Below are 56,761 nucleotides of genomic sequence, written 5' to 3'. Positions count from 1 at the left end.
TGATCAGGTTCTCCGTGAGTTGCAGCCTGTGCTGAAAACGCTGAATGAGAAGAGCAACGCGCTGGTATTTGAAGCGAAGGACAAGAAAGATCCAGAGCCGAAGAGGGCGAAACAATGAAAAAGTGGCTAGTGGTGATGATGGCGTTTTGGCTGGCGTCATGCAGCTCCAGCGGAGATAACAAAAGCTATTACCAGCTTCCCGTCGCTCAGGGAGGTGTGCAAAGCACAGCGAACCAGGGCAGCCGTCTGTTATGGGTTGAACAGGTTGCGGTGCCGGATTATCTGGCTGGCAATGGCGTAGTTTATCAGACCAGTGATGTTCAGTACGTGATTGCCAATAACAACTTGTGGGCCAGCCCGTTGGACCAGCAGTTACGCAATACGCTGGTTGCGAATCTGAGTGCGCAACTTCCGGGCTGGGTAGTGGCCTCTCAACCGTTGGGGAGTGTGCAGGATACGCTCAACGTAACGGTAACAGGCTTTCACGGACGCTATGATGGCAAGGTTGTTGTGAGCGGTGAATGGCTGCTCAACCATCAGGGACAGCTTATTAAGCGTCCCTTCCACATTGAAGCCGTCCAAACACAGGATGGCTACGATGAGATGGTGAAAGTTCTGGCAAACGTCTGGCAGCAGGAAGCTGTAGCGATTGCCCAGGAACTGAAACGTATGCCGTAATTTAAATTTTTGTAAATCTGACCGCTTCAGGCTCACAACCTGAGGCGGTTTTTTTATGCCAAAAACAGGAACCAGGAACCTGTTCCGCCTCACATTTTTTGTACAACTGAGTTTTTCGGTAGCTCACAAATATGACATTGGTGTGAATTTTGCGCATTGACGGAACAGGGAATACGCGGTATTCGTTTAGTGTGATTGCACACTTCGTAATCACTGTTATCTTTTCCACCAGATATGAAAATGAGGGAAACGAGGCATGAAGAGACAAAAACGAGATCGCCTGGAACGGGCACATCAACGTGGTTATCAGGCCGGCATCGCCGGACGCTCAAAAGAAATGTGTCCCTATCAGACGCTGAATCAGAGATCGTACTGGCTAGGAGGCTGGCGAGAAGCCATGGCTGACAGGGTGGCAATGGCCTGATTCTGTCTCTTTAATAAAGAAACCTCCGCATCGCGGAGGTTTCGCCTTTTAAAACCCTGGCGTAAATTGCGCTCAGGCAATCTATTTGCTCTGGATTAGAATGCGGAAGTGTCCTGGAACAGACCGACTTTCAGATCGTTTGCGGTATAGATCAAACGACCATCAACCAGCACTTCGCCATCTGCCAGGCCCATAATTAAACGACGATTAACAATACGTTTGAAGTGGATACGGTAAGTCACTTTCTTCGCGGTAGGCAGAACCTGCCCGGTGAACTTCACTTCACCTACACCCAGTGCGCGGCCTTTACCTTCGCCACCGAGCCAGCCGAGATAGAATCCAACCAACTGCCACATCGCGTCCAGCCCCAGGCAGCCCGGCATTACTGGGTCGCCGATGAAGTGGCATCCGAAGAACCAAAGATCCGGATTGATATCCAGTTCTGCCTCTACATAACCTTTGTCAAAGTTACCGCCCGTTTCGGTCATCTTGACGACACGGTCCATCATTAGCATGTTGGGGGCAGGCAACTGCGGGCCTTTTGCGCCAAACAGCTCACCGCGACCAGAGGCAAGAAGGTCTTCTTTTGTATAGGATTCGCGTTTATCTACCATGTTCTCTGTAAGCCTTATTTTAGTGAAGCACGCAGGATAGCTAACACGTGTACGCTGAACAAGTCCGATCAGTTCGGAAAGAAGCCGTTCAGCCAGCGTAGCGGCCACGGAAAACGGTGACGTCCTTCCTGTTGCGTCGCCTGAGCGATACGTTCCTGGATAGTCTGCATCAGCGTTGTCTGGCCTTCGCCATCCCACACCAGATTCAACAAGAGCGGTAACGCGTCGGCCACGTCATCCACCGCCCAGATTGTGAATTTCTCTTCTTCTACGGCCTGAAGCAGTGCGGGCTGCAAGCTGAGATGTCTGACATTGGAAGATGGAATGATCACCCCTTGCTTGCCCGTCAATTCGCGCTGCTGACAAATCGCAAAGAAACCTTCCACTTTTTCGTTTAATCCGCCGACTGGCTGAGCGCGACCAAACTGATCGACAGAACCTGTAATGGCAATGCTTTGGTTTACCGGGACATCAGACAAAGCGCTTATAAGCGCGCACAGTTCGGCCATTGAAGCGCTGTCGCCATCCACTTCACTGTAGGACTGCTCGAAGGTCAGTGAGGCGGAGAAGGGGAGTTGCTGCTCAAGCTGCAACTCTGACATCAGAAACGCCTGCATGATCATCATCCCCTTGGCATGAATATTACCGCCAAGTTCGGCTTTGCGTTCGATATCGGTAAATTCGCCGTCGCCAATATGGACCACGCAACTGATACGCGAAGGTTCCCCGAAAGCGCGCGGATGGCCTGGAAACTCAATCACCGATAAGGCATTAATTTGACCGATCCGCTCGCCTTCGGTTTCGATCAGAATCTGTTCCTGGAGTATCTCATCCTGCATGCGTTCAGCGAGGAAGCCTTCACGCCATTCACGCTGGGCAAGCATCAGACTCAGTTGTTCACCTGTGCAGGTTTCACTTTCACACAACGGTGCGACTTCTGTGAACTGCCTGATGATCCAAAGTGGATTGAGCGGGAGAGTATCTTGTTCGCCGGCGTAACGCACTGCTTCGCGAACCAACACTTCCCAGGCGTCGGGCGCCGGGTAAGGCAGGTGGTTACGTTTCGCGGTCCACGTTACCCACTGGCACCATTGCGCCATCGATTCGGTATCGACGATCTGCAGGTTATCTTCGAATTCGCTATAGATAGCCTGCTCGGCCAGTTCGGGTTCCATTTCCTGGAAATCAGCCAGTGATTCGCGTTCACCGACCAGCAACACCTTTAGTTTAAGCGGCATAGAAGGAACGGAGACGGGCAGTGGGCGCGACTCATCAAAGGCAACCCAGTCAAAGCGCTCGCGGCTGATAATCGCCTTCAGGCGCATCCATAGCAGGGGCTGTGCTAACAGTGTGCGCAGTGAGATAACCAGCACGCCGCCATTGGCCTGATGAACCAGTCCCGGCTGTAACGTAATGTCACCATTGAATTGACGCAGGCAACCAAATAACTGCTCTGCCTCAACCCAGTCAGCAACTACGACCTGTGACAGGGTGGCAAAATTGTTTTCTGCCTGTTCGGCATTACGATAGGAGATTGTGTGACCTGAAATCTCATAATGGCCCCCAACCAGACGACCAGCGTCATGCTGTAGCGCACGTGCGGCATCGGCAAGAAGATTGAGGTACTCAAGCTCTTCTGGCGCCTTGGCCAACATGAACGGGGATGAAGCCCGGGGTTGCAGCAACTGCTCAAGGGCAAATTGTAAGCGAGGCTGAGTATCACTGAGTAACGTGTTGTTGTCTTCAGTCAGATGTGGCTGTGCAAAAATCTCCTGATAGCTTTCGGTATCAGGTACAAGATCACGCCATGCAAGTTTCGTAATGGTCAAAGTTGATGTTTTTTAGTCTGTTGTAAAAGACGCGATTATACCGTAACCGTCATCGCTTCACACGTGGAAAGCGAAAGCAAACGATACAGAGGGTGCAGAGTCGCTCACAGCCTGAAGATTCTTTTCTTCAGATGCTGAAAAAGCTGATATTCTGATAAGAGTGACACGGTAACATTGAGATCGCCATGAAATATCAACAACTTGAGAATCTTGAAAGCGGTTGGAAGTGGAAATATCTGGTGAAGAAGCACCGCGAAGGGGAATTAATTACTCGTTACCTGGAAACCAGCGCAGCGCAGGAAGCCGTGGATTTGTTGCTTACGCTGGAAAACGAGCCGGTCCGGGTGAATCTCTGGATTGATGAACATATGAACCCGGCATTGCTAAACCGGATGAAACAGACGATACGCGCAAGGCGAAAACGGCATTTCAACGCTGAGCATCAGCATACGCGAAAGAAATCTATCGATCTGGAGTTTATTGTCTGGCAACGGCTGGCAGGACTGGCGCAGCGACGCGGTAAAACATTATCGGAGACGGTGGTACAGCTCATCGAGGATGCTGAAAATAAAGAGAAGTATGCCAATAAGATGTCTTCACTAAAGCAGGACTTACAGGCGTTGTTGGGAAAAGAGTAATTTTCTCTGAAGTTTTCTTGCTGGAAGCCGACGTAAAAAAAAACCCCGCAGAGCGGGGTTTTTTCGTAGACGAGAACTTAAGCCTGAGGCTGAGTTACAACGTCTTTGATACCTTTAACTTCGATTTCAACGCGACGATCCGGAGCCAGGCAATCGATCAGGGCAGCACGAGCTTTCACGTTGTCACAGGTGTTGCCGGTAACCGGGTTGGATTCGCCCATACCACGTGCGGAGATTTTGTCAGCCGGGATACCTTTGGAGATCAGGTAATCAACAACAGACTGTGCACGTTTCTCAGACAGACCCTGGTTGTAAGCGTCTGAACCGATACGGTCAGTGTAACCCAGAACCACTACAGAACCGTCTTTCGGATCCAGGTTGCTCAGCTGGCTGTACATCTGATCCAGAGCCTGCTGGCCTTCTGGTTTCAGAGTTGCTTTGTTGAAGTTAAACAGAACGTCAGACTTCAGGGTGAAGTGTTTGGTCTGTACTTCAGGAGCCGGAGCCGGAGCCGGAGCGATCGGAGCCGCTTCTTCCTGCTGACCGAAACGGTAAGAAACACCTACACTCAGCAGACCGTTGTCTGGACGAGTACCGATGGTGTTAGCATCACCGATGTTGTTAGTCCACTGGTATTCCAGACGGGTAGCGATGTCGCGGGTAACTGCCCACTCAACACCACCAGCGAATACTGGGGATACGCCAGTGTCGTGGTCTTTGAATGAAGCGCCACCAGGGATGTTAGCTTTGGTGTCTGCACGCCATACCATACCACCCAGACGAGTGTAGATGTCCAGATCGTCAGTGATTGGGTAACCCAGTTTAGCGGTCAGTTGAACGCCCTGAGCTTTGTATGCGCCGTTGATGTTGTCACCTTTGTACGGCATACGACCTAACCAGTCGTAACCCATTTCAAAGCCAACATACGGGTTAACCTGGTAACCACCAAAAGCACCTGCACCCAGTTGACTTTCGTGGGTCGGACCATTGTTAGGAATGAAACCAGTGTCATGATACTGGGACCAACCCAGTTTAGCACCAGTGTACCAGGTGTTATCTTTCGGAGCGGCCTGCGCTACGGTAGCGAAACCAGCCAGTGCCACTGCAATCGCGATAGCTGTCTTTTTCATTTTTTGCGCCTCGTTATCATCCAAAATACGCCATGAATATCTCCAACGAGATAACACGGTTAAATCCTTCACCGGGGGACTTGCTCAATAGTTACTCTACCGATATCTGCGGCTTATGCCGAGCACCCCTGGCGATGTAAAGTCTACAACGTAGTTGAAAACTTACAAGTGTGAACTCTGTCAGGCATATGAAAAAAAAATGCTTGTATAAATAATATTTATAAATTTTGCGCAGCAGAATGTTCGGCAAAATAACGCGGAAACCGCTTCTGACAAGCGTTCCCGGAAAAAGAGCATTCAGCCTCGATCCAGAGGTCCAGGAGGAAAAAAAAATCCAGGATAAATCCTAAATTTACTCAGTGATACAAATTTGAATGAATTTTTAGCCCGCTTTGCTGTCTCGTGGCATGGGAATGCGCACTCACTGGACGCATGATAAAGCCCATTGCGTTTCCTTCATTAGCCGCTTTCACCAGGTCAGCATGTTCTGCTTCCGTTAGCTCTTCCGCCAGCCAGCCAATGACCACACTGTAGTTTCCAGTACGCAATGCGCGAATCATCGATTCCAGCGTATGACAGGGGGAAAGCTGGTTAATTTGCATCACTTTCGTCAGAGGAAGTCCTGCAGACTGAACCCATTCCCGGCTCAACTTTTGCTGCGGCGTCAGCCAGAGCTGCCAACGAGATTGCTGTCCCAGTTGCTGGAGAAGAGGAAGCAGCAGTAACTGCGTCATCATGGGCTGGTCTTCGCGATAGACCACTTCGCTGATCAGTCCAGCAGACACTTTCTCAGAAGAGACGCGCGCTATGTTGTTCGATTGAGAAGAGAATGACGAAGAACGATTTGCGTAGCCTGAAGTGTACATAATCAATCCAGCCCTGTGAGTTACTGTATGGATGTACAGTAACCCCGATGACGTGAAAGATCAACTTTATTTTCTGAAACAGACTCGCAATTTTTATTCATTGTTGGGGTAAAAACGAAATACAACTTGCCCCCTGAGAATAAGTTGCCTATTTTCGTCATTAACGGATCCGTGACGGCAAATCATTTATTTACTTTATGATTTAAAAGGGAATTTTCATGAAAAATGAATCCTATAGCAGGATCTATAAATCACAGGAATATTTATCGTCTCTGGGGACGATCCGCTTCCGTTCACTGTTTGGCAGTTACAGTCTGACCATTAACGATACGGTCTTTGCAATGGTGGCTGAAGGTGAGCTTTATTTGCGCGCCTGCGAACAAAGTGTGCCGTATTGTGCGAAACATTCGCCTGTCTGGCTCAGGTTTATGAAACGCGGGCGTCCGGTTATGCTCAATTATTATCAGGTTGATGAAAGTCTGTGGAGCGATCAGCAGCAGTTGATTCGATTATCGAAATATTCGTTGGATGCAGCGCTACAGGAAAAACATTCCCGGTATTCACAGCAACGGTTAAAAGATCTTCCCAATATCACTTTTCATCTGGAAAGCATTCTGAACGAAGCGGGGATTAATGACGTAGGCACCTTGCGGATCCTTGGGGCAAAAATGTGCTGGTTGCGGCTTCGGCAGATGAATAAATCCATTACCGATAAAATTCTTTATATTCTTGAAGGGGCTATTTATGGGATCCACGAAGCGGCGCTCCCGGCGGAACGCCGCCAGGAGCTTGCGTTGTGGGTCAAGTCGCTGTCGAAAGAGAATCTTTATCCGCTGAAGAATGAGTGATCTGCCGTTGCAGTCGACCAATTTCAGGTAACAGGGCTATCAGCAGGCCAACCTGCTGAATAACCAGCGGCTCTTTGCTGTCCGGACGTGGTTCCAGATACTGTATGCGGCGTTTCAGCTCCGCTAACGCCTCCTGAACGCGTTGTTCATCGGCAGGGAGATGATGCAGCGCATCATCAACATAACAGACGGCATCATCCAGGAAGGCCAGCACCTCGGGGTTGGTAAGCTGTTCGCGATGCGCCCCTAATGCTGAAATATAGCTGGTGAACGTATGGTTAAGGCAGAGTAACCGGAACGCGGCCTCTCGTGTCTGAGCGGTCACATCCGGTTCACTCGACATGTTCGATACCACGGATGCCAGTTCTGCGTCGCGGTTATGCGCATCGCGGCGCGCGATTCGATACGCCAGACGGTTATCGCGTCCCTGATGATATTGCTCCAGTATTGCGTCCAGGTAACGGCAGTTGGCATCCGTCGCTCTTTCCAGTACGCGCGGTAGATTACGAAAACGCCAGTCCGGCCAGATGAAACTCACCGCCGTCCAGGCGATACCACAGCCGATGAGTGTATCAATCACGCGCGGCAGCGCGACTTCAAACCCTTCGCCAAGCAGGTTAAAGCACAACAGTACCAGTAATGTAATAAACATGGTGGCATGCGCATACTGTACGTTACGGAAGGCGAAGAATAGCACGCCAGTGATCACCAGCAATATAAGCTGGCCTTCCAGTGAAGGAACAAACCATAAAACCGGAATACCAATGGCAACCCCAACCAGCGTTCCTGTTATTCTCAACGCCAGACGATGGCGGGTGGCGTTATAGTTAGGCTGGCAGACAAACAGGCTGGTCAGCAGGATCCAGTAGCCATGGTTCATTCCTGTAATCTGGATGATCGCATAACCGACGCACAGTACCAGAGACATCCGCACCGCGTGACGAAACAGCGCAGACTCCGGGGTAAAGTTACGGCTGAGTCGTAACCAGATATCACTGAGGCCGTGCGGACTGTCATCCGCAAGCTGATTCTCTGCGTCGTTGCGCGGTACGGCTTGTGCCTGCTCCGACTCAATGGTTGCCAGTTGCGCGTCAATGGCCCGCAGATTTGCCAGCAAAAATCCCAGGGTTTTCAGGAGATCGGTGGAGGCACCGCTTAACCGCATTCGCTCAAGCGCCGCATCAAGGTGCGTAAAGGTGCGTTCAAAATGCGGGTCATGCTGGTATGGGGTGCGTAACAAAATACAGCGAGACAATTGCAGACAGGCTTGTCCCTGCATCGACATCAAACGCTGGAAACGGAACATCACGTCACTATGACGAAAATGTTCCCGTAGCGTCGCATACTGGATATGAGAGGAGCTTGCGCGCTCATGAATGTCCTGTGCGACAAAGTAATAGTGCAGGGTGCGTCGCGTACCGCGCTGGCCCCGGTCACCGCGCAGACGGGACAGCAACGAGACTTTTGTCTGATTGAGCGTTGCCATCAGTTGCCCGTTCGCTAATGCGAGATCGTAGAGCGGTGCCTGGCTATCATCTTCAATATCCGGATCAAAAAGGCGAGATTTGAGTTCCAGATAATGTGCCAGTTGCTCATAGCTGCGCGCCAGGTTGTCCTGGAGTGGGCGAATCGGAAACAGCAGATGTCCTGTCAGGGTTAGCCCGTTGTACCAGATTGCCCCCGCCAGGAGCAGAAGTGGCTGCTGATACCACTGCGCGTAGAGCGAGGCGCCCAGCATGGTGTAAATCGCAATCAGCAATGCGCCAAAGGCGATGGTTGCATAGCGTTGTCCTAAACCGCCAAGCAGGATAAAACCACTGGTCGAAAGCGTCAGCCCGATGGCGAAAAGCCAGGGATAGGGGAACAGCAGTTCGACAGAGGCCGAGGCGATAAAAAAGCAGATGAGCGTAATGATGAGGTTACGCAGACGGCCTGCGAGACGATCGTCCAGATCGGTTAGTGCAGCGGCCACCATTCCCAGCGTCAGGGGAATGGTGAGTTTGACATCACCCAGCCACCAGGGCAGTGCGGTCGTACCGCAGAGTGCAATAAAGATGCGCACGTAATATAACCAGGTGCTGTTCCAGGTATAGCGGCGAAGCAGAGGACTTAACATAACGGCCGGGTGTCCTGGTTACTCAAAGCGGCGACGCGCGTTCGCTTCACGTGCCGCCTGTGCGGTTTCGACAGAAACGACGCGACGACCGACAGGCCACAGTGCAATTGCGGCGATTTTAAAGTTGGCAATACCAACCGGAATACCAATAATAGTGATGCATTGGGCAATACCGGAGGCAATGTGCATCAGGCACAACCACCAGCCAAAGAAGATTAACCAGAAGATATTCAGTAACGTTCCGCCGGTGTTCATCAGCGCATTTTTTCCTGCCGGGTTGAGTTCATCGACGTGGACAGCTTCATTCCCATAAGGCAGCAGCGACAGTTTAGTGATTTCCCAGCATGAGCGCGTGAGCGGCAGCGTAAAAATAAGCACAATGCTCACCAGCGTCGCCAGGAGCCAGGCCAGTGTGGTGGCAAACCCACCCAGCACAAAATTCAAAATATTCAGAACAGTACGCATAAACCCTCGGTTAATTCCGGTTTTCTGTGATTCCGGGCAATTGTAACGTTTTTTTGCGCTGGAGCACCTATTCTCTGGGGGTTACACTGAGAAGAAATACTCTTTGTCTGGATCGGCTGAGTCATGGAACTGAAAGCAACTTCTCTTGGAAAACGTCTGGCGCAACATCCCTACGATCGGGCGGTGATTCTCAATGCAGGCATTAAAGTCTCTGGCGATCGCCATGAGTATCTCATTCCATTCAATCAGTTACTGGCGATTCACTGTAAGCGGGGTCTGGTGTGGGGCGAGCTGGAGTTCGTGCTGCCCGACGAAAAAGTGGTACGTCTGCACGGTACTGAATGGGCGGAAACCCAGCGTTTTCATCACCATCTGAATGCTCGCTGGCAGCAATGGAGCCAGGAAATGAGTGAGGTGGCGGCCGGGGTATTGCAGGAACAACTGGACGCTATTGCGACACGAACCGGACAGAATGTCTGGCTGACGCGGGAGCAGACCGCAGGGCTACAGCAACAGATCCTGCGGGCGTTTGCCGCGTTACCGCTGCCGGTTAATCGTCTGGACGCGTTTGAAAACTGCCGCGATGCGCTTAAGCAGTGCCAGGCGTGGCTGAACGATATCGAAACCTGCCGTCTGCAACATAACCAGGCGTATACCGAATCCATGTTGACGGAATACGCCGACTTTTTCGAGCACATTGAATCTTCGCCGCTGAATCCGGCTCAGGCCAGAGCAGTGGTGAATGGTGAACAGTCGTTGTTGGTGCTGGCCGGTGCCGGGAGCGGAAAAACCTCTGTTCTGGTGGCGCGAGCAGGCTGGCTGCTGGCACGCGGTGAAGCGGCGGCAGAACAAATTCTGTTACTGGCGTTTGGCCGTAAAGCAGCGCAGGAGATGGATGAGCGTATTCGCCAACGACTGCATACACAAGAGATTACGGCGCGGACGTTTCATGCTCTGGCACTGTATATTATCCAGCAGGGTAGCAAAAAAGTGCCGACCATCAGCAAGCTCGAAAATGATACCGCGGCGAGAAATAAGCTGTTCGTCACCACCTGGCGTCAACAGTGCAGCGAGAAAAAAGCGCAGGCCAAAGGCTGGCGGCAGTGGCTGGAAGAGGAAATGCAATGGACAGTGCCGGAGGGGAATTTCTGGGACGATGAGAAACTTCAACGTCGCCTGGCGTCAAGGCTGGATCGCTGGGTCAGCCTGATGCGGATGCATGGTGGCGCTCAGGCGGAGATGATTGCCAGCGCCCCGGAAGAGATTCGGGATCTCTTCAGTAAGCGCGTTAAGCTGATGGCGCCGTTGTTGAAAGCCTGGAAAAGCGCACTGAAAGCAGAAAACGCTGTCGATTTTTCCGGCCTGATTCATCAGGCTATCGTGATTCTGGAAAAAGGGCGCTTTGTCAGTCCGTGGAAACATATTCTGGTGGATGAGTTTCAGGACATTTCGCCGCAGCGTGCTGCGCTACTGGCGGCGCTGCGTAAACAAAACAGCCACACCACGCTGTTTGCCGTCGGCGATGACTGGCAGGCGATTTACCGTTTCAGCGGCGCACAGCTTTCATTAACTACCGCGTTTCAGGAGTCTTTCGGCGACGGCGACCGATGCGATCTGGATACCACCTACCGTTTTAACAGCCGAATTGGCGAAATTGCTAACCGCTTTATCCAGCAGAATCCCCATCAGTTGAAAAAGCCGCTCAATAGCCTGACGACAGGGGATAAGAAAGCCGTCACGTTGCTGGAGGAGACGCAACTGGATGCGTTGCTGGATAAGTTGTCTGGTTATGCGAAAGCCGATGAGCGGATCCTGGTACTGGCACGTTATCACCATCTTAAACCTGAGAGTCTTGAGAAGGCCGCGACCCGCTGGCCGAAGCTACAGCTCGACTTTATGACCATTCACGCCAGTAAGGGACAACAGGCGGATTATGTCATTATTGTCGGTTTGCAGGAGGGGAGCGATGGCTTTCCGGCCCCGGCGCGCGAGTCCGTCATGGAAGAAGCCTTACTCCCGACGGTGGAGGATTTCCCCGATGCGGAAGAACGGCGGTTGCTTTACGTTGCACTCACCCGCGCCCGCCATCGGGTATGGCTCCTGTATAACAAAGCTAATCCATCACGCTTTGTGGAGTCACTAAAGGATCTGGACGTTCCGGTCGCCAGAAAACCGTAGGAGGCAGGCGACGTGGGTCGCCTGTGCAGACTTATTTCAGGCGCTCTGCCAGATAACGTTGATAGTCCGGGATTAACACGTCGATGTCGTCATTGAAGTGCGGGGACTGAATGATGAAATCCGCCGTGGCGACGTTGGTGGCGACAGGAATATTCCAGACGGTTGCCAGTCGCAGCAGGGCTTTGACATCCGGATCATGTGGCACGGCGTTAAGCGGATCCCAGAAGAAAATCAACACATCAATCTTGCCTTCCGAAATCAACGCGCCGACCTGCTGATCGCCGCCCATCGGACCGCTCAACATGGCGTTAACGTCCATACCGGTCCCACGAGAAATGATATTTCCGGTAGTTCCTGTGGCGTAGAGAACATGTTTTTCCAGCAGAGGCTGGTGGCGTTCCACCCAGCTCATCAACATCTTTTTGCAGTGATCGTGTGCGACCAGCGCAATGTGCTTGCGCGCTGGTAAAGTGCGAGTTGTCAGTTCCATCATTCAGTTCCATCGTGAGTTTGTGTACAGAGTACTGAAAGTGTCTGACGCTGCAAGAGAAAGAGGAAAAAAATGCCGCACCGGACAAAAACGTCAGGAGGAGGGTTGTTTCTCCGCCCATTGCAGGAAGTTATTGCGGGTTTGCGGATCGGCCTGGCGAAACCAGTACTTCAGGCGTTGTTCTGTCAGCGTCTGGGACTGTGGCGGAAGAGTATCCAGTTCAGATACGCCGGAGAGCAGCGTGCTGTCATCCGCCATCATCGTGGCAAACTGGGGAAGGGAGGCGCGTTTTGCCGCTTTATTATAGCGCTCGGTTTCAGCCTCAAAATCGACCGTTTTCGCTTTCGACGTAATGGCGAGGATATCCAGTTGCACCGGGATTGGCATCGCATCCCCATCCAGGAGTTCCACGCGGGGGAGTGAATCAAAGTGGCTGGCTTCACGATCGCTTTCCAGACGCGGGAGGTGGAAATTGACCTGGTCAACGCGCTGAGTGTCAAAACTGATCACCAGCGGTGGGGAAATATAGAGTTGTTCTTCAAGGCTGGAGAGACGAATGGTTTTCTCAACCCGAAACACGAGCTGATGTGGGCCATTGTCGAGTTCAATACTGTCCGCTCCACGCAGCAATGAACTGGAGACTTTTTTGCCATCCAGCACCAGCAGGTCAATATCATTTGAAAGGCGAAGTGTCGTAGCACATACCGTGACCGGCAAACAAATGGCAATCATCAGGGTCACAGTGCCGATTTTCATAGAGTTCTCCTGTTTAAAGACTGCCTGGACAAGAATGTATCAAAATTTTTCGATGATCACGTTTATTAACATATAGACATATTTTGGATTTTTGCTCTCATACTTCCGTGTGGGCACGTGGTTGGGTGGCAAGGATTGTCGTACACTTTGCAAAACAGCCTGGAGAATGACGATGAAAGAGACCGATATTGCTGGCATTTTGAATTCGACCCGCACCATTGCGCTGGTTGGTGCGAGTGATAAGCCCGACCGCCCAAGCTATCGGGTGATGAAGTATTTACTTGATCAGGGTTATCACGTGATTCCTGTCTCTCCAAAGGTGGCGGGCAAAACTCTCCTGGGTCAGCAGGGTTATGCCACGCTGGAAGACGTCCCGGAAAAAGTCGATATGGTGGATGTGTTCCGTAATTCAGAAGCAGCATGGGGCGTGGCGCAGGATGCGATTGCCATTGGCGCGAAAACCCTGTGGTTGCAGTTGGGCGTGATCAATGAGCAGGCGGCCGTGCTGGCGCGTGAAGCGGGATTAACGGTGGTGATGGATCGCTGTCCGGCGATTGAGATCCCTCGACTTGGGCTGGCGAAGTAAGCAAGCTGGCTTGAGCATAAAAGAAAATGCCCGATGTGCTATCGGGCATTTTATCAGTCAGTTACGCAGACGAGGCGCCTGCAACTGTTTACGAATGGTCTGAGCAAGCTCGTCCATCGAAGGCTGTTCAGGGTGTTCATCCTGCGTTTCGCTGCTTAACTGTGCCTCAGCCAGATAAGTATGCACTGGACGACCATCATCATCTTCCATCACCACGTGATACCACGGAGCGGCGCGAAGCGCATCGTTCACCGCGAGTTCATCCGGTGACGGCTCTTCAAGCGAATAGACCGGGTCGATATCCACGACCACTCCGAGATATCCTAACAGGGAATGGCGGACCTGCTGGCCGATACCGAATTTGCTGGCAATCATAGTCACCTCCCGGGAAATCATTACTCTCGATATGAGGGCAAAAATCCACTTTTCAAGTTACATGACGCGACAGGCAAACCCTTTGAGATACAGCCCTTCCGGGTAGGTAGCGATCACCGGATGATCGGCGGCCTGACGGAACTGCTCTATAAATTGTACATCACGTCCCGCATCTATTGCGGCATCGGCGATGATTTTCTGAAATAAATCTGTTGTCATCAGGCCGGAACAGGAGAACGTTAACAACACGCCACCTGGATTTAACAACTGAATCGCCAGCATGTTGATATCCTTATAGCCGCGACAGGCCCCCATCAGTTGGCTTTTGTTTTCGACAAACTTCGGCGGATCCATCACGATTACGTCAAATTTCTCGCCGCGATCGCGATAAGCACGCAACAGCTTAAAGACATCATCGCGAACAAATTCCGCTTTGCTGAGATCGAGTTGATTCAGTTCCACGTTCTGTTTCGCAATATCCAGCGCTTCCTGGGAGGTATCCACACTGACCACCTGACGGCAACCGCCCATCAGCGCGGAGACGGCAAAGCCACCGGTGTAGGAGAAGCAGTTCAGGACGCGTTGATTTTCGACATAACGACGTGTAGCCAGACGGCTATCGCGCTGATCGAGATAATAACCGGTTTTATGACCGCCCCGAATATCCACCAGCAGTTTCATACCGTGTTCTTCGATTGGCAGCAGTGCTGGGGGAAGCTCTCCGGTAACCGGGCCCTGCGTCAGTTCCATCCCTTCTTTTTTACGAACCGCGACATCGCTGCGGTCATAAATCGCACATTCCGGATAGAGCACTTGCAGGGCGCTAATCAGTGCGGCACGTTGATATTCCGCACCAGCGCTAAGTAATTGCAGCACCAGGAAACGACCAAAACGGTCAATGGTGATACCAGGTAAACCGTCAGATTCACCCGCGATCAGACGGTAGCTGTCGAGACCATCTTTTTTTGCCAGCCAGTCGCGCCACTGTTGTGCCTGCTGCAAACGGCGGGTAAAGAAGGCAATATCGACAGACTCCGACTTTTCGAAGGTCCAGACACGGGCGCGGATTTGCGAAGCAGGAGAAAACGCGCCGCGCGCCAACCATTTGCCATGATGGTCAACAATGTCGATGGTTTCGCCGGAATTGGCTTTACCTTCCATGCGGGCAACGGCTCCGGAAAAGACCCACGGATGGCGTCGCAACAAGGATTTTTCGCGCCCTTTAGCCAGCACAAGGCGGGGATATTGAGGAAATGAAGATTCAGTCATACGAGCAACCTCATACAAACAGTGATGCGAGCCGGATGTCTATTCCAGCCTGATACCGTTAAAACAAAATGGCGCGTAGGGTAGCACAGATGTGGGATGCATTCATTAGTACCTGGGGTGAGCGTTTCGGCACAAATTTAAAGCGAACAGGCACAGTTTCTCGGATATACACCGGGTAGAGTGGTATTTCTTACTCTGAATAAGGAAATACAATGAAAAGGTTACCTGTTTTGACGACGGTTGTCCTGGCGACACTCAGTTTTGGCTCGATGGCGGCTTCTCAGGCGTTTAGCCTTGGCAGCACAGATATTCCCGATAATCACGTTTTAACGCAAAAGCAGATTTTCAACGGATTTGGCTGTGAAGGCGCAAATATTTCCCCACAGTTACACTGGCAAAATCCGCCAGAGGGAACAAAAAGCTACGCGATCACCTTATTCGATCCCGATGCGCCTACGGGAAGCGGCTGGTGGCACTGGACGGTTGTGAATATTCCGGCAAAGATTCATGCTCTCCCCTCCGGTGCCAAAATGGAAACGGTGGCGCCGGGGATTGTTCAGGGGCGCAATGATTTTGGTTATGCCGGATTTGGTGGCGCTTGCCCACCGGCAGGAGATAAGCCACACCGCTATCAGTTTACCCTGTGGGCGTTGAACACAGATACCTTGCCCATCGACCACAATGCGAGCGGTGCTCTGGTGGGGTTTATGCTTAACAGTCATGTCATTGCCAAAGCGGAACTGATGGCTACCTACGGAAGATAAACAGAGGACAACACGGTGCAGGACGTTCATTTTCAACATAATGTTCTTACAACAGCAGAGGTGCGTTCCAGCCAACGTCATCGCCTGCATCGTGTTAAGCTTTTCTCTGCTGCAATTTGCCATATCACGCAAGGCAGCAAAGTCATTGTTCAGGAGAATAATCGCCTTGTCGCAAAACCGGGTGAGTTAATCATCATTCCGGCAAACACCTCACTGGAAATCATTAACCAGCCCGGAGAACACGGTTTTCGTTCCGATCTCCTGTTACTTTCGCCAGACATTATTGCCGGATTTAAAAAAAACCATGTTAAGGATTTTCCACCCGCCACGCACACCTCGTTATGCACCCCGATGAACGCCAGTCTGTCATTCATGTGGGCGAGTTTACTGGCTGCTGTGCGTCAGGGATTGCCTGCCGGGTTGCAAATCCATCAGGCAATGGGACTACTGCTGGCGCTTTTGCAGGAAGGGGTCGCCGGACCGTTACTTATTGAGCGAGGCTACACGCTGACGGAACAGGTACGCCAGCTCATTATGTTGGCACCTGCTAAGTTTTGGACAGCACAGGAGATTGCTCAGCGTTTGGCTATCGGAACTTCTACGATGCGCAGACGACTCCAGCAGGAATCGCAGAGCTATCGACAGATCGTCGAAGAGGTGCGGATGTCTTATGCGTTGTCTCAATTGCAGTCGACGACCTTACCGATTGGGGAGATAGCATTACGCAGTGGCTATCTTTCAGGTTCGCGGTTTACCGCCCGGTTTAGCCAGCATTATGGATGCTTGCCGAAACAGGTACGATAATGTTATTCACATTCCAGCAAGAGGTGACACTCATCGTTTTCGATAAGAAGGAGAACCACTATGGCGAGAGTCTGCATTATCGCGTGGGTCCACGGCCGGGTTCAGGGCGTGGGATTTCGCTACACCACTCAGCATGAGGCACGGCGACTGGGCTTAACTGGTTATGCAAAGAATCTGGACGATGGCAGCGTCGAGGTAGTCGCCTGTGGCGAGGATGAACAGGTGGAAACGTTAATGAAGTGGCTAAAAGAAGGCGGCCCGAGTTCTGCCCGTGTTGACAGAGTGTTGAGCGAGCCGCATCGTTCTCGCGAAGAATTTTCCGGCTTTAGTATTCGCTATTAAATACACTTCACCGGTTTTGGCAGGCCAGCAATTTTCGTGGCCTGTTTTGCCGGACCTTTTGGAAACAAACGATACAAATAGCGGCTGTTACCTTTCTCTTCGCCAAACTTATTGGCCATCGCTTTTACCAGCATACGAATCGCAGGAGAGGTATTAAACTCCAGATAGAAGTCGCGCACAAAACGCACCACTTCCCAATGTTCCGGCGAAAGCGTGATCCCCTCGTTTTCGGCAATCACAACTGCCATCGGTTCGCTCCACTGCGTGGTATCCTTCAGATAACCATCGTTATCAGTTGCGATTTCCTTACCTTCAAAAATCAACATAATTGTTCACTGCGTTAGACAACCTGGCGGCAGTTTAGCAAAAAACAAAGCCCCGCATAAGCGAGGCTTTGTGTCACACCTTATAGCCATTAATCGCGGCTGGCGAAGCCCAGAATACTGAGCAGACTGACAAAGATGTTGTACAGCGAAACGTAAAGGCTTACCGTTGCGCGAATGTAGTTAGTCTCACCGCCACGAATGATATTGCTGGTTTCAAACAGGATCGCACCTGAAGAAATCAGGATAAATACTGCGCTGATCGCCAGGTGCAGTGCCGGCAGTTGCAGGAAGATGTTGGCAACCATACCAATCAGCACAACCACAATACCGGCCATTAACATGCCGCCCAGGAAAGACATATCCTTACGGGTCGTTAAAACGTAGGCGGAGCAACAGAAGAACACCAGCGCCGTACCGCCCAGCGCCATTGCGATCACGTCACCCATTCCTGCTGAGAGGTAAGTGTTCAGGATCGGCCCGAGGATATAACCCAGGAAGCCGGTAAAGGCAAAGGCGGAGAGAATACCGCTTGGCTTGTTCGCTGTTTTATAGGTCAGGAACATCAGGCCGTACATCCCCACCAGCGTCAGAATCAGACCCGGTGAAGGTAGCATCAGTACGGTACTGGCTGTTGCCGTGATCGCAGAAAATGCCAGCGTCAGGCTCAGCAGGAAATAGGTATTGCGCAGCACTTTGTTTGTGCTGAGTAGCGATGTACGGTCATGTGATGAACTTACAATACGATCCATGAGTCACTCTCTTATGACAGATGTAATTAATGGTGGAGGATAATGAAAAGCAGGGCAGCCACACAGCAGTTTTACCCATCTTTACTCATTTGATCTGAATCAGGTTTCACGTCTGCTTGTTCTGCATCATCAACGCTGTGTGAATATTCTGCTGCTTAAATGGTCAATCTGCTGTTATTTCAGTCTATTAACAGCATATTGACTGTTTTTCAGGCAAACGAACACATTCGGGCTTTACACGACGCATCGGGATGTTTATAGTGCGCCTCATTCTGGAAGTGTGGCCGAGCGGTTGAAGGCACCGGTCTTGAAAACCGGCGACCCGAAAGGGTTCCAGAGTTCGAATCTCTGCGCTTCCGCCAGATTAAACAAGGGGTTATCGAAAGATAACCCCTTTGTTTTTTGCCTGTTAGCTACGGTAGTGAAAGCCCGACTGGTGATGCCTCGCATCTCCAGCCAGTGATTGTCGACCTCAGAGCTGTTTTTCGTACAGGCGATAGCGCTTATAAGGAACCCCGCCAATCTTTTCAAGGATGGTACGCATCCCGGTATTCGACTCCAGGATCCAGGACATTTCCAGCGCATCAATTTTGTGTTTCGCAAATGGATCGCGTAACGCTTCGATTAATAACAGCGCAATGACCGGCCCAATGCGACTAAACTGATATTCCTGACGAACGCCCATCAAAGGCACCCGTGCCGTACGTATCCCGCTTACTTTCAGACGCCAGAGCAGTTTTGCCCAGCCGAACGGAAATAAACGACCGTTGAGATCGGCGATAGCCTCATTAATGTTGGGCATGCCGACGATAAACGCACACGGGGTGGAATCGACTTCAGCAATGTAAATCATATCGTCCGGAACGAGATACTTAAGCTGATCGCCCATCGTAGCGAATTCATGCTCAGTGAATGGAACAAACCCCCAGTTGTGCTGCCAGCCTGAGTTAAAGATCTCTCGTAATATCAGCATCTCCTCAGTAAAGCGCTTGCGATTGATACGCCGGATAGTCACCTTTTTGCGTACCTGATCCATAAGCCGGCTCAGTGAAGGAGAGAACGTGAGATCCGTACGGCGCATCCAGTAGGCCATTAAATCAATCCCTTTTGTGTATCCTTGCTGCTCAACTCTTGTCCCATAATAGGGCTTGCCGTGTGGCATTAATGCGCAGGGAGGAGTATCAAAACCCTCTATCAGCAGACCGCTTTCCTGATTGATATTCAGGCTAAAGGGGCCACTGATTTTTCGTGCCCCCGATGACTTCAGCCATGCTTCGGCGGTAGTGAACAAGGCGTTAAATACATCGGGATCATCAATAGCGTCGATCAAACCAAAATGGCCCGTATCTTCACCGTGTAACTTACGATGAAGCGTATCTATCTGAGCGGTTATTCTGCCGACGACGACCCCCTCTTTTTTGGCGAGCCATGCTTGCCATTTGATATGTCCGGACCCCGGGTTTTTCTCTGACAGATGCTCTGTGCGCTCAAGGAACAGGGGAGGAATCCAGCAAGGATCATCGGGATAGAGCGAAGAAGGAAAAGCGATAAAGGTTTTCAGGTCATGTTTATTCATGACTTTTTCTACGTGAATCATAAACAGCCTTAAATAAAAATTCAGACATTACAAAAATAATGTCATTTACAGTAATGTAATACAGTAAATATCCGGGGAAACGGATCAAATTACTGAATTGTTCTTGCTATCTTTTACCACTTAATGCTTTTGGCACCATGAAGAAAGTTTAAGTGTTACTTGATTGTAAGAAATTGCTGTGAACAATAAGTTTAATTAGTGGTTTAGTGTTTTTATATTTAGATTGTAGATATTATTGATGTCACGGATATATCTTAATAGTCTTAAATCTATATTTTCTTACAAAAAAAAGATGTACTGTATGATGATTATTTAATTTATATTACCCTCCGGCGTTTGTTCGTTTCTATATCCGGTGGTTTTTAATCAAACATTTCCATGGTGTATATGTCCAATAGAATCTCAACTCATTCTCTTCCTATGCGTTATGCTGACTTTTCAACCCTGGTGGAAGCTTTGGATTACGCCGCTCAGGGAAATGCAGGAATGAATTTTTATGATCGCCGTATTCAACTTGAAGCCGTACTGGAGTACCGTACGCTGAGGTTACGGGCAATAGCTGGAGCAAAACGACTGCTGTCGCTGAATCTCAATAAAGGGGATCGTATCGCGCTTATTGCGGAAACCAGCGCAAGTTTTGTCGAAGCTTTTTTTGCCTGTCAGTACGCGGGATTAGTCGCTGTACCACTGGCGATTCCTATGGGGGTTGGCCAGCGTGATTCTTATTCTGCGAAATTGCAGGGGCTAATAATCAATTGCAAACCAGCAGCAATTATTAGTAGTGATGAATGGCTATCACTTATTAATGGTGTCAATGTTGATGGCGTAGCTCCTCATATTCTCAGCAATACGGATTTTAATTCATTACCGGAAAAAGAAACCGAGCTTTCCCCGCCATCACCGGATGATATTGCTTACCTCCAGTATACTTCTGGCAGTACGCGTTTTCCCAGGGGCGTCATTATTACCCATCGTGAAGTGATGTCTAATTTGCACGTCATTAGCCATGATGGGATCAAGCTACGTGAAAGCGACCGCTGCGTTTCCTGGCTGCCTTTTTATCATGATATGGGACTGGTAGGTTTCCTGCTTACCCCTATGGCGACGCAGCTCTCAGTCGACTATCTCCGCACCCAGGATTTTGCCATGCGGCCGTTGCAATGGCTGAAGCTAATCAGTCAGAACCGATGTACTGTGACCGTCGCTCCGCCTTTTGGTTATGATTTATGTTTACGTCGTGTCAATGAAAAAGAGCTGGCTGGGCTCGACCTTACCTGCTGGCGTGTTGCAGGGGTGGGGGCGGAGCCTATCTCTGCGGAACAACTCAACCTCTTTGGCGAATGCTTCAGGAATGTGGGGTTTGATAGCAAGGCATTTATGCCGTGTTATGGGTTAGCTGAAAATGCGTTGGCAGTGAGTTTTTCTGATGAAGAAAAAGGTTCACAAGTGAACGACGTTGACCGTGATATTCTTGAGTATCAAGGAAAAGCGGTGGCGCCAACTCAACATACCCGCGCGATTTCCACCTTTGTGAATTGCGGTAAAGCGCTGCCTGGCCACCGTATTGAAATTCGTAGCGAAATGGGAATAGCACTTCCTGAAAGGGAGGTTGGGCATATCTGTATCTCAGGTCCCAGTCTTATGAGCGGTTATTTCGGCGATGCGGCTTCGCAAAAAGACATCCAGTCAACGGGATGGCTGGATACCGGGGATCTCGGCTATCTGCTCGATGGCTACCTGTATGTTACGGGGCGTATAAAAGATTTGATCATCATTCGAGGCCGCAATATATGGCCCCAGGATATTGAGTATATTGCCGAACAGGAGAAGGAAATTCACTCTGGCGATGCGATCGCGTTTGTGACCTCACAAGAGCGGATTATTTTGCAGATCCAGTGCCGGGTGAGTTCTGAAGAACGTCGGGCACAAATCATTCATACTCTGACAGCCCGGATACAAAGTGAGTTTGGTGTTTCCGTTAGCATTGAGCTCTTACCTCCGCACAGTATTCCGCGAACATCATCCGGAAAACCGGCACGCGCTGAGGCAAAGAAACGTTACCTGAACCTCTTCGCCGAGACCTTAAATCCACAAGTTTCAGTGACGGGTTATGCACAATGAGTGACGTTGTGGCGGTGACAGGCGGTACGGGATTTATCGGTAAGTATATTGTTGATGACTTGCTGTCCCGGGGGTTTACGGTTCGAGCATTAACCCGTTCTGCCCGCCACGAAACACGCGACAATCTTGTATGGGTCCGTGGTTCACTTGAAGATTACGAGGCCCTAACCAGACTTGTCACAGGCGCGGATTTTATTGTCCATTGCGCGGGACAAGTGCGGGGGCGTGCAGAGGATGTGTTTACCCGGTGTAATGTTGAAGGGAGTTTACGATTGATGCAGGCCGCCAGAGAGAGCGGTCGTTGTCGGCGTTTTTTATTTATCTCTTCACTCGCCGCACGCCATCCAGAACTCTCCTGGTACGCGAATTCTAAGTTCGTTGCTGAACAGAAGCTCACGGCGATGGCTTCGGATATTGAACTGGGAATTTTCCGTCCTACCGCAGTGTATGGAACCGGTGATACAGAATTAAAACCGTTATTTAACGCGATGCTGCGCGGATTCCTTCCGCGGTTTGGTACACCGGAAGCTACGCTGTCTTTTTTACACGTCAGTGATTTAGCGCAGGCTGTGAGTCAATGGCTCCTTGCTGACAAAACCACAGTCTATCCTTATGAATTGTGTGATGGTTATGTCGGGGGGTACAACTGGAAACGTATTCAGGAAATTGTGACGGCTGTTCGTCATGGTCCAGTCAGGTTTATTAATATCCCGTTACCTGTACTTAAATTCATTGCCGATATGACTACGCTAATCAGTCCTCTCACAGGAAAAGAACCTATGTTAACGCGTAGTAAAATTGGTGAGTTAACATATCCTGACTGGTCTGCGAATAATAAATCTCTTTGCGAAAATATTGATTGGTGCCCCCAGGTTAGTCTGGAATATGCATTACAGCATGGGCTATTTTAATTATATCAATGACAGGTATATTACATTTCTATGTTAAATCGTGAAGAAGTAATGGTTTATACCCTTTCCTGTTTACAGGGCATGGTCGAAAAAGGGGTAGAGGTTCATCCAGACAGCGAGCTTGTTAATGATCTGGGTCTCGAATCTATTAAAGTGATGGATTTGTTAATGCTGCTGGAAGACAAATTCGATATTTCTATTCCCATTAATATTTTGCTGGATGTCAGAACGCCGGCGCAGCTCATGGAAGCGTTAATCCCTTATCTGGAGAGTATCAATGAGTCTTTATGATAAATTCTCGCGCATTGCCAATGATCGCGAACAATTTAGCTCAACGGGGATTAACCCATTCGGCACCCGCATCGATGAGGTCTATTCCGCAACGGAAGGTCGAATTGGTCAGCAAAAGATTATTTTGGCAGGTACGAATAACTATCTCGGACTCACCTTTAATGCGCAGGCGATCGCTGATGGTCAGATGGCATTAGCACAGCAAGGAACGGGGACGACAGGATCCCGAATGGCAAACGGCAGTTATGGCTCGCATCTGGCTCTGGAGCAGGAGATTGCCGAATTTTTTGGTCGTCAGTCCGCAATTGTCTTCTCCACGGGGTATACCGCGAATTTAGGCGTAATTAGCGCACTCGCCGATCATAATGCTGTGGTATTACTTGATGCTGACAGTCATGCCAGTATTTACGACGCATGCGCTTTAGGCGGCGCAGAGATTATTCGTTTCCGCCATAACGATGCCAAAGATCTGGAACGTCGTATGATGCGCCTCGGCGAGCGGGCTAAAGAGGCAATCATCATTGTCGAAGGCATTTATAGTATGCTCGGTGATATTGCGCCTCTGGTTGAAATTGTTGATATCAAAAAACGACTGGGCGGATTTTTGATCGTTGATGAAGCGCATTCCTTTGGGGTGATGGGCGCTACGGGACGAGGGCTGGCGGAGGCTGCTGGTGTCGAGGAGGATGTCGACATTATCGTTGGGACATTCAGTAAGAGTCTGGCGTCTATCGGCGGCTTTGCCGTAGGTTCGAAGGCTATGGATGTTTTGCGCTACGCCAGTCGCCCTTATATTTTTACTGCGTCGCCTTCACCTTCCAGCATCGCTTCTGTACGTTCTGCATTAAAAACGATTGCCGCGCAACCGCAACTGCGCCAAAAACTTTGGGATAATGCCGCGCGTCTGTATGAAGGACTTGAAAAACTGGGTTATGAACTGGGTTCACATATCAGCCCGGTCGTTCCGGTTATTATCGGTGATAAAGAAGAGGGGCTACGTATCTGGCGTGAACTGGTCGCGTCAGGGGTTTATGTCAATCTTATTCTCCCGCCAGCCGCACCTGCAGGGATTACACTGTTGCGCTGTAGTGTCAATGCGGCACATACCTTTGAGCAAATTGACGCAATTATTCAGGCATTTGCGCAGATAAAAAGGTAATCATGATGCTGCTGCGGCTATTATTTGAATAGCCGCGGCAAGGTCAAGTTAGGGAATTTCTTCCCGTTAGTGCTGTTGATCAAATCGATAGACCAGAATTAGTGCTACCACCATAAGAAATGCTGGCGTAACCAGCGTCGTCAGCGGAGCACTAAGCGCAAACAATAACCCCAGATTCACAATAACCTGATAACTGACATAGGTCAGTAATCCAACAACAACGCCAACAGCTAAACGGCTTCCTAGTCCAGGAGAGCGGGGGGCGCTAAATGTGAAAGGAATGGCCAGTAAAATCATCGCCAGGGTTAAGAGGGGATGTCCCAGTTTTTGCCACAATGCCAGCTTAAATTCGACACTGGGTTGGTTAGTTTTGTTTAGCCATGCAATATAGTGACGGAGTTGCCTGATCGAAAAGCTGTTGCTCGGCATGGTGAGTTCCAGAAGGCTCATGTCTGTGAAGAGAGAGTGCCAGGGTAAGTTCGCTCTTGTTTCCGTGGTCTCTTTCCCGTTTATCCATTTTTTCTGATTCACTCCATTCAGGATCCACGTCCTGCTATCCGAAATTGTGGCTGTCTGCGCATAGATATAGGTGTCCAGCGAATTGTCAGGCCGGTAGTAAAATAGCTCAATACCGACGGGTTGATTCTGTTCGTTCAGAGACTTTATCGTGACGTATTCATTATCTCGCCGGGCCCAAAGAATATTTCCCGCTATGTCGCTACTTCCCCCCAGCGCTTGCGCGCGGCTTTTAATTTGAACCGCCTGCTGCTGTAGCGGCGAAGCAATCCATTCGTCGGTTGCGCTCAGGGCAAGCGTCAACAGCAGGCCAGCAGACAACGCCACCATGGCAATTTTCATGATAGAGAAACCTGTCGAACGGATGGCGGTTAACTCCATGCTTTTCGACATCTGCCCCAGGCCGACTATTCCCCCCATCAGCGCAATAAATGGGCCGAGGTCGATCAGCGTCCTGGGTAATGTCATCAACACCACCATTACAGCCTGTGTCCAGCGGTATCCTCCCGGACTCACATCATCAAGCTCGTTGATCAGATTGAACGTGGTAAAGAGGGGAAGTAAGAGTCCCGCTGCGGCTGCAAATCCAGTAAAGATATGGCGCAGTAAATAGCTATGAAATATTTTCATCGTCTACTCTTCGGCAGGAGAGCGAGATCGCGGATCACAAAAATCATCATGCCTGCAAACATGAGCAGGGGGAGTAGCCACACCCCCGGAAAGACGGGAAGTGCAGCATTGGCAACCAGCGTGCGGCAAATGTTACCGCCATAAAAAATAACAACGAATAAAAGGGTGAGCGGGAGTAGTGTCGAAAATCGTCCCTGACGTGGTTTGACGCGACTTAGCGGGATTGCCAGCAATGCCATGAAAAAAGCACAGATGCCGCGGCTTTCACGCCACTGTAGTTCAGCGATATCTGCGGGATCCGTAGAGTGAGAAAGCGTGGCTATGGATTTGGCTTTGCGCTTGATCTCGGTATTCTGGTCGAGAGGTTTGAGATGCAGTCGGAGGTTACGATAGATTTGTTCATTATCGTCGTTGCCCTGGTGCGCCAGAACATAGGCCGTTCCTGAATGCAGTAAAACAGAAGGTGTCGTGGGTGATGAGTCGACAACATCAACATCCTGGGCTCTGAATACATTGGTTTTATCACCCGAGGAGGTATAGATCAGCGCGTCGTTGAGATGATGAGCATCGGGAATAATCTGTTGGGCAAGGATCATCCTGCCATTATTATTAATATTAAACTTTTTAGCCTGTAAGTGACGGACATCCAGCTCCGATTGAGACTGTTGCTCTAACTGATAAATTTGCGCATAGGCCCAGGGCCTGCCGAACATAGAAAGGAGCGCGACCAGAATACTTAAGGGAATGGCAAGAAACATCACTGCGGAATAAAGGCGCACAGGGCTGGCACCTGAGGCAGACATTGCCGTTATCTCCGAATCTGTATACATCTGGCCGAGCGTTACGCCGACGGAGACATAAAGACCGACAGGTAGCAACATCTCAAGAGCAATCAGCACTTTATAGAAGACAACATCCAGTACGACCTCAAGAGCTAAAGTCCCGTTGGCGGCTTCAGTCAGATAACGTTGAGCCGAGTAACTCGCGAAAATAAAGATCAGGAAACCAACGATGGTCAACACCAGTCGACGCGTGCTGCTCATGATATAGTGTTCAATTAAATTCATAGCGGACTCGATTGCTCACCAAGTATTTTTCTAACCATCGAAATAACCTGATACACCTCCTTTGGTGTCAGATTGCCATCCTTTGCCCATAACACGCGCCCCTCTTTATCCAGTACCAGGATGGTCGAGCTCATCTCATTGAGTTGCCAGGTTTTTCGTCCTGTCCCGGTGCTGTCGATAATAAATTGCGCCCAGGGATAACGTCGTTTGTTTTTCTCTATCTTCCCCATGACAAAAAAACCGGAACCAAAGATCACATCATCGGTATTGACGATAGTGGTGGGTTGAAAGCGGTCCTTAGGGAAATTTGCATTCTTGACCGCTTTAATCAGCAGTGAATTTTTCTTTTTTGCAGAAGTTCTTCCGGCGATGTACTGAACAATTCGTACTTTTCCTGCCAGTTCACTGCTGTTCCAGTTGCGGTAGCTAAATTCATCCTGGTTGTTCAACAGTAATTCACCGCGATCGGTAATACTGATGGGCTGTACCGGTTGACCGATAACAAAGTTATGCGCGGAGGCCAGCAGTGGTGCGAGCAGGAGTGAAGCAACCAGTAGTGAACGTAGCAGCATCATATGACCTTTATTTAACGGGTTCAGGATAGGTACTCATAAGGCGATAAACCTACAATGGATAATGGGCGAGAAAGCGCTCAATACGCTCGCGTATCGAACTATCCAGCACGCAAGGTTCTTCGTAAGGGACTTTCATTTTCATATCATCGGCCACCATTTCATCGTGTCGGTTACCCATCAGGCCATTAATGGTGGCCAAAAAGCGAGAAATTAACCGGGCATCCTGATTATCAGGATCGAGGGAGCGTAAGGTGTCGTAATAAGAAACCTGTTGGCTAATGATTTTCCGCATGTCATGAAATTCGCTTCCCGTTAGTTTGGGTTTAGCAATAAGTGCCTGCAGCGTACGTATTTGCGACTGACAGTAGGCAATAAAACCGGTTTGCGTTTCTAATGGACTGTGACGCAGAGAATAATGAACGAGCATCCAGATGGGACGACTCAGGTAAATGCGTAACCGTTTTCCGTAAGTCGTAATCAGATGGCGATTTCCGTTACGAAACCCATCCTGAAAATGGCCGAGAAAAACGGTCGTTTTGCTGAACAGGAGGCCTGAATAGTGGTTTTTGCGATAGAGCCGCAAGGCAAAGCGTAAATGCTTATAACGCGCACGAATATATTTGTATTGCATCCGCTCCTGGTCGGATAGCGGCACACCTTTTAGTTGTTTCAGTACTAAATGCAGCAAGGTCTGTCGGTGACAGCCTTCCTCCCAAAACTGCAGGCATAAAGCATAACAACGCTGAATATTTTCCTCTGTACAGTAGAGATCAATACTCTCTGGCAGCACGGCATTTTGATCAATGATGTCATCTTCTTCGACTGCGACAAACAGACGTTGCAGAATGTCAGACGAAAATTTTTCAGGTGTCATGATTGGTTCTCTTTGGCCGGGGTAAACTTCAGCGAATGACGATGGCGATAAGCATATAAAGTAGGGATCAGGGATAACAGCACGTCCAGAGATTGCCCACCGAAATAAGCAAAAGCTGCGCCAATAACGCTATAGAGGTGCGACAGTCCGACCAGCAGAATAATGTAGGCTATCGAGGCAATGGTCTGCGCAGTCAGGAAAGCGCGTTGTTTACCCGCCATAAGCAGCAGCGATTCCTGCGGAAAACCCAACATTGACACGATAATAGCGCCGAGCATGACCTGAATGAGGTCATATGCCTGAAGGTATTTAACACCGAAAACCAGTGAAATGAGCGGTTTACCAACAATCACGACGACAAGAGCTACCGCAATGCCGATACCGCCGGCAAAAAGCGCTGATTTTATCCCCAGGAGCCATGGCTTTTGGCTGCGCGGATCCAGTCGCATGACTTCGGGATAAAAGCTTTTTTCGAGCAATTTAGCAGGGGTGCCTGTTGCATCGAAAAAGGTCATTGCAATTTTGAACAGCCCGGCAGCCGCAGGGCCCAGAACGATACCCACCAAAACGGTACTGCATGAGTTGCGCGCAGCCCAGATAGAGTGGGCGAAATTGGTTGCCCAGACAAAGCCCCATGCACCTTTGATGCGACGCGCTGATTCAAACAAACGCGGTCGCAGCGCATCATGAATGCCTCTGCGGCGAAGTTCCCGCGCGGCGAACCACCAGTACATGGTGCCGCCAACCAGACTTGAGGCATACCAGGTAATCACAAAACCGGCAAATCCAAAGTCGCCAAAATAGGCGATAACGCTGCCCAGTGCGCGCAGGAAGGGTTTCGTTGCCTGCTGGATGGCAATTAAATCAAAGCGGTTCACCGCCCGCAGAATTCCCGTTGGCGTTGACGACGCCATGGATGGGATCAGAGTGCAGTACAGCATTGCCAGCCAGAAGCTGTTTGCATCAAGCCCTAGCGAGTGTGAAAGAAACGGCAGCAACAGCATCCCGACGAGGATCGCTACGGCCCCACTGGCGATATCCAGGCCAAAAGAAAATGAAATCACATCGCGAAATTGTTGCTTATTATTGCTTTCCAGTGCGGGCGTACCGTACTGAACAACCAGTTGCCAGGTTTGAAATTTGGCAAAATCGCTAATGCCTTTGGTATAAGACTGAATGACGACCAACACACCAAACATTGCTGGCGTCATACCTTTCCCCGCGCAGGAGAGGGCAAGCAAACCCAGCAAAGCGCTTACGACATTACTCGAGCCCAGATAGGCACTGTTACGGATGATGGTGCGAAACGCGCCATCGGCAAACCACTTTTTCATGGAAAAAACCAAGCCAGACCAGATGGATAAATACTCAGCAGGGGCAAACCCGCCCAGCACAAATTTTCAGGATTGCAGCCATTGCCGCACCTGAATTCAAAAAAAATTTTGCAATGGGAGCAACCCGGCTCCAGGCAGATTCAATGGCGTTGTCATGCAATGGCGCTCTTACGATGGGAATCTGCCGCTGCGTTGGATGCAGCTTCTAGCGCTTTCTCCAGAACCTCGCGATAGGGGGCTCTGGAGTCGAGATCGAGAATCCTGGCGCCGTTCCAGGTAATCTTCACCATCGTGTCTATCTTGTCTCGCAGTTCGTTGACGTCGTGATCGGGTTTACGGGAATATGCCGTATCCGTGTCAATATCCAGGCGGATGATAAGCTCGGGGCGATACTGCGCCATCTCCTGATAGAGACGCGACTCGCGCTTCGCCATGCGCGATTTCACCCATCCCGTCGCACGCTCTACGCCAATGCCCGGCCCGTCATAGTGAAAGCCAGAAATTTCCGCCTGGGGATAGCGATCGCTAATGACCAGAACACCGCTTTCCGCCAGTCGTCGTACCTTTCTTAAATTGGCCCTGCGACGTAATGAAAAACCATACATAATGATGGCGGCCCACAGGGCTGGCGCCCGGGTACTCATGCTTTGCGTTTTTGAGGATTTAGCAGCCAGGCGTCGTTCAAGCCAGGTTCCAATAAGCGGCAGACGTTTGATTTTATCGCCTGTTTCTCCTGAGACGAGCCCCAGATATCGACGCTCGGTTACCCATTTTTTCTGCAGGTGTTTTACCAGATCGGTTGTCAGCGTTGATTTACCGGTGCCATCGCAGCCGACCACGGCGATGAGTCCAGGGATGTATTCAGATTGTGTTGAATTGAGCGCGCTTGACGTATTCATATCCATGTCGTTCAGTCTCAAAAGGGAATTGTGAACCCGATCCGGGGATCGTTAAGGACAGTCTGAATTGAACGTAATGACTCCTTCAGGATGCTGTCCGCCGCTCCACGACCATCCAGTTCGAGGATCGGCGCTCCGTTAAACGTAAGATGCGGCGTGACGACAATCTTCTCGTGAAGCACGGAAAGTTGATGGTCAGGCTTACGTAAGAATGCGGTTTGTTCATCAATATCCAGCCTGATCAGCAGCAAAGGCAGCCAGGATGCCATCCATTGATACAATTTGATTTCGCGTGCTCTCAGGAAGCGCACCCAATGATTCCCACCGGTGGTTTTTGCTAACTGTGGCCCGTCGAAGCGGAACCCAGGCACTTCTGCCTGGGGATAGCGATCGACGATGCATAATGTTCCCTGACGACTCTGAGCCAACATTTTGCGGAATTTGTACGCTCTCCAGCAGGAAAGGAGAAAAATCACCAGCGCAGTTACGTTACCGGGTGGGGCAGATGGCGTTTGGTGTACGCGTTCCGCTTTTTTGTGCAGATAATGGCTGAAAGCAGTCCCGATTAATGGCAAATGTTCGATCCATTCGCCAATACGACCAGAAGACTGCCCGAGATAAAGCAGTTTTGTCGGCATGCGTAATGCCAGATGATTAACCAGGCTAGTTGCCAGGGTTGATTTACCAGAACCATCGCAGCCGACTATTGCAATCACCCGTACGTATGGGGGATTAATAGTGGGAATTGTATATTGACTCACGAAAAATCCAGTATTAAAGAAATGATTGTATAATGTCTGTTCTGTGCTCAGAATATCTGTTCAGCGAAGTTGTGACAATGGCTAATTGTCGTTTTAGTATTACCAGTTATATCTTTGAAATAAATTAACAAGAAAATATTCATGGTGGATATTTAAAGTGAAGGTGTATTTATGAAATCAATAAAACCTCCGCTGATAGCTGTTATTGGCAGCGATGGTTCAGGGAAGTCAACGGTTTGTGAATATCTAATTACCTGCTTGCAGAAATATGGCCCTGCTGAACAAGTTCATTTAGGAAAGCAGGCCGGAAATGTTGGGCGCGCCGTCGTTAAATTACCGTTAATGGGGAATTCATTAGGTAAAGTAATTGAACGTAACAAGGTGAAAACGGCAAAGAAATTACCGGGGCCCATACCCGCTTTAGTGATCATGTCCTTTGTGCTGCGGCGGTTGTGGCGTTTTCGTCACATGCTGTCATGTCGTCGTCGTGGATTAATTGTATTAGCTGATCGTTACCCTCAGATACAAATTCCCGGCGCGTACGATGGCACCGTTTTTCCAGTTAATGCGCCAGGAAGTCGTTTCGTCTCCTGGATGGCAGAGCTTGAACGTGCAGCATTTCGCTGGATGGCCAGTCATCAGCCTGACCTGGTGATAAAGCTGAATGTGGATCTGGATGTGGCTTGCGCACGTAAGCCCGATCACCGCAGAGAATCATTGGCTAAGAAAATCGTGGTCACACCGCAATTGACATTTGGCGGTGCGCAACTGGTCAATATTGATGCCAATAAGTCTCTTGACGAGGTGCTGATGGATGCGGAAAGAGCGATAGCAGATTTCATGACCTCCCGGGGTTATTATCGCCGTTCTGATGATCAGCCGACGTTACACCAGCCCCTTCAGTAAACTCTTCCTGCGTTTAACGCCCAGTTTTGTAAACCGGGCGTTTTATACCTGTTCAGTCACTTCAAATAAGTTGTAAGGAAAGCCAGTAGAGGGATCCGGAAAGCAGAATCGCGGCGGGCAGGGTGAATATCCAGGCCATCGCAATACTGGTAACGGTTTTTCGCTGTAATCCTCCACCATCCACAATCATTGTTCCTGCAACGGCAGAAGAGAGCACATGGGTAGTGGAGACCGGCATACCAATATAACTGGCAAGCCCGATAGAGAGCGCGGCTGTAATCTGGGCGGACATTCCCTGGGCGTAGGTCATCCCTTTTTTACCGATCTTTTCGCCGATTGTCGTTGCTACCCGACGCCATCCAATCATGGTACCAATACCCAATGCCAGCGCGACCGCCATGATTATCCAGATCGGGGCGTATTCAATCGTGCTCAGCAGATCTGTTTTCAGCCGTTTAAGAAGATGCCGATCGTTGCTGCTCAGGTTTGGCAATTTCGCTACATTATTTGCCGTATCGGAGATGCACAACATGATACGCCGCAACTGACTTCGCTGTGGAATGCTTAGGGTATCGTAACTTTCGGCATTAGCAGGTAAGAGCGTCATGACCCGGTTAAGCGTATCCATGGTGTTCGCTGGGTGGCAATGAAATGTCTTTTGCTGTGCGATATCCACCGCCGGCGTCGCGAGAGGCTGGGCGTTGTCGATCACCTGTTTTAGCTGATCTGGATGCTGCTGGAAGTAAACCGCCAGACTGCTCACTGCGTCACGGGTCCGGGTAATTTCGTAGCCGGTCGCGTTCATGTTAACGACAAAACCGGCGGGTGCGATCCCCACCAGTACCAGCATCACCAGGCCTATTCCTTTCTGACCATCGTTCGCGCCATGCGAAAAGGCAACACCGGCGGCGGAGAAAATGAGCGAAATTCGCGTCCAGAAAGGAGGCTTCTTTTTACCGCCTTTCTTTTTCCGTTCTTCAGGAATACGGTGGATACGCGCACGTTTCCTCGTCCCGCTCCAGTAGCGGCGAAGCAAGAAGATCAGACCGCCCGCAATCACCATCCCCACGACCGGAGAAGCGATGAGCGACGCAAAGATATTCAACACGGCCGGGATGTTTAGCGCCTCAACCAGCGATGTCCCGGTCATTAGCGCGTTAGTTAACCCGATACCAATAATTGCACCAATCAGCGTGTGGGAACTGGAGGCGGGCAGACCAAAATACCAGGTGCCCAGGTTCCAGATAATCGCTGCCAGCAGCATGGAGAAGACCATCGCGAGTCCATGCGATGATCCCATATTGAGTAGTAAATCCGTGGGTAGCATATGCACAATGGCATAGGCCACGCTGAGCCCGCCCAGCAGAACGCCACAAAAATTGAAAACCGCCGCCATAATTACTGCCAGTTGTGGCTGCATTGCGCGGGTATAGATGACGGTCGCAACGGCATTAGCCGTATCGTGAAATCCGTTAATTGCCTCGTAAAACAATACAAAGACAAGTGCAAGTAACAGCATAAACCCGGTATAAAAGTCCAGGCCAGCAAATAAATGTAGCATAGAGAATATTACGCCATTTTTAGGATACGGACGTACGCATTATCAGTGACTTTAGCCGTTCGGGCAAAGCGAAATGTTTTCTTTTGGGAATTAGCATCAGGCTTGTTTTATTGCAGGAGGTAATTATTTTCAAAATCAAAGAGATATTTTAATGTTTTTCTGTGACTATTTACATGCTGTTAAGGTTTTTTGCATTTTGATGAGGGGATAAGTAAAAGGAAGACTCAAATGGGGATGAGGTTATTTTGGGTGAATTTTCAGCAAACAATAAAATAAATATATAAAATATGCTAATCGTATTTGTATTTTGAATTATTCGTGGTTTGAAATTAGTGTCTGGTATGTTTTCTTTGAAAATATAACCGCTTTTTATGTTTTTACGATGTGGCGTAGCGTTACCTACTGACTGAAAAGAGTGGTCCCGATCCGTTTTTAAAAACGGGGTGTCGGTCGCCACTGAGCGTGAATGCCCTGCATGCGGTTTTCTTCCCACTGACTTTGTAAAATCCGCAATCAGTCCTATAGTCCTGTGAGTTTCTTTGTTTACAGGATTTCCTTATGCGTTTTAACGGACTGACTAAAGGTTTTTTCCTTTTCCTGCTCGCCATGGTGACATGGGCGTTTTTCGACGTGCTGTCTCCGTACTTCTCCGCCATTCTCTGGGCCGCGATTCTGACGGTGATTTTCTACCCGGTGAAAAACAAACTGCGAACAGCACTGGGGGAACGCAATGGGTTGGCGTCATTGCTGACACTCGGCATTATCTGTCTGATTGTGTTTATCCCCTTGATGTTAATTCTCTCTTCGCTCGCCGTCGAACTGAATGTGGTGTACGTCAAACTGCAGCATAACGATGCTCAGTTTCCGGAAGTGGTGGCGAGTTTGTTTGCCCATATGCCGGAATGGGCGAGGTCGTTTCTTGCCGATCACGATCTGGATAGCGCCGCAAAAATTCAGCAGAAGTTGTCTGATGTGGCGTTAAAAGGCGGGCAATATCTGGCGGGTAGCGCTTTTCTGATCGGTAAGGGAACCTTTGGATTCGCCATCAGCTTTGGCGTGATGCTCTACTTACTCTTTTTCCTTCTCAAAGATGGCCCGTTTCTGGTGCGTCAGATCCTGGACTCATTACCGCTGTCGAATTTCGTCAAGCAGCATCTGTTTGCCAAGTTTGCCGCCGTTTCCCGGGCGACGGTAAAAGGTACCGTGGTTGTGGCTATCGTGCAGGGCACACTTGGCGGGATTGCGTTTTACATCGTGGGTATTGATGGCAGCATCCTGTGGGGGGCTTTAATGGCGTTTCTGTCTCTCATCCCCGCAGTCGGTTCGGCGATTATCTGGGTACCGGCGGCTATTTACCTCTTCTCGACGCAGCAACTGTGGCAAGGATTTTTCATTGTTGGCTTCTTTGTGGTGGTGGTCGGGTTGGTGGATAACATTCTGCGCCCGATTCTGGTGGGTAAAGATACTAAAATGCCCGATTATCTGATACTTATTACCACTCTGGGAGGGATGGAAATTTATGGGATCAATGGTTTTGTGATCGGTCCGTTGGTTGCCGCGCTGTTCATCGCCTGCTGGAACATCCTTTCCGGGCGCGATCATGAAGGAAATGCGGATGAACTCGATAAAGATTTTATCGAAGATGGCATCTCTGAAGAGTCAAAGACAGAGTAAAGATAAAAAAGCCGGATGAGGATTTATCCGGCTTGCGTTCATGCCTGCCCGGTCGTTTTTCCCCATTGGCTCATGGCGGAAAAATAACTAAAAGGGCAGCTTATGCCGCCCTCAAATTAGGGGTGAGCGATAAAACGCGAGAGACGCTGGCGCAACAGACGATTTTCCTGACGTAACCGCGTATTCTCTTCCAGTAACGTCAACGCCACGGCGATTCCCGGCCAGTCAAGCGCCAGCTCCTCGCGAAGTCGCAAGGCACGCTGCACCACGATGGCGGCATGGTCGTCAAACTGCCAGGTGTCCGTCGACTCGGCATAGGGCTCAATCACGCCCAGGCCGACGATTTCGTTAAGCTCTTCTTCCGTCACACCGGTATGCAGACAAAACTCCGTGACGGTAAAGGTGAGAGTGACGTTAGCCATTATGCTTTCCCCCAATCTTTGCGTGGGTCAAATCCTGACTGTGCATCCGCCAGTTGTTGCCATAGCGCAGCCGTGCGTTCATCAGGTTTTGGCGGCATCATGATCTTGAGCACGACGTACAAATCACCGGTCTGTTTTTTACTGACCAGACCTTTTCCTTTAATACGCAGACGTTGACCGGCCTGGCTACCGGGTGGAACGGTGACCAGAATACTGTCTTTCAGCGTCGGGACTGCAATCTTCGCGCCCAGAGCAGCCTCCCATGGCGCAAGGGGGACGACAATTTCCAGATCCTGATTAACGATGTCAAACAAGGGGTGAGGCGCAATGTGGATAACCAGCCACAAATCGCCGTTCGGTCCGCCGTTTTCTCCCGGAGTGCCCTGGCCTTTTAAGCGAATTCGCTGACCATTGCCCACGCCTGCCGGGATCTTCACGTTCAGGGTTTTCGGGATCTCACGCTCTATCATGCCAAACGCATTATAGACGGGCAGGTTGTAGCTGATGGTCCGACTATGTTCGTTGAGGGTTTCTTCAAGAAAAACTGCAACTTCGATTTCAATGTCATGGCCACGGCTGGCAGGCCGCTGGCGTGACTGGCGAGCGTGCTGACCAAAAATAGAGGAGAAAATATCGTCGAAGTCTTCGGCGTTATAGCTTTGACTCTCACCCTGCCGGAACGAACGGTTAAACTGCGGGTCATTGCGGTGCTGCCAGAGCTGATCGTATTCGGCGCGGCGCTGTTCATCACTCAGCACTTCCCAGGCTTCAGCGATCTCTTTGAAGCGGGCTTCGGCGTCGGGTTCTTTACTGACATCGGGATGGTATTTGCGTGCCAGTCGGCGGTAAGCGGTCTTGATAGTCTTGAGATCGTCCGTCGATTTCACGCCCATGATGGCGTAATAATCCTTTAATTCCATAGCGTTCTCTCGGGTTAATCAATACAGGCTGAAGGGATCCCTGAAAAGGTTTCATCAGTAAGTGTAGGGTAATCCTGTTGCAAGCGGATGCCAACCTTCGAACTCCACATAACTTTACAGCCCAGAGGTTGCGTAAAATGCCTCAGCCGCTAAGATGATTCGCGTTAATCAGTGAGGGTGTAATGGCGAAACGTCAACGGATGGGATGGTGGTTCTTCTGCCTGGCATGTGTCGTGGTGATGGTCTGCACCGCGCAGCGCATGGCGGGTCTGCACGCGTTGCAGATGGAGACCATTGCTGTTACGACGACACAATCGCCCGCGCCTGAGGCCGATGACACATCCCCCATAACGCCGTGCGAGCTTAGCGCGAAATCGTTACTTGCTTCGCCGCCAGTGGTTTTTGAAGGCGCGATTCTGGCGCTCTGTTTACTCCTCACCGTGTTAACCCCGTTCAGGACGGTGCGCTTACCGTTCTTTCCTCAACGCGTCATTTCCCCACCGGGACTTCGGGTCCATCTCCGATTCTGTGTTTTCCGTGAATGACTGAACGGCTGTTTTAAACAGTTCGTTAATCATTTATGGAGAAAAAATATGACTTTTGCACTCAGGCAGGGACTGCTCTGCCTGTTATTACTCTGGCTGCCTGTTTCATGGGCGGTTGAGCGCGGCTGGCTGCGCTCACCGGAAAATGATCATGCCAGCGTCCGATTGCGTGCTGATACGTCAGCGCAGGGTGAAACGCGTCTGCTGATTGATGTCAGACTGGAAAACGGCTGGAAGACCTACTGGCGATCGCCGGGTGAGGGCGGCGTTGCGCCTTCCATCACCTGGCAAGGCGAGATGCCAGAGGTGGAGTGGTTCTGGCCGACACCGGCACGTTTTGACGTCGCGAATATCACCACTCAGGGTTATCACGAGCGAGTCACTTTCCCGCTGAATATTCGCGGTAAGGCGCCTGACAGGGTGGATGGTGTGCTGACGCTATCCACTTGCAGCAATGTCTGTTTGCTGACCGACTACCCGTTTTCGCTCACGCCGACGCAGCAGAATGCGGGCTTTGCCCATGATTATGCGCAGGCGATGGGTCGGATCCCTCTGGCGCACGGTTTGACCCGGATGCTGAACGCAGAAGCACGTGACGGAGAGTTAATCATTGAGGCCCAACGCAGCGAAGGCTGGTCTTCCCCCGCGTTATTCCTCGATAGCGTAGACGATGCGGATTTTGCCAAACCGCTTATCCAGGTGGAGGGCGAGAAACTTCACGCGAGGGTGCCGGTTCACGATAGCTGGGGGGAGGGCGCGCCCAATCTGCGTGGCAAATCGCTCACGCTGGTACTGGTGGATAACGGTGTGGCGCAGGAGAGTCAGCTTATCGTTGGCGACGCGCCGACCTCCGACAACGCCGGATCATCGCTCTGGCAGGTGGTCCTGATGGCGCTGTTGGGGGGATTTATCCTCAACCTGATGCCCTGTGTGCTGCCGGTATTGGGAATGAAGCTGGGATCGATACTGCTCGTTGAAGAGAAAAGCCGACAGCAGGTGCGACGCCAGTTCCTGGCTTCGGTGTGCGGTATCCTGGCCTCTTTTATGGCACTGGCGCTGTTAATGACGGTGTTACGCCTGAGCCATCAGGCACTGGGCTGGGGGATCCAGTTTCAGAACCCGTGGTTTATTGGCGTGATGATGCTGGTGATGCTGGCTTTCAGCGCCAGTCTGTTTGGCCTGTTTGAATTCCGTTTGCCTTCATCAATGACCACCCGGCTGGCAACGTACGGCGGCAACGGGCTGTCGGGGCATTTCTGGCAGGGCGCATTCGCCACGTTACTGGCGACACCCTGTAGCGCACCGTTTCTCGGTACGGCTGTGGCTGTCGCACTGACGGCATCTCTGCCCATACTGTGGGGACTGTTCCTGGCGCTCGGAATTGGGATGAGCCTGCCGTGGTTGCTGGTTGCGCTGCGTCCGGGTCTGGCGCTTCGTTTACCCCGTCCAGGACGCTGGATGAACATAGTGCGACGCCTGCTCGGTCTGATGATGCTGGGATCGGCGCTCTGGCTGGCCTCACTGCTGGTTACGCATCTTGGATTTACCAGGCAGAACGCGCTGAAAGAGACCATCCACTGGCAACCACTCAGTGAACAGGCGATTACTGATGCGCTTGTACAGCACAAACGCGTATTTATCGATGTGACTGCCGACTGGTGTATCACCTGCAAAGTCAATAAATACAACGTATTGAATACCGTTGATGTGCAAGAGGCCTTAAAGCAACCGGATGTTGTCGCGCTGCGCGGAGACTGGACATTACCCTCTGATGACATCACCGCTTTTCTGAAATCACGCGGCCAGGTTGCTGTGCCGTATAACCAAATTTATGGCCCCGGTTTACCTGAGGGGCAGGCGTTGCCAACCTTATTGACCCGTGAGGGTCTGTTAAAAACGCTGGCGAAAGCAAAAGGAGTGACCCCATGAAATCGCTGATCATTTTACTGTTTTCCTTATTCACCGCGTTCAGCTTCGCCAAATCGCCTGCGCCGTTTACGCCAGAGCAGGAAAAACAGCTCGAAACATTGATTCAGGAGGAGTTGTTTAACGATCCGGGCAGCCCACGTCTGGGAGCAAAACAGGCAAAACTGACGCTGGTGAATTTCACCGATTACAACTGTCCTTACTGTAAACAACTGGATCCGCTGCTGGAGAAAATCGTGGCGAAGTACCCGGAGGTGGCGGTAATTATCAAGCCGTTACCGTTCAAGGGCGAAAGTTCCGTTCTGTCTGCCCGCACGGCGCTCACAACCTGGCGTGAGCATCCTCAGCAGTTTCTTGCGCTACATGAAAAGTTAATGCAAAAGAGAGGCTACCACACGGATGTGAGCATCAAACAGGCACAGGAGAAATCAGGAGCCACTCCGGTCACGCTGGATAAAAAAAGTAACGAAACGCTGAGTATGAATCTACAACTGGCACGATTAGTGGGTGTTCAGGGGACACCGGCGACGATTATTGGCGATGAGCTGATTCCGGGCGCGGTCTCCTGGGACGTTCTTGAAGAAGTGGTGAAAGAAAAACTGGCGGCTGCTGATGGTCAATAAATTGCGGCGATGGTTGCGTGAGGGGCTAATTCTGCTGGTGATACTGGCAGGCGGGATGCTGCTGATGGATGTCTGGCGCGCGCCGCAGGCACCACCTTCTTTTGACAGCACGCCACTGCAGACACTGGATGGCGAAAGCGTAACGCTGGCGTCACTGAGTGAGAAAGAGCCACTGCTAATCTATTTCTGGGCCACCTGGTGTGGTGTGTGTCGCTATACCACACCGGATATTGCCCGGTTACAGACCGAGGGAAAGAACGTGCTGACGATTGCGCTGCGGTCAGGGGATGAGCAGACCCTTTCGCACTGGTTAACACGCAAAAGGCTCAGCTTTCCGGTGGTGAATGATGCCGATGGATCACTTTCGCGTCGTTGGGATATCAGCGTCACACCGACGCTGGTGATCGTCTCAAAGGGGCGGGTGGTTTCCACAACCAGCGGCTGGACCAGCTACTGGGGCATGATAATGCGTCTGTGGTGGGCGAGCGTGAACTGATCAAGATGCCGGGGAAACCCGGCATTAGCCATTAACGCTGCATGATATCCCTCATTTTGCGGTCCCGTTCCCGGAAAAGTGTCATATATCTGTCACACTTATGGATGATGAATAACAACACGAGGTCGAAGGGATGAAAAAATCGTTAATTGCCGCCGCAGTGGCCGGGGTTGTGATGCTGTCTTCTGGTGCTCAGGCTCAGACGGTGCCGGAAGGCTACCAGCTTCAGCAAGTATTGATGATGAGTCGACACAATTTACGCGCCCCGCTGGCGAATAACGGGAGCGTCCTGGAACAGTCCACGCCAAATAAATGGCCTGAATGGGATGTGCCCGGCGGACAACTCACCACCAAAGGTGGCGTACTGGAAGTGTATATGGGCCATTACATGCGCGAATGGCTGGCAGAGCAGGGGATGGTGAAATCCGGTGAGTGTCCGGCCTCTGAAACAGTTTATGCCTATGCCAACAGTCTGCAACGGACGGTCGCCACTGCACAATTCTTTATCACCGGGGCGTTCCCTGGCTGTGATGTCCCGGTCCATCATCAGGAAAAAATGGGTACCATGGACCCGACGTTTAACCCGGTCATCACCGATGACTCGGCAGCCTTCCGTGAGCAAGCGGTGCAGGCCATGGAAAAAGAGCGCAGTCAGATGCAGCTTGATGACAGCTACAAGCTGCTGGAGCAGATGACCAACTACAAAGATTCTCCCGCCTGTAAACAAAAACAGCAGTGTTCTTTGACTGAAGCCAAAGATACCTTCAGCGCCAACTATGAGAAGGAGCCGAGTGTTTCTGGGCCGCTGAAAATCGGTAACTCGCTGGTGGACGCTTTCACGCTGCAGTATTACGAAGGATTTCAGATGGATCAGGTCGCCTGGGGCGAAATTAAATCCGATCAGCAATGGAAGGTGTTATCAAAACTGAAAAATGGCTATCAGGACAGCTTGTTTACGTCACCGGAAGTCGCGCGTAACGTGGCTAAACCGCTGGTGAAATATATCGATAAAGCGCTGGTCACCGGGCAGGCAAAAGCGCCGAAAATCACTCTACTGGTAGGGCATGACTCCAATATTGCTTCATTGCTGACTGCGCTGGATTTCAAACCGTATCAGTTACATGACCAGTATGAGCGTACACCGATTGGCGGGAAAATCGTTTTCCAGCGCTGGCATGACAGCAAAGCCAATCGCGATCTGATGAAGATCGAGTATGTCTATCAAAGCTCGCAGCAGTTGCGTAATGCGGATGTCCTGACGCTGAAAGCGCCTGCGCAACGTGTGACGCTGGAGCTGAAAGGTTGTCCCGTTGACGCCAACGGATTCTGTCCGATTGACAAGTTTGACACGCTGCTGAATGAAGCCGCGAAGTAAGTGAAGAATTCCCCCGCAACTGCGGGGGAATACAGGGACTAGACGTTTTTACGCTCGATGGTTTGCTCGCCCCAGAAGAGCGAATCCTTATCCGTTTTGTCAAAGGCTTTGATCAGTACTTCGTCACTGCCTTCTTCCCAAATTTTTTCTGCCAGTTTCTCGTCATATCCGGCAACTTCAAATATGGCTTCGGCTATTTCTGGCGACGTATTGCGCAGACTTGCCCACTCACCGACGTGATGAGCCTTCGCTTCTTGAGTTGGCATGCTTGTCCTCCTGTTGAAGATTAGCCGTTGAGCTTCACTGCCAGACCGGCAACGTATTCGCCCTGATAACGTGCAATTGAGAGTTCTTCCTGGCTTGGCTGGCGAGAACCATCACCGCCAGCAATGGTCGTTGCACCGTATGGCGTACCGCCGCGAACCTGTGAAACATCAAACAGCTCCTGCGCAGCATAGCCGATAGGGACAATTACCATCCCATGATGGGCAAGTGTAGTCCATGTGGAAGTAATGGTCTGCTCCTGGCCGCCGCCGGTGCCAGTAGAACTGAAAACGCTGGCGAGTTTGCCGTACAGTGCGCCGGATGCCCAAAGTCCTCCTGTCTGATCCAGGAAGGTACGCATCTGACCAGACATGTTGCCAAAGCGCGTTGGTGTGCCAAAAATAATGGCATCGTAGTCAGCCAGTTCTTGCGGAGTGGCGACCGGTGCATTTTGGGTTTTTCCGCCAGCTTTGGCGAAAATGTCAGGCTGCATCGTTTCCGGTACACGTTTAATGATGACTTCTGCGCCATCCACTTTTTTTGCTCCTTCTGCGACCGCATGCGCCATCGTTTCGATGTGTCCGTACATGGAATAATAAAGCACCAGAACTTTTGCCATTGTCCTACTCCTCGGTTTATCGCAAAGCAGCTAAATGCTGCACTACGTTAAAGATAAGTCCTGTCGACGAGAGTGCAAGCCTCAGAAACATTTCTTTGATTTATAATAAATTTAATCATGAAATTAAGAATAACAGGGCCGTGGCATTAACCGGTACGAAGCGAAACGACCCGGCCGGTTCATTTGCATTCGCTCAACATGCTGTTGTCCAGGTCTTCAATATGTGTTTTGCGTACTCTTCTGAGCAGGTTCGGCAGTGAACATCGATAGTAAGCCAGATATCCTGTGTGGCATTAAAGACGGATATCGGCCCCGTTGCCATATGGTTATCAATAATCAGATCGCCCGTCGCTATCTTGTCTCCTGACATCAGCTTTGCAATCACAAATTCTCCACGTTCATTCAGACAGCATAAGCATCCAGTCTGGTGGTTAACGTGGAGAATAACATTGCACAATCCTTTCATTTTATTGAAGGCTCAATGCTGCGGCCGAAGTGTAGGAAACAGGATCACGTCGCGAATGGTAGAGGCGTCGGTAAAGAGCATCACCATCCGATCAATACCAATCCCCAATCCTGCCGTAGGTGGTAATCCGTACTCCAGTGCGGTGACATAATCACTGTCGTAATACATGGCTTCATCATCACCGGCATCTCGTGAAGCCACCTGGGCCATAAAACGTTCAGCCTGATCTTCGGCATCATTGAGTTCGGAAAAACCATTTCCTATTTCACGTCCGCCAATGAAAAATTCAAAGCGATCGGTGAATTCTGGATCGCTGTCGCTGCGACGGGCAAGCGGGGAGACTTCGGCAGGATAGTCGGTAATAAATGTCGGCTGAACCAGGTGTTTTTCGGCGACGAGATCAAACAGTTCTGTAATGATTCGTCCCTGTCCCCAGCCTGGCTCAACTACAATTCCCTGTTGCTCAGCAATTCGCTTTGTCTGGGTCGCTGACTTCAACTCGTCATGAGTGATATGGGGGGCGTACTTCACGATAGCGTCTCGCATGGTTAGCCGCGCGAAGGGTTGTCCAAAATCAAACGTATGGTCGCCGTAACTCACCAGGGTATTTCCTGTCACTTCCTGCGCAATATGGCGAAACAAATCCTCAGTGAGATCGATAAGATCGTGATAGTCCGCATAAGCCATATACAGCTCCATCATCGTAAATTCAGGATTATGGCGAACGGAGATCCCTTCGTTACGGAAGTTACGGTTGATTTCAAAAACGCGTTCAAACCCGCCAACAACCAGTCGCTTGAGGTACAGTTCGGGTGAGATACGTAAATACATATCCTGGTTCAACGCATTATGATGAGTTGTGAAAGGGCGCGCGGAGGCGCCCCCCGGAATCAATTGCATCATAGGCGTCTCAACTTCCATGAAATCTCTGGCGTGCATAAAATTTCTGATCGTTGAGAGGATTTTTGACCGAATCTCAAAGGTGCGTCGCGACGTTTCATTGGCGATGAGGTCCAGATAACGCTGGCGATAACGACGCTCCTTATCACTTAAACCGTGAAATTTATCTGGTAGGGGCCGCACTGCTTTGGTGAGCAAACGTAATGCACTGCATTTGATTGTCAGTTCACCCGTCTGGGTTTTAAACAGTACGCCGGTTGCGCCTAAGATATCCCCCTGGTCGAACATCTTAAGATCGTGCTCGTACTGCTCGTCGCCAACTCCTTGTGTAGTGACATAGAGTTGGATCCTGCCTCCCATATCTTGCAGTGTTATAAAGGTCGTTTTTCCCATCACCCGTCGTGTCATCATTCTGCCCGCCACGCTGACAGTAACAGGGGATGCACTCAGTTTTTCCGCGCTGAGCCCATCATACTGCTGATGCAGGTAATCCGATGTGAAATCCCGACGGAAGTCGTTGGGGAAGGCGTTACCGCACTGGCGTAACTGACGAAGTTTCTGCTTGCGAAGACTGTATTCATCATTAAGCAATTGCTCGTTATCTGACGTTTCCCGACTCATCCGTGATCCTCCCAACAGTGTTTAGTTGAAGAGCACTTTACAGCGAGGCGAGAGTGCCATGCAAGAAAAATGATCTCCATAGAGATCATTTTGTGGTGTTAATCGAGTAAATCTGTTCAGGTTCTGTTTTTACGCGAGGATTCAATGGCTGAAATCCATTTCTGTGCCTGACCATAAAACTGCTCGCGTTCACCTGGCGTTAGCTCAGCAATTTTTCCTTCTAACATGCTGCGCTGACCCACTTCCTGCAATATTCCTTTAACCCCTTCTTTATGGATTAGCTTAAGCAACGACTCTTGTTCGCTTTGATCTAACGAGCTGAAAATCAGAGACCATGTGAACTGGAGCGGATCGCTGGTGACAGGAGACTGCGTCTGATAACTCGCCACATTTTGTTCCAGTGACAGTGGGATCGGCTGTGTTGGGCGATCTCCCCAGGCCAGCCATTCCACAGAAACACCCTCCAGTTCAGCAATTTTTGCGGCAATGCTCAGTGAAGGTTCTGTGCCTCTGTTGAGGTAATTATTAAGTGTGGAATAGGAAAGACGCCACGATTTTGCTGCCGCGCGGGTGCTGCGGTTGCCAATCAACAACCGCAGCCGATCGGCAAGCGACTCATACTGATCATCTGGATTGTCGGTTCGGTTTTCGCTGTTCATTCTGCTTATCTATTCCCATAAAGAAATGCAATTGACTCATATAGAGATCAAAAAATGAGTGTTAACTCACATTTTTCTACTTTTGTGCTTTTTATGATCTCAAAATGGATCAATTCTATTGCCTGCGTAAGGACATTGAATTTACCCCATGGGGTTAACCCAAGAGGTAAGAGAAGGGTAATCGAAATATGGGCATAAATGAAGAGCGTGCCGACTGGCACAGGGTTGATATTGTGGCTGCCTTGCATAAACGGGGAATGTCAATTCGTGAACTTTCCGTACGCTCGGGCCTTAAACCGGACACGTTAAAAAATGCGCTTTCTCGTACATATCCCCGGGCTGAACGCATCATTGCTGAGGCATTGGGTATTCCGCCGGAAATAATCTGGCCCAGCCGCTATTTAATGTCAACTGACACCAGAGAAAAAGGCGATTCTGAAAAACAGTAATTTATGGAAAGACGTCATTTTTCTCTTTAAATCAGGAGGGGACGCTCATGCATTAACAGCAATCTCATATTTTCTAACTATCCACGATCGTTATATCTAAATAACAAAGAGATGTCAGTATGAGTAATCCTGGAAATAAAATGGGAGTCGTACACCTGACCATATTAACTGCGGTTAATATGCTAGGGTCCGGCATTATTATGCTCCCGACAAAACTTGCTGAAGTAGGAACCCTGTCAATTTTATCCTGGTTGGTCACCGCCTTAGGATCACTGGCGTTGGCGTGGGCTTTTTCAAAGTGCGGGCTTTTCAGTACGAAATCAGGTGGTATGGGCGGATACGCTGAATACGCCTTCGGGAAATCAGGCAATTTTATTGCAAACTATACGTATGCAATAAGTTTGCTCATCGCCAATATTGCGATTGCTATTTCTGCTGTCGGTTATGGTTCCGTGTTATTTCATGCGAACTTATCACCGGTCGGCGTCTGTCTGGCAACCATTGTGGTGTTGTGGATTACGACTATTTGTAATTTCGGCGGAGCAAGAATTACAGGGCAAATTGGATCGGTGACCGTATGGGGGGTAATAATTCCTGTTGTCGGTTTGTGCGTAATTGGCTGGTTTTGGTTTAGTCCGTCGCTTTATATCAGTGCATGGAATCCTAACCACCTGGATTTCTTCTCGGCTATTTCGACCTCTATTTCTATGACGCTATGGGCGTTTTTGGGGCTGGAATCAGCATGCGCGAATATGGATGCGGTTGAGAATCCGCAGAAAAATGTACCCATAGCGGTATTCGGTGGCACGTTGGTCTGCGCCCTGATCTACATTTTGTCTACCAATGTTATTTCCGGAATTGTTCCAAACACCGATCTTTTGCATTCGACAGCACCTTTCGGGCTGGCCTATGCAACCCTCTTTACACCGACTGTTGGCAATGTTGTGATGTTTTTGATGGCATTGGCCTGTATCGGTTCATTATTAGGATGGCAATTTACCGTCGCTCAGGTATTTAAATCCTCCGCAGATATCGGTTACTTTCCGCGAATTTTCTCTCAGGTCAGTAAAAAAGATGCGCCGATCATCGGTATGATTATTTTAGGTGTTATTCAGACGATGCTGGCGTTAATGACTATCAGCCCTTCGTTGAACAAGCAATTTAATAATCTGGTTAATTTAGCCGTAGTGACGAATTTAGTCCCTTATGTCCTCTCAATGGCGGCATTAATTCCGATGCAGCGCATAGCAGGAATTACGGGGAGTCAACAGAAATCAAATGCGTTCATCGCTTTAATTGGCACGATTTACAGCTTTTATGCTCTTTATGCATCGGGGGAAGAAGCAATGATGCTCGGTGCGTTGGTCACCTTCTCCGGTTGGACATTCTGGGGAATGTTCATTCAGAAGAAAGATAATGCCGTAGCGGATCTTTATCAGGGATAAGATATGAAAACAATCGTAATAATGAACCACCTTGGCGTGCTTTTTAAAGAAGCACCCGTACATGAATTACAACAATTACTGGAAGCAGAAAACTTCCGGGTCGTTTTCCCGCAAAGTAGCGAAGATCTTCTGGCGCTCATTGAAAATAATGCCAAAATCTGTGGCATCATCTTTGACTGGGAAACGTGGCATGTCTCACTTCCGGATGAAATCGTGAAGCTAAATGAACAACTGCCTCTGTATGCCTTCGCCAGTCAGTTGTCGATTCCCGATATACGCATGCACGATTTGAACCTGAATATAACCTTCTTTGAATATGAGCTGGATGGCGCAAGGGAAATCGCAGACCGAATTAAACGGGGAACCGCTGCCTATTTTGATGCTATTTTACCGCCATTTACGAAAGCGTTATTTCGTTATGTCGAAGAAGGAAAGTATACATTCTGTACCCCAGGGCATATGGGGGGAACGGCATTTCAGAAGAGTCCGGTAGGCAGTCTGTTTTACGATTTTTTTGGCGCAAACACCATGAAGTCGGATATCTCTGTTTCAGTGGCAGAGTTAGGATCGCTACTGGACCATTCTGGTCCTCATCGTGAAGCCGAAGAGTATATTGCGAAAGCGTTTAACGCCGAGCGTAGCTTTATGGTGACAAACGGGACGTCAACGGCCAATAAAATCGTCGGAATGTACTCTGCTCCGGCTGGCAGCACTGTTCTGATTGACCGCAATTGTCACAAATCGCTCACGCATCTGATGATTATGAGCGACATCACGCCGATCTATTTACGTCCTACGCGAAATGCGTGGGGGATATTGGGTGGGATACCGCGGAGTGAGTTTAGTAAAGAAACCATTGCGAGTCGGGTGAAACAGACGCCAAATGCGAGCTGGCCTGTGCACGCGGTGATAACGAACTCAACGTATGATGGTCTGCTTTATAACACCGATTATATAAAACAGACGCTGGACGTGAAATCGATCCATTTTGACTCCGCCTGGGTGCCTTACACCAATTTCAGCCCTATTTATGAAGGCCTGAGTGGTATGAGTGGCGAACGTGTTGAGGGGAAAACGATTTATGAAACGCAATCCACGCATAAGCTTTTGGCGGCGTTTTCACAGGCATCAATGATCCATATTAAGGGTGATTTTGAAGAGGAAACCTTCAATGAAACCTTTATGATGCACACCTCTACGTCTCCGCACTATGGCATTGTTGCCTCGATTGAAATGTCTGCGGCAATGATGAAAGGGAATGCCGGGAAAAGGCTGGTCGAAAATTCTATTCGTCGTGCCGTTCAATTCCGTCATGAAATTAAAGCCATCAGAAAAGAAGTCAATGGATGGTTTTTCGATGTCTGGCAGCCTGACTGCGATGCCCTTGACGCCCGTTGCTGGGCTCTGTCACCAGGAGAAGAGTGGCATGGATTTAAGGACATTGATGAACGCCATATGTTCCTTGATCCTATCAAGGTCACGTTGCTGATGCCTGGAATGAACCAATCCGGAAAAATGGAAAAGCAGGGGATACCAGCAGCGCTTGTTGCAAAGTATCTTGATCAGCACGGTATTATTGTCGAAAAAACCGGACCGTATAACCTTCTTTTCCTTTTCAGCATTGGCATTAACAAGACAAAAGCATTAGGTTTACTCAGAGCGTTGAATGACTTTAAGCGCGATTATGATCGTAACGCTACCGTAAAAGAGATGCTGCCCGCCGTTTATGAACAACAGCCAGAATTTTATGCCGATATGTGTATTCAGGAACTGGCCAACGGGATCCATTCTTTAATTTGCCATCACAATTTACCCGAGTTGATGTTCCATGCGTTTGAAACATTGCCGACGATGGCGATGAACCCACATCGGGCATTCCAGAAAGAATTGCATGGCGAAGTTGAGGAGATTTATGTCGACGACATGATCGGACGAGTGAGTGCCAATATGATTCTGCCGTATCCACCGGGGGTTCCTTTGGTGATGCCTGGGGAAATGTTAACGGAAGAGAACCGTGCAACGCTCCAGTTTATTCAGATGCTATGTGAAATTGGTAAGTGGTATCCGGGATTTGAAACGGATATCCACGGGGCATATCGCCAATCTGACGGGCGCTATAAGGTTAAAGTCATTGCCAATAAACGCTAGCCATCCCTGAGAACTACGCTCCGCAACGCGGATTTTCGCGATGGCGGAGCGTTCTGAATTATCATGATACATTTTCCCCGATCGTCCTTTCTTCTGCCATAAGAATTAATTATGGGCTTTGTTAGTGAGCATATTGCGTGTTAGCGGCGAAGATATTGCAGGATATTACGAACTGCTGCCCGATCGTGCTGTGTTCACTATGCTTAGAGTTACGTAGCAATCATTATGGTGTGTATCACTTGCTGCGAGGGGATCCTCCCCGACACCTATGCAATATGATGTCTAATCAATGACGGAGGTCAGTAATGGCAAACCATCGAGGCGGTTCCGGCAATTTTGCTGAAGACCGTGAGAGAGCATCAGAAGCAGGTCGTAAAGGTGGCCAGCACAGCGGGGGTAACTTCAAGAATGACCCGCAGCGTGCATCTGAAGCCGGTAAGAAAGGGGGCAAAAGTAGTCACGGTAATCGTAACAGCTAGCCCTGCCATACCTGAAAGTCATCACCTGTAGTACTCAATTCAGTGTGATGACGCCACCGCCGCCGGATAATCCGGCGGTTTTTTTGCATCTTATGTTGAACTGTAATGAAACGCCCCGCAGACTAAGCGCCACTGCCAGATTCACAGAACAAGGAAACAGGCATGGCCCAACGTGCTGAGAAAAAAACAGGTAAACGTTCGCAGGCTGTCAGCGCAAAACGCCAGGCTATTCTTACGGCGGCATTGAATACGTTTTCGCAATACGGTTTTCACGGTACGCGCATTGAGCAAATCGCCGAGCAGGCTGGTGTCTCTAAAACCAATCTCCTGTATTACTATCCGTCCAAAGAAGCACTGTATGTGGCGGTGTTGCAACAGATACTTGATATCTGGCTGGCACCGTTGAAAGCGTTTCGTGAAGATTTTGCGCCGCTCGCCGCGATTAAAGAATATATCCGGCTTAAACTGGAAGTATCCCGCGACTATCCGCAAGCCTCACGGCTGTTTTGTATGGAAATGCTGGCGGGGGCGCCGCTGTTGATGGACGAACTGACCGGTGATTTAAAAGCGCTGATTGATGACAAGTCCGCACTGATTGCCGGGTGGGTAAAGAGTGGAAAACTGGCACCGATTGACCCGCACCATCTGATTTTCATGATTTGGGCTTCAACACAGCATTACGCCGATTTTGCGCCTCAGGTCGAGGCGGTAACAGGGGCAACGCTACGTGATGAAGCCTTTTTTAATCAGACGGTTGAGAACGTTCAGCGCATGATTATTGAAGGAATTCGTGTCCGTTAATTCGCGGGTGGCAGTGGGCAGCTCAGATCGCCTTCTTCGCATTGCAGCAACGAAGCGATAAATGCTTCCCGTTCAGCCGTTTTATCCGTAAGGCATTGACTGGAAATCATCGCCTGGGCGCTACCGCCTTCAGTGCCGGAACTGATAAGCGCACAGTCCGCATCGCGTACGGCTATCCAGGCAGTTTGCGCCTTTTTCAGCAGTTCTTGCTGCGCTGGTGTAGCGCGTTTCAGCGCATTCTGAAACGTCTTATTCAATGCCTTATCCGCCGTCTGATATTGCGCGGCGGCACAGGTATTCATTTCTGCTTGCGTGCTGGCATTAGCACAATCATCGGCCAGTGCCTGGCCGCCAGCCAGCAACGCCACGCAGGTAAGTAAAATTCGGTTCATGACTCCCTCTGGATCCACAAAAAAAGGCCCCGTTACCGGAGCCTTAATTAACCATAGCTTTAGCCAATTGTCATCAGGCTGGCGTTACCCCCGGCGGCGGCTGTGTTCACGCTTAGCGAGCGCTCAACGTACAGACGTTCCAACAAGATATTACTTTCCCCTCGGGCGAATCCCTGCACTGAGATGATGGCACCTTCACGGGCGGCAACCGCTTCACACAAGGCGCGAAGCTGATCCGAATCACCGTGGAAAATAACGGCATCAAACGGCTGAGATACCAGGTTATCGGCTTTGGTAAACCCGATTCGGTCGCAAACGGCTTTCGGCAAACGTTTTGCCAGTTCCCGATGGAAGGCATCATCCGGCCACAAAATCAGACTACCGACCGATGCGACTGCTGCAAGTTGCACCAATGCATCCTGTTCATCATCAGCAATACAGAGCACGCGCTCACGCGGTAACAGTGTCCAGGTATTTCGTTCTCCTGTCGGTCCAGGCAAAAGTCGCTGCGTCCCGGCCTGCGCCTGCTCGCCAAATTGCTGACAGATCTGGCGCAGAGCAGGGCGATCGGCGGCCCATTCACGTAGCGCTTCTAATGGTTGAGTCAGAGCGGCTTTAAGCTGTGCATCAACCGGATATTCTGCATCCTGGCGCGCCAGGGTGATCGATAGCGCATTTTCCGGACGGTTTGCCAGCAAACGGTAGAGATAGAGTGGCCCACCAGCCTTAGGACCCGTGCCAGACAAACCTTCGCCGCCAAACGGCTGAACGCCAACGACAGCCCCGACCATGTTACGGTTCACGTACAGGTTCCCCACGTGCGCAGAACCGGTGACCTGGGCGATGGTTTCATCGATACGGGTATGAACGCCGAGCGTCAGACCATATCCGGAGGCGTTAATTTGCGCGATCAGCGCGTCCAGATTATTGCGGTTGTAACGCACAACGTGCAGAACCGGGCCAAACACTTCTTTTTGCAGTTCGTCAAAACTCTCCAGTTCGATCAGGGTTGGGGCGACGAAGGTGCCGGTTTGCCATTCGCGGACATCATCACTGTTTTCACGTACCGCCTGGAACACCGGACGGCCTTTCGCGCGCATAGCCTGAATGTGACGTTCGATATTCGTCTGGGCTTCGTCATCAATAACCGGACCGATATCGGTGGTCAGGCGTCCCGGATTACCCATCCGGCATTCCGCCATCGCGCCGCGCAGCATTTTCAGCGTGTGGTCGGCAATATCATCCTGCAAACAGAGGACGCGTAGCGCGGAACAGCGCTGTCCGGCGCTGTCAAACGCGGAGGCCAGTACATCCACCACGACCTGCTCGGTGAGCGCCGACGAGTCCACAATCATCGCGTTCATACCTCCCGTTTCGGCGATCAGGGGAATCGGACGCCCCTGCGCATCCAGACGGGTGGCGATGTTGCGCTGTAGCAGTGTCGCTACCTCGGTCGAACCGGTAAACATCACGCCACGCACACGGCCGTCAGTGGTCAGAGTGGCGCCGACCGTTTCGCCACGCCCCGGCAGCAGTTGCACAACGCCCGGCGGTACACCGGCCTCCAGCAGAATCGCAACCCCTTGTGCAGCGATGAGCGGCGTTTGTTCTGCGGGTTTGGCGAGTACGCTGTTGCCTGCCGCCAGCGCAGCGGCAATCTGTCCGGTAAAGATGGCGAGCGGGAAGTTCCACGGACTAATACACACCACCGGACCAAGCGGACGGTGAGTTTCATTATCGAAATCATCACGAACCTGACCCGCGTAATAGTGGAGGAAATCGACAGCTTCGCGCACTTCCGCAATGGCATTGCTGAACGTTTTCCCGGCTTCACGTACCAGAATGCCGATCAGTTGTTGCATCTGGCCTTCCATCAACACCGCTGCGCGATGCAGGATCGCCGCACGTTCTTCCGGCGGCGTCGCAAACCAGATAGGCGCGTTATTCACTGCGCTTTGCAGCGCCTGTTCGACTTCGCTTTCACTGGCTTCACGCACATAACCAACGATGTCTTTCGGCTCGGCCGGGTTAATCACTGCACTCATTTCACCCTCGGAAACCGGCGTTTCGAGCATCGGCAACGCGCGCCATTTTTGCAGCGCGCTATTGAGCAGGGCGGAGGAGAGCGAGGCCAGACGGTGTTCATTGGAGAGATCCAGACCGGCTGAGTTATCGCGGCCTTTACCGTAGAGATCGCGCGGCAGGGCTATTTTGGGATGTGGCAGGCCGGTCTGACCTTCCTGCTGAGCCAGTTTCTCAACGGCTTCAACGGGATCGGCCACCAGTTCATCCAGCGGTAGCGTGGTATCCGCGATACGGTTAACAAAGGAGGTATTCGCGCCGTTTTCCAGCAAACGACGCACCAGATAGGCCAGTAGCGTTTCATGCGTACCAACCGGCGCGTAGATGCGGCACGGACGATTCAGTTTTCCATCCGCCACTTTACCGGTGACCTGCTCATACAGCGGTTCGCCCATCCCGTGCAGACACTGGAATTCATACTGGCCCGGATAGTAGTTCTGCCCGGCTAACTGATAAATAGCCGCCAGCGTATGGGCGTTATGGGTGGCAAACTGCGGGTAGATCAGATTCGGCACCGCGAGCAGCTTCTTCGCGCAGGCGAGATAGGAGACATCCGTGTAGACCTTGCGGGTATAAACCGGATAGCCTTCAAGGCCGTCCATCTGGGCGCGTTTGATCTCGCTGTCCCAGTAGGCGCCTTTCACCAGGCGGATCATCAGACGACGACGGCTGCGGGTGGCGAGATCTATCAGGTAATCAATGACAAACGGGCAGCGTTTCTGGTAGGCCTGGATCACGAAACCAATACCGTTCCAGCCTGCCAGCTCAGGTTCAAAGCACAGTTTTTCCAGCAGGTCGAGGGAGATCTCCAGACGATCGGCCTCTTCGGCATCGATATTGATCCCGATGTCATACTGACGTGCTAACAGCGTCAAAGATTTCAGCCGTGGGTACAGTTCTTCCATCACCCGATCGTACTGGGCACGGCTGTAGCGCGGATGCAGGGCGGAAAGCTTAATGGAAATGCCAGGCCCCTCATAGATCCCGCGTCCGTTCGAGGCTTTGCCAATCGCATGAATCGCCTGTTGATAGGAAACCATATAAGCTTGCGCATCAGCGGCGGTCAGCGCAGCTTCACCCAGCATATCGTAAGAGTAGCGGAACCCTTTTTCTTCAAGCTTACGCGCATTGGCCAGCGCTTCGGCAATGGTTTCACCCGTCACGAATTGTTCGCCCATCAGGCGCATCGCCATGTCGACGCCTTTGCGAATCAGCGGTTCGCCACTCTTACCAATAATGCGATTCAGTGAGCGTGACAGGCTGGCCTCATTATGCGTGGAGACCAGCCGTCCAGTGAATAACAGGCCCCAGGTTGCCGCGTTGACAAACAGTGACGGACTGCGTCCGATATGCGACTGCCAGTTGCCATTACTGATTTTGTCGCGGATCAGCGCATCACGCGTGGCCTTATCCGGAATACGCAACAGCGCTTCCGCCAGACACATCAGCGCCACGCCTTCCTGTGATGAGAGAGAGAACTCCTGTAATAAACCCTGCACCATACCTGCGCGGCCGCTGGCCGTTTTCTGGTTACGCAGTTTATCCGCCAGTTGATAAGCCAGCTTGTGCGCCTGTTCGGCAACTGGCTGCGGCAGGCGCGCCTGCTCCATCAACATGGAGACGGCATCCGTTTCTGAACGGCGGTAAGCTGCGGTGATGGCGGCACGGGAAACGGATTGAGGCAGGATCTGCTCGGCGAATTCAAGGAACGGCTGATGGGCCTCTTCTTGTGGCGCTGTCGCCTCATCGCCTTCGTTAGCGGCACCCGCTAACAGTGCAGGAAGTTCTGGCAGTGCGTCATCGTTTTCCAGCTTTTCCAGATAATTAAAGATTGCCTGCTTAATTAACCAGTGCGGGGTGCGATCAATTCGCGTCGCCGCTGACTTAATACGTTCGCGGGTCGCGTCATCCAGTTTAACCCCCATCGTGGTGGTTCCCATGCCATCTGCTCCTGTTGTTCGGTGGTATACCGCTAATCGTTATCGAGAAATATCCACTATGTTGCAACTTTGTGCAACCACGTTAAATGTGACCTGGATAACAAGCTTAAAAATGAATGAAATGTTAATAAAAAAAGATGTATGACGCTCAGAAAAGTAATAACGCTATCTTTTTCTCTGCGGTACTTAACACTTTTAAAAGGTGCAACCGTCAAAAATGTGAGAGAGTGCAACCTGCCGAAAAATAGTCTGCATCTGCATTAAAAATTGATGTAAATGATGTGTTAAATCGATTGTGAATAATCCACGCTTCCGGCAGGATACGGTCGCCTGGGAAATACAACATGCTTTGCCTCGTTCCGGCAGGGCAATAAAACAGAAGAATCTGGAGAATTTATGGCAATAAGTACACCTATGCTGGTGACGTTCTGTGTCTATATTTTTGGCATGATATTGATTGGTTTTATCGCCTGGCGCTCAACCAAAAACTTTGATGATTATATTTTGGGTGGCCGTAGTCTTGGGCCATTTGTGACGGCGTTATCCGCTGGCGCATCCGATATGAGCGGCTGGTTACTGATGGGGCTACCAGGGGCGATATTTATTTCGGGAATTTCAGAAAGCTGGATTGCCATTGGTCTGACGGTTGGAGCGTGGATAAACTGGAAGCTGGTCGCGGGTCGCCTTCGCGTGCACACTGAACATAATAATAATGCCCTGACTCTGCCGGACTATTTCACCGGTCGTTTTGAAGATAATAGCCGGATACTGCGTATTATCTCCGCGCTGGTTATTTTGCTGTTTTTCACTATTTACTGTGCGTCTGGCATTGTGGCGGGGGCGCGTCTCTTTGAGAGCACCTTCGGCATGAGCTACGAAACCGCACTGTGGGCGGGGGCGGCAGCCACCATTATTTATACCTTTATTGGCGGATTCCTCGCCGTCAGCTGGACGGACACTGTTCAGGCCAGCCTGATGATTTTTGCCCTGATCCTGACTCCGGTGATGGTGATCATCAGCGTGGGCGGCTTTGGCGATTCTCTGGAAGTCATCAAGCAAAAGAGCATTGAGAACGTCGATATGCTCAAAGGGCTGAATTTCGTCGCTATCATTTCCCTGATGGGCTGGGGACTGGGCTACTTTGGTCAGCCGCATATTCTGGCGCGCTTTATGGCGGCGGATTCTCACCACAGCATTGTCCACGCGCGTCGTATCAGTATGACCTGGATGATCCTGTGCCTGGCGGGAGCAGTCGCGGTGGGCTTTTTCGGCATCGCGTATTTCAATAACAACCCGGCGCTGGCAGGTTCGGTGAATCAGAACGCTGAACGCGTCTTCATTGAACTCGCGCAGATTCTCTTCAACCCATGGATTGCCGGTATTCTGCTTTCCGCAATCCTTGCTGCGGTGATGTCAACGCTGAGCTGTCAGCTTCTGGTCTGTTCCAGCGCCATCACTGAAGACTTGTATAAAGCATTTCTGCGTAAAGGTGCCAGCCAACAAGAGCTGGTCTGGGTAGGCCGCGTGATGGTGCTGGTGGTCGCGCTGGTGGCGATTGCCCTGGCAGCCAATCCGGAAAACCGCGTGTTGGGCCTGGTCAGCTACGCGTGGGCCGGTTTTGGCGCTGCGTTCGGTCCGGTGGTTCTGTTCTCCGTTTTGTGGTCACGCATGACCCGTAACGGTGCGCTGGCGGGGATGATCATTGGTGCAGTGACAGTGATTGTCTGGAAGCATTACGGCTGGCTGGATCTTTACGAGATCATTCCAGGGTTTATCTTCGGAAGCCTTGGGATTGTGGTCTTCAGCCTGCTGGATAAAGTGCCATCGGCTGCGATGCTGAAACGCTTTGCTGACGCGGACGCGTACTATCATTCTGCGCCACCGTCGCGTCTGCAGGAAGGCTAATTACCTGATTATCTGACTATCAAGCCCGCGCTATGCGCTGAGGGATCCCCATAAAACAGCGCTAATAAACCAGCACCATACTTCGGTAGGCTCTGGCGAGGTGGTTAAGAACGGTGCTCAGCACCGTTCGCCTTAATATTAGCGGGGAGTGTCGCAGGACA

At 50.6% G+C, this 56,761-nt stretch carries 56 protein-coding genes and 1 tRNA gene (1 of these 57 cut by a window edge); 28 read left to right on the top strand and 29 right to left on the bottom strand.

The genetic code is table 11. The features are described 5' to 3' along the window. The 3 genes from pqiB to rmf form a co-directional block, all read left to right on the top strand. On the top strand, positions 1 to 118 hold the end of the coding sequence (pqiB, locus tag WB371_RS03130) for an intermembrane transport protein PqiB (RefSeq protein ID WP_336218672.1). The gene continues 1,523 nt to the left of window position 1, outside the view; 118 of the gene's 1,641 nt are visible here — the last part of the coding sequence; its start codon lies off the left edge, out of view; it ends in the stop codon at positions 116 to 118. Next, positions 115 to 678, top strand: a complete 564-nt coding sequence (gene pqiC / locus WB371_RS03125) for a membrane integrity-associated transporter subunit PqiC (protein WP_336218671.1) — start codon at positions 115 to 117, stop codon at positions 676 to 678. The genes pqiB and pqiC overlap by 4 nt, the downstream gene beginning before the upstream one ends. Positions 679 to 934: 256 nt before the next feature. Next, a complete protein-coding gene (gene rmf, locus WB371_RS03120) occupies positions 935 to 1,102 on the top strand; it encodes a ribosome modulation factor (RefSeq protein ID WP_336218670.1) in 168 nt (55 codons plus the stop codon). A gap of 95 nt (positions 1,103 to 1,197) precedes the next feature. Here the strand turns inward: rmf and fabA are convergent, their stop codons facing one another. Both fabA and WB371_RS03110 read right to left on the bottom strand, forming a co-directional pair. Beyond that, complete coding sequence (gene fabA, locus WB371_RS03115) at positions 1,198 to 1,716, bottom strand: bifunctional 3-hydroxydecanoyl-ACP dehydratase/trans-2-decenoyl-ACP isomerase (protein WP_000227926.1); 519 nt, start codon at positions 1,714 to 1,716, stop codon at positions 1,198 to 1,200. 68 nt (positions 1,717 to 1,784) lie between these two features. Continuing rightward, positions 1,785 to 3,545 carry a Lon protease family protein gene (locus tag WB371_RS03110; RefSeq protein ID WP_336218669.1) on the bottom strand — a complete coding sequence of 587 codons (1,761 nt, stop codon included), beginning with the start codon at positions 3,543 to 3,545 and terminating at the stop codon, positions 1,785 to 1,787. A gap of 185 nt (positions 3,546 to 3,730) precedes the next feature. Between WB371_RS03110 and matP the strand changes: the two genes are divergently transcribed. Then, positions 3,731 to 4,183: a macrodomain Ter protein MatP gene (gene matP / locus WB371_RS03105; protein ID WP_336218668.1), complete on the top strand. Its 453-nt coding sequence runs from the start codon at positions 3,731 to 3,733 to the stop codon at positions 4,181 to 4,183. 77 nt (positions 4,184 to 4,260) lie between these two features. Here matP and ompA read toward each other — a convergent pair whose 3' ends face one another. Then, positions 4,261 to 5,313, bottom strand: a complete 1,053-nt coding sequence (gene ompA / locus WB371_RS03100; protein WP_336218667.1) for a porin OmpA — start codon at positions 5,311 to 5,313, stop codon at positions 4,261 to 4,263. Positions 5,314 to 5,669: 356 nt separating this feature from the next. Continuing rightward, a complete protein-coding gene (gene sulA / locus WB371_RS03095; protein WP_336218666.1) occupies positions 5,670 to 6,179 on the bottom strand; it encodes an SOS-induced cell division inhibitor SulA in 510 nt (169 codons plus the stop codon). Between the two features lie 218 nt (positions 6,180 to 6,397). Between sulA and WB371_RS03090 the strand changes: the two genes are divergently transcribed. Next, complete coding sequence (locus tag WB371_RS03090) at positions 6,398 to 7,027, top strand: TfoX/Sxy family DNA transformation protein (protein WP_336218665.1); 630 nt, start codon at positions 6,398 to 6,400, stop codon at positions 7,025 to 7,027. Here the strand turns inward: WB371_RS03090 and yccS are convergent. Both yccS and WB371_RS03080 read right to left on the bottom strand, forming a co-directional pair. Further along, a complete protein-coding gene (gene yccS, locus WB371_RS03085) occupies positions 6,981 to 9,143 on the bottom strand; it encodes a YccS family putative transporter (RefSeq protein ID WP_336218664.1) in 2,163 nt (720 codons plus the stop codon). The genes WB371_RS03090 and yccS overlap by 47 nt on opposite strands. A gap of 18 nt (positions 9,144 to 9,161) precedes the next feature. Continuing rightward, a complete protein-coding gene (locus tag WB371_RS03080) occupies positions 9,162 to 9,608 on the bottom strand; it encodes a YccF domain-containing protein (protein ID WP_336218663.1) in 447 nt (148 codons plus the stop codon). A gap of 123 nt (positions 9,609 to 9,731) precedes the next feature. On the opposite strand from WB371_RS03080, the gene helD reads away from it, so the two are divergent. Beyond that, positions 9,732 to 11,786 (top strand): DNA helicase IV, encoded by a 2,055-nt coding sequence (helD, locus tag WB371_RS03075; RefSeq protein ID WP_336218662.1) that lies wholly within the window; start codon positions 9,732 to 9,734, stop codon positions 11,784 to 11,786. Positions 11,787 to 11,817: 31 nt separating this feature from the next. Here the strand turns inward: helD and mgsA are convergent, their stop codons facing one another. Together mgsA and csgI are read right to left on the bottom strand one after the other, a co-directional pair. Next, a complete protein-coding gene (mgsA, locus tag WB371_RS03070; protein ID WP_336219087.1) occupies positions 11,818 to 12,276 on the bottom strand; it encodes a methylglyoxal synthase in 459 nt (152 codons plus the stop codon). A gap of 93 nt (positions 12,277 to 12,369) precedes the next feature. Then, a complete protein-coding gene (gene csgI / locus WB371_RS03065; protein ID WP_336218661.1) occupies positions 12,370 to 13,032 on the bottom strand; it encodes a curli synthesis inhibitor in 663 nt (220 codons plus the stop codon). 172 nt (positions 13,033 to 13,204) lie between these two features. Between csgI and WB371_RS03060 the strand changes: the two genes are divergently transcribed. Continuing rightward, positions 13,205 to 13,618 (top strand): CoA-binding protein, encoded by a 414-nt coding sequence (locus tag WB371_RS03060; RefSeq protein ID WP_336218660.1) that lies wholly within the window; start codon positions 13,205 to 13,207, stop codon positions 13,616 to 13,618. A 57-nt stretch (positions 13,619 to 13,675) separates the two neighbouring features. Here the strand turns inward: WB371_RS03060 and hspQ are convergent, their stop codons facing one another. Both hspQ and rlmI read right to left on the bottom strand, forming a co-directional pair. Beyond that, the gene (hspQ, locus tag WB371_RS03055) at positions 13,676 to 13,993 is read right to left on the bottom strand and encodes a heat shock protein HspQ (protein ID WP_336218659.1); all 318 of its coding nucleotides are present in this window, start codon (positions 13,991 to 13,993) and stop codon (positions 13,676 to 13,678) included. 57 nt (positions 13,994 to 14,050) lie between these two features. Beyond that, positions 14,051 to 15,262: a 23S rRNA (cytosine(1962)-C(5))-methyltransferase RlmI gene (gene rlmI / locus WB371_RS03050; RefSeq protein ID WP_336218658.1), complete on the bottom strand. Its 1,212-nt coding sequence runs from the start codon at positions 15,260 to 15,262 to the stop codon at positions 14,051 to 14,053. Positions 15,263 to 15,474: 212 nt separating this feature from the next. On the opposite strand from rlmI, the gene WB371_RS03045 reads away from it, so the two are divergent. The 3 genes from WB371_RS03045 to yccX are packed head-to-tail and all read left to right on the top strand — an operon-like array spanning position 15,475 to position 17,172. Further along, positions 15,475 to 16,026, top strand: a complete 552-nt coding sequence (locus tag WB371_RS03045) for a YbhB/YbcL family Raf kinase inhibitor-like protein (RefSeq protein ID WP_336218657.1) — start codon at positions 15,475 to 15,477, stop codon at positions 16,024 to 16,026. 15 nt (positions 16,027 to 16,041) lie between these two features. Further along, on the top strand, positions 16,042 to 16,830 hold the full coding sequence (locus tag WB371_RS03040) for a helix-turn-helix transcriptional regulator (protein WP_336218656.1): 789 nt from the start codon (positions 16,042 to 16,044) through the stop codon (positions 16,828 to 16,830). A gap of 60 nt (positions 16,831 to 16,890) precedes the next feature. After that, positions 16,891 to 17,172: an acylphosphatase gene (gene yccX, locus WB371_RS03035; RefSeq protein ID WP_336218655.1), complete on the top strand. Its 282-nt coding sequence runs from the start codon at positions 16,891 to 16,893 to the stop codon at positions 17,170 to 17,172. Here yccX and tusE read toward each other — a convergent pair. Together tusE and yccA are read right to left on the bottom strand one after the other, a co-directional pair. Continuing rightward, on the bottom strand, positions 17,169 to 17,498 hold the full coding sequence (tusE, locus tag WB371_RS03030) for a sulfurtransferase TusE (RefSeq protein WP_336218654.1): 330 nt from the start codon (positions 17,496 to 17,498) through the stop codon (positions 17,169 to 17,171). The genes yccX and tusE overlap by 4 nt on opposite strands. Positions 17,499 to 17,587: 89 nt before the next feature. Continuing rightward, positions 17,588 to 18,247 (bottom strand): FtsH protease modulator YccA, encoded by a 660-nt coding sequence (gene yccA / locus WB371_RS03025; RefSeq protein WP_336218653.1) that lies wholly within the window; start codon positions 18,245 to 18,247, stop codon positions 17,588 to 17,590. Between the two features lie 274 nt (positions 18,248 to 18,521). Here yccA and WB371_RS03020 point away from each other — a divergent pair. Further along, a tRNA-Ser gene (locus WB371_RS03020) sits at positions 18,522 to 18,609 on the top strand. 110 nt (positions 18,610 to 18,719) lie between these two features. On the opposite strand, the gene WB371_RS03015 is transcribed toward WB371_RS03020, so the two are convergent. Continuing rightward, entirely contained in the window at positions 18,720 to 19,844 is a 1,125-nt protein-coding gene (locus WB371_RS03015; protein ID WP_336218652.1) for an N-acetyltransferase, read from the bottom strand. 387 nt (positions 19,845 to 20,231) lie between these two features. Here WB371_RS03015 and WB371_RS03010 point away from each other — a divergent pair, with 387 nt between their 5' ends. Genes WB371_RS03010 through spt form a run of 4 tightly spaced genes read left to right on the top strand, consistent with a single transcriptional unit; the run spans position 20,232 to position 24,326 of the window. Further along, complete coding sequence (locus tag WB371_RS03010; protein ID WP_336218651.1) at positions 20,232 to 21,965, top strand: fatty acyl-AMP ligase; 1,734 nt, start codon at positions 20,232 to 20,234, stop codon at positions 21,963 to 21,965. Beyond that, positions 21,962 to 22,876 (top strand): NAD-dependent epimerase/dehydratase family protein, encoded by a 915-nt coding sequence (locus tag WB371_RS03005; RefSeq protein ID WP_336218650.1) that lies wholly within the window; start codon positions 21,962 to 21,964, stop codon positions 22,874 to 22,876. The genes WB371_RS03010 and WB371_RS03005 overlap by 4 nt, the downstream gene beginning before the upstream one ends. Positions 22,877 to 22,906: 30 nt before the next feature. Next, positions 22,907 to 23,167 carry an acyl carrier protein gene (locus WB371_RS03000; RefSeq protein WP_336218649.1) on the top strand — a complete coding sequence of 87 codons (261 nt, stop codon included), beginning with the start codon at positions 22,907 to 22,909 and terminating at the stop codon, positions 23,165 to 23,167. Continuing rightward, the gene (gene spt, locus WB371_RS02995; RefSeq protein ID WP_336218648.1) at positions 23,154 to 24,326 is read left to right on the top strand and encodes a serine palmitoyltransferase; all 1,173 of its coding nucleotides are present in this window, start codon (positions 23,154 to 23,156) and stop codon (positions 24,324 to 24,326) included. Before WB371_RS03000 ends, spt begins: the two co-directional genes overlap by 14 nt. A gap of 66 nt (positions 24,327 to 24,392) precedes the next feature. On the opposite strand, the gene lptG is transcribed toward spt, so the two are convergent. The 7 genes from lptG to WB371_RS02960 all read right to left on the bottom strand — a co-directional run bounded on the left by lptG (position 24,393) and on the right by WB371_RS02960 (position 30,982). Beyond that, the gene (lptG, locus tag WB371_RS02990) at positions 24,393 to 25,472 is read right to left on the bottom strand and encodes an LPS export ABC transporter permease LptG (protein ID WP_336218647.1); all 1,080 of its coding nucleotides are present in this window, start codon (positions 25,470 to 25,472) and stop codon (positions 24,393 to 24,395) included. Beyond that, positions 25,469 to 26,539: an LPS export ABC transporter permease LptF gene (gene lptF / locus WB371_RS02985; RefSeq protein ID WP_336218646.1), complete on the bottom strand. Its 1,071-nt coding sequence runs from the start codon at positions 26,537 to 26,539 to the stop codon at positions 25,469 to 25,471. The genes lptG and lptF overlap by 4 nt, the downstream gene beginning before the upstream one ends. Beyond that, entirely contained in the window at positions 26,536 to 27,111 is a 576-nt protein-coding gene (locus tag WB371_RS02980) for a YtfJ family protein (protein WP_336219086.1), read from the bottom strand. The genes lptF and WB371_RS02980 overlap by 4 nt, the downstream gene beginning before the upstream one ends. A 52-nt stretch (positions 27,112 to 27,163) precedes the next feature. Next, complete coding sequence (locus tag WB371_RS02975; protein ID WP_336218645.1) at positions 27,164 to 27,988, bottom strand: hypothetical protein; 825 nt, start codon at positions 27,986 to 27,988, stop codon at positions 27,164 to 27,166. After that, entirely contained in the window at positions 27,985 to 29,322 is a 1,338-nt protein-coding gene (locus tag WB371_RS02970; protein WP_336218644.1) for a lipopolysaccharide biosynthesis protein, read from the bottom strand. Before WB371_RS02970 ends, WB371_RS02975 begins: the two co-directional genes overlap by 4 nt. 152 nt (positions 29,323 to 29,474) lie before the next feature. Further along, positions 29,475 to 30,227, bottom strand: coding sequence for a hypothetical protein (locus tag WB371_RS02965; protein WP_420704026.1), 753 nt, complete (start codon positions 30,225 to 30,227; stop codon positions 29,475 to 29,477). A gap of 11 nt (positions 30,228 to 30,238) precedes the next feature. Next, positions 30,239 to 30,982 (bottom strand): hypothetical protein, encoded by a 744-nt coding sequence (locus WB371_RS02960; RefSeq protein ID WP_336218642.1) that lies wholly within the window; start codon positions 30,980 to 30,982, stop codon positions 30,239 to 30,241. A gap of 171 nt (positions 30,983 to 31,153) precedes the next feature. Here WB371_RS02960 and WB371_RS02955 point away from each other — a divergent pair, with 171 nt between their 5' ends. Continuing rightward, complete coding sequence (locus WB371_RS02955; RefSeq protein WP_336218641.1) at positions 31,154 to 31,888, top strand: dTMP kinase; 735 nt, start codon at positions 31,154 to 31,156, stop codon at positions 31,886 to 31,888. A gap of 61 nt (positions 31,889 to 31,949) precedes the next feature. On the opposite strand, the gene pitA is transcribed toward WB371_RS02955, so the two are convergent. Further along, complete coding sequence (gene pitA / locus WB371_RS02950) at positions 31,950 to 33,449, bottom strand: inorganic phosphate transporter PitA (RefSeq protein WP_336218640.1); 1,500 nt, start codon at positions 33,447 to 33,449, stop codon at positions 31,950 to 31,952. Between the two features lie 558 nt (positions 33,450 to 34,007). Between pitA and WB371_RS02945 the strand changes: the two genes are divergently transcribed. Continuing rightward, positions 34,008 to 35,123: an AI-2E family transporter gene (locus WB371_RS02945; protein ID WP_336218639.1), complete on the top strand. Its 1,116-nt coding sequence runs from the start codon at positions 34,008 to 34,010 to the stop codon at positions 35,121 to 35,123. A gap of 116 nt (positions 35,124 to 35,239) precedes the next feature. Here the strand turns inward: WB371_RS02945 and cbpM are convergent, their stop codons facing one another. Then, positions 35,240 to 35,545, bottom strand: coding sequence for a chaperone modulator CbpM (gene cbpM, locus WB371_RS02940; RefSeq protein ID WP_336218638.1), 306 nt, complete (start codon positions 35,543 to 35,545; stop codon positions 35,240 to 35,242). Further along, the gene (gene cbpA / locus WB371_RS02935) at positions 35,545 to 36,465 is read right to left on the bottom strand and encodes a curved DNA-binding protein (RefSeq protein ID WP_336218637.1); all 921 of its coding nucleotides are present in this window, start codon (positions 36,463 to 36,465) and stop codon (positions 35,545 to 35,547) included. The genes cbpM and cbpA overlap by 1 nt, the downstream gene beginning before the upstream one ends. A gap of 182 nt (positions 36,466 to 36,647) precedes the next feature. Between cbpA and WB371_RS02930 the strand changes: the two genes are divergently transcribed. From WB371_RS02930 to agp, 5 genes are all read left to right on the top strand, one after another. After that, the gene (locus tag WB371_RS02930) at positions 36,648 to 37,010 is read left to right on the top strand and encodes a copper resistance protein (RefSeq protein WP_336218636.1); all 363 of its coding nucleotides are present in this window, start codon (positions 36,648 to 36,650) and stop codon (positions 37,008 to 37,010) included. 48 nt (positions 37,011 to 37,058) lie between these two features. Continuing rightward, positions 37,059 to 38,939 carry a protein-disulfide reductase DsbD domain-containing protein gene (locus WB371_RS02925; protein WP_336218635.1) on the top strand — a complete coding sequence of 627 codons (1,881 nt, stop codon included), beginning with the start codon at positions 37,059 to 37,061 and terminating at the stop codon, positions 38,937 to 38,939. Continuing rightward, positions 38,936 to 39,559, top strand: a complete 624-nt coding sequence (locus tag WB371_RS02920; RefSeq protein ID WP_336218634.1) for a DsbA family protein — start codon at positions 38,936 to 38,938, stop codon at positions 39,557 to 39,559. The genes WB371_RS02925 and WB371_RS02920 overlap by 4 nt, the downstream gene beginning before the upstream one ends. Next, positions 39,549 to 40,055, top strand: coding sequence for a protein disulfide oxidoreductase (locus WB371_RS02915; protein ID WP_336218633.1), 507 nt, complete (start codon positions 39,549 to 39,551; stop codon positions 40,053 to 40,055). Before WB371_RS02920 ends, WB371_RS02915 begins: the two co-directional genes overlap by 11 nt. A gap of 133 nt (positions 40,056 to 40,188) precedes the next feature. Next, positions 40,189 to 41,430, top strand: a complete 1,242-nt coding sequence (agp, locus tag WB371_RS02910; protein WP_336218632.1) for a bifunctional glucose-1-phosphatase/inositol phosphatase — start codon at positions 40,189 to 40,191, stop codon at positions 41,428 to 41,430. Between the two features lie 38 nt (positions 41,431 to 41,468). Here the strand turns inward: agp and WB371_RS02905 are convergent, their stop codons facing one another. The 4 genes from WB371_RS02905 to WB371_RS02890 form a co-directional block, all read right to left on the bottom strand. Then, entirely contained in the window at positions 41,469 to 41,696 is a 228-nt protein-coding gene (locus tag WB371_RS02905) for a YccJ family protein (RefSeq protein WP_336218631.1), read from the bottom strand. 20 nt (positions 41,697 to 41,716) lie between these two features. Continuing rightward, on the bottom strand, positions 41,717 to 42,313 hold the full coding sequence (gene wrbA, locus WB371_RS02900) for an NAD(P)H:quinone oxidoreductase (RefSeq protein ID WP_336218630.1): 597 nt from the start codon (positions 42,311 to 42,313) through the stop codon (positions 41,717 to 41,719). Positions 42,314 to 42,791: 478 nt separating this feature from the next. Beyond that, a complete protein-coding gene (gene lysS / locus WB371_RS02895) occupies positions 42,792 to 44,300 on the bottom strand; it encodes a lysine--tRNA ligase (protein WP_336218629.1) in 1,509 nt (502 codons plus the stop codon). A gap of 116 nt (positions 44,301 to 44,416) precedes the next feature. Beyond that, positions 44,417 to 44,959, bottom strand: coding sequence for a helix-turn-helix domain-containing protein (locus WB371_RS02890; protein ID WP_336218628.1), 543 nt, complete (start codon positions 44,957 to 44,959; stop codon positions 44,417 to 44,419). A 188-nt stretch (positions 44,960 to 45,147) separates the two neighbouring features. Between WB371_RS02890 and WB371_RS02885 the strand changes: the two genes are divergently transcribed. The 5 genes from WB371_RS02885 (at position 45,148) to rutR (ending at position 50,281) form a co-directional block, all read left to right on the top strand. Then, positions 45,148 to 45,408, top strand: a complete 261-nt coding sequence (locus WB371_RS02885; protein WP_336218627.1) for a helix-turn-helix transcriptional regulator — start codon at positions 45,148 to 45,150, stop codon at positions 45,406 to 45,408. Between the two features lie 119 nt (positions 45,409 to 45,527). After that, positions 45,528 to 46,853, top strand: a complete 1,326-nt coding sequence (potE, locus tag WB371_RS02880; protein WP_336218626.1) for a putrescine-ornithine antiporter — start codon at positions 45,528 to 45,530, stop codon at positions 46,851 to 46,853. 3 nt (positions 46,854 to 46,856) lie between these two features. After that, positions 46,857 to 49,001, top strand: coding sequence for a lysine decarboxylase LdcC (locus WB371_RS02875; protein WP_336218625.1), 2,145 nt, complete (start codon positions 46,857 to 46,859; stop codon positions 48,999 to 49,001). A 305-nt stretch (positions 49,002 to 49,306) separates the two neighbouring features. Continuing rightward, positions 49,307 to 49,480 carry a general stress protein gene (locus WB371_RS02870; protein ID WP_012132907.1) on the top strand — a complete coding sequence of 58 codons (174 nt, stop codon included), beginning with the start codon at positions 49,307 to 49,309 and terminating at the stop codon, positions 49,478 to 49,480. A gap of 162 nt (positions 49,481 to 49,642) precedes the next feature. Continuing rightward, positions 49,643 to 50,281 carry an HTH-type transcriptional regulator RutR gene (gene rutR / locus WB371_RS02865; RefSeq protein ID WP_336218624.1) on the top strand — a complete coding sequence of 213 codons (639 nt, stop codon included), beginning with the start codon at positions 49,643 to 49,645 and terminating at the stop codon, positions 50,279 to 50,281. On the opposite strand, the gene WB371_RS02860 is transcribed toward rutR, so the two are convergent. Beyond that, on the bottom strand, positions 50,278 to 50,673 hold the full coding sequence (locus WB371_RS02860; RefSeq protein ID WP_336218623.1) for a lysozyme inhibitor LprI family protein: 396 nt from the start codon (positions 50,671 to 50,673) through the stop codon (positions 50,278 to 50,280). The genes rutR and WB371_RS02860 overlap by 4 nt on opposite strands. Positions 50,674 to 50,732: 59 nt before the next feature. Then, on the bottom strand, positions 50,733 to 54,695 hold the full coding sequence (putA, locus tag WB371_RS02855; protein ID WP_336218622.1) for a trifunctional transcriptional regulator/proline dehydrogenase/L-glutamate gamma-semialdehyde dehydrogenase: 3,963 nt from the start codon (positions 54,693 to 54,695) through the stop codon (positions 50,733 to 50,735). A gap of 396 nt (positions 54,696 to 55,091) precedes the next feature. Between putA and putP the strand changes: the two genes are divergently transcribed. After that, positions 55,092 to 56,600 (top strand): sodium/proline symporter PutP, encoded by a 1,509-nt coding sequence (gene putP / locus WB371_RS02850; protein WP_336218621.1) that lies wholly within the window; start codon positions 55,092 to 55,094, stop codon positions 56,598 to 56,600. Positions 56,601 to 56,761 lie beyond the last annotated feature (161 nt).

The sequence above is a fragment of the Citrobacter amalonaticus genome, from assembly GCF_037053465.1.
GTDB lineage: Bacteria > Pseudomonadota > Gammaproteobacteria > Enterobacterales > Enterobacteriaceae > Citrobacter_A > Citrobacter_A amalonaticus_H.
Note: the sequence above shows the minus strand (reverse complement) of the source record. Positions and strands in the feature narration are given on the sequence as shown.

Excerpts from the sequence above, each read along its gene's own strand:
- pqiC (WP_336218671.1), top strand. The coding sequence starts at position 115 with ATGAAAAAGTGGCTAGTGGTGATGATGGCGTTTTGGCTGGCGTCATGC.
- rmf (WP_336218670.1), top strand. The coding sequence starts at position 935 with ATGAAGAGACAAAAACGAGATCGCCTGGAACGGGCACATCAACGTGGT.
- fabA (WP_000227926.1), bottom strand. The coding sequence starts at position 1,716 with ATGGTAGATAAACGCGAATCCTATACAAAAGAAGACCTTCTTGCCTCT.
- matP (WP_336218668.1), top strand. The coding sequence starts at position 3,731 with ATGAAATATCAACAACTTGAGAATCTTGAAAGCGGTTGGAAGTGGAAA.
- ompA (WP_336218667.1), bottom strand. The coding sequence starts at position 5,313 with ATGAAAAAGACAGCTATCGCGATTGCAGTGGCACTGGCTGGTTTCGCT.
- sulA (WP_336218666.1), bottom strand. The coding sequence starts at position 6,179 with ATGTACACTTCAGGCTACGCAAATCGTTCTTCGTCATTCTCTTCTCAA.
- WB371_RS03090 (WP_336218665.1), top strand. The coding sequence starts at position 6,398 with ATGAAAAATGAATCCTATAGCAGGATCTATAAATCACAGGAATATTTA.
- yccS (WP_336218664.1), bottom strand. The coding sequence starts at position 9,143 with ATGTTAAGTCCTCTGCTTCGCCGCTATACCTGGAACAGCACCTGGTTA.
- WB371_RS03080 (WP_336218663.1), bottom strand. The coding sequence starts at position 9,608 with ATGCGTACTGTTCTGAATATTTTGAATTTTGTGCTGGGTGGGTTTGCC.
- helD (WP_336218662.1), top strand. The coding sequence starts at position 9,732 with ATGGAACTGAAAGCAACTTCTCTTGGAAAACGTCTGGCGCAACATCCC.
- mgsA (WP_336219087.1), bottom strand. The coding sequence starts at position 12,276 with ATGGAACTGACAACTCGCACTTTACCAGCGCGCAAGCACATTGCGCTG.
- csgI (WP_336218661.1), bottom strand. The coding sequence starts at position 13,032 with ATGAAAATCGGCACTGTGACCCTGATGATTGCCATTTGTTTGCCGGTC.
- WB371_RS03060 (WP_336218660.1), top strand. The coding sequence starts at position 13,205 with ATGAAAGAGACCGATATTGCTGGCATTTTGAATTCGACCCGCACCATT.
- hspQ (WP_336218659.1), bottom strand. The coding sequence starts at position 13,993 with ATGATTGCCAGCAAATTCGGTATCGGCCAGCAGGTCCGCCATTCCCTG.
- rlmI (WP_336218658.1), bottom strand. The coding sequence starts at position 15,262 with ATGACTGAATCTTCATTTCCTCAATATCCCCGCCTTGTGCTGGCTAAA.
- WB371_RS03045 (WP_336218657.1), top strand. The coding sequence starts at position 15,475 with ATGAAAAGGTTACCTGTTTTGACGACGGTTGTCCTGGCGACACTCAGT.
- yccX (WP_336218655.1), top strand. The coding sequence starts at position 16,891 with ATGGCGAGAGTCTGCATTATCGCGTGGGTCCACGGCCGGGTTCAGGGC.
- tusE (WP_336218654.1), bottom strand. The coding sequence starts at position 17,498 with ATGTTGATTTTTGAAGGTAAGGAAATCGCAACTGATAACGATGGTTAT.
- yccA (WP_336218653.1), bottom strand. The coding sequence starts at position 18,247 with ATGGATCGTATTGTAAGTTCATCACATGACCGTACATCGCTACTCAGC.
- WB371_RS03015 (WP_336218652.1), bottom strand. The coding sequence starts at position 19,844 with ATGATTCACGTAGAAAAAGTCATGAATAAACATGACCTGAAAACCTTT.
- WB371_RS03010 (WP_336218651.1), top strand. The coding sequence starts at position 20,232 with ATGTCCAATAGAATCTCAACTCATTCTCTTCCTATGCGTTATGCTGAC.
- WB371_RS03005 (WP_336218650.1), top strand. The coding sequence starts at position 21,962 with ATGAGTGACGTTGTGGCGGTGACAGGCGGTACGGGATTTATCGGTAAG.
- WB371_RS03000 (WP_336218649.1), top strand. The coding sequence starts at position 22,907 with ATGTTAAATCGTGAAGAAGTAATGGTTTATACCCTTTCCTGTTTACAG.
- spt (WP_336218648.1), top strand. The coding sequence starts at position 23,154 with ATGAGTCTTTATGATAAATTCTCGCGCATTGCCAATGATCGCGAACAA.
- lptG (WP_336218647.1), bottom strand. The coding sequence starts at position 25,472 with ATGAAAATATTTCATAGCTATTTACTGCGCCATATCTTTACTGGATTT.
- lptF (WP_336218646.1), bottom strand. The coding sequence starts at position 26,539 with ATGAATTTAATTGAACACTATATCATGAGCAGCACGCGTCGACTGGTG.
- WB371_RS02980 (WP_336219086.1), bottom strand. The coding sequence starts at position 27,111 with ATGCTGCTACGTTCACTACTGGTTGCTTCACTCCTGCTCGCACCACTG.
- WB371_RS02975 (WP_336218645.1), bottom strand. The coding sequence starts at position 27,988 with ATGACACCTGAAAAATTTTCGTCTGACATTCTGCAACGTCTGTTTGTC.
- WB371_RS02970 (WP_336218644.1), bottom strand. The coding sequence starts at position 29,322 with ATGAAAAAGTGGTTTGCCGATGGCGCGTTTCGCACCATCATCCGTAAC.
- WB371_RS02965 (WP_420704026.1), bottom strand. The coding sequence starts at position 30,227 with ATGGATATGAATACGTCAAGCGCGCTCAATTCAACACAATCTGAATAC.
- WB371_RS02955 (WP_336218641.1), top strand. The coding sequence starts at position 31,154 with ATGAAATCAATAAAACCTCCGCTGATAGCTGTTATTGGCAGCGATGGT.
- pitA (WP_336218640.1), bottom strand. The coding sequence starts at position 33,449 with ATGCTACATTTATTTGCTGGCCTGGACTTTTATACCGGGTTTATGCTG.
- WB371_RS02945 (WP_336218639.1), top strand. The coding sequence starts at position 34,008 with ATGCGTTTTAACGGACTGACTAAAGGTTTTTTCCTTTTCCTGCTCGCC.
- cbpM (WP_336218638.1), bottom strand. The coding sequence starts at position 35,545 with ATGGCTAACGTCACTCTCACCTTTACCGTCACGGAGTTTTGTCTGCAT.
- cbpA (WP_336218637.1), bottom strand. The coding sequence starts at position 36,465 with ATGGAATTAAAGGATTATTACGCCATCATGGGCGTGAAATCGACGGAC.
- WB371_RS02930 (WP_336218636.1), top strand. The coding sequence starts at position 36,648 with ATGGCGAAACGTCAACGGATGGGATGGTGGTTCTTCTGCCTGGCATGT.
- WB371_RS02925 (WP_336218635.1), top strand. The coding sequence starts at position 37,059 with ATGACTTTTGCACTCAGGCAGGGACTGCTCTGCCTGTTATTACTCTGG.
- WB371_RS02920 (WP_336218634.1), top strand. The coding sequence starts at position 38,936 with ATGAAATCGCTGATCATTTTACTGTTTTCCTTATTCACCGCGTTCAGC.
- WB371_RS02915 (WP_336218633.1), top strand. The coding sequence starts at position 39,549 with ATGGTCAATAAATTGCGGCGATGGTTGCGTGAGGGGCTAATTCTGCTG.
- agp (WP_336218632.1), top strand. The coding sequence starts at position 40,189 with ATGAAAAAATCGTTAATTGCCGCCGCAGTGGCCGGGGTTGTGATGCTG.
- WB371_RS02905 (WP_336218631.1), bottom strand. The coding sequence starts at position 41,696 with ATGCCAACTCAAGAAGCGAAGGCTCATCACGTCGGTGAGTGGGCAAGT.
- wrbA (WP_336218630.1), bottom strand. The coding sequence starts at position 42,313 with ATGGCAAAAGTTCTGGTGCTTTATTATTCCATGTACGGACACATCGAA.
- lysS (WP_336218629.1), bottom strand. The coding sequence starts at position 44,300 with ATGAGTCGGGAAACGTCAGATAACGAGCAATTGCTTAATGATGAATAC.
- WB371_RS02890 (WP_336218628.1), bottom strand. The coding sequence starts at position 44,959 with ATGAACAGCGAAAACCGAACCGACAATCCAGATGATCAGTATGAGTCG.
- WB371_RS02885 (WP_336218627.1), top strand. The coding sequence starts at position 45,148 with ATGGGCATAAATGAAGAGCGTGCCGACTGGCACAGGGTTGATATTGTG.
- potE (WP_336218626.1), top strand. The coding sequence starts at position 45,528 with ATGAGTAATCCTGGAAATAAAATGGGAGTCGTACACCTGACCATATTA.
- WB371_RS02875 (WP_336218625.1), top strand. The coding sequence starts at position 46,857 with ATGAAAACAATCGTAATAATGAACCACCTTGGCGTGCTTTTTAAAGAA.
- WB371_RS02870 (WP_012132907.1), top strand. The coding sequence starts at position 49,307 with ATGGCAAACCATCGAGGCGGTTCCGGCAATTTTGCTGAAGACCGTGAG.
- rutR (WP_336218624.1), top strand. The coding sequence starts at position 49,643 with ATGGCCCAACGTGCTGAGAAAAAAACAGGTAAACGTTCGCAGGCTGTC.
- WB371_RS02860 (WP_336218623.1), bottom strand. The coding sequence starts at position 50,673 with ATGAACCGAATTTTACTTACCTGCGTGGCGTTGCTGGCTGGCGGCCAG.
- putA (WP_336218622.1), bottom strand. The coding sequence starts at position 54,695 with ATGGGAACCACCACGATGGGGGTTAAACTGGATGACGCGACCCGCGAA.
- putP (WP_336218621.1), top strand. The coding sequence starts at position 55,092 with ATGGCAATAAGTACACCTATGCTGGTGACGTTCTGTGTCTATATTTTT.